Origin of the sequence: Pseudomonas chlororaphis subsp. chlororaphis, assembly GCF_003945765.1 — a bacterium.
In the GTDB taxonomy this organism is placed as follows: Bacteria; Pseudomonadota; Gammaproteobacteria; order Pseudomonadales; family Pseudomonadaceae; genus Aquipseudomonas; species Aquipseudomonas chlororaphis.
In genome coordinates, this window is the sequence record NZ_CP027712.1 from 3,175,916 (window position 1) to 3,233,586 (window position 57,671).

Consider the following 57,671-nt stretch of genomic DNA (forward strand, 5'->3'; position numbering starts at 1 on the left):
AAGAGCTGTTCGTCGACACCGTGCAGCGCATCGGCCTGGAGCCGTTCAAGGAGCGGGTCTATCCGAAAATGCTGGAGACGCAGCCATGAGCCAGCAGCGCGAGCGCGCAATAGAAAGCACAGCCGTGAGCCAGGAGTTACAGCCGTGAGCGAGAGACTAAAACCATGAATAATCTGCTGCGTCTGCAAGATGGCCAGGCCGGGCGGGTCGAGGACGATCCCTGGAGCCTGGTGCGCGAGGTGGACGGCCCGCTGCCCCAGGGTCCGTTGATTCTGCCGCTGGCCCGCTGGCTGATCCGCCGCATCGAGCACGAGCCGGCGCGGGACGGGGTCTGGCTCGGCCCGGACGACGAGGTGGAAAGCCTGCGGCCCTGGCTCAAGCTGATCCCGCTGATCGCCCTGGACTTTCCCAGCTTCCGTGACGGCCGTGCCTACAGCCAGGCCTACTTGCTGCGCACCCGGCTGGGCTGGATGGGCGAATTGCGGGCGGTGGGCGATGTGCTGCGCGACCAGCTCAGCCATATGCGCCAATGCGGTTTTGACAGCTTTGCCATCCGCGAAGACAAATGCGCCGACGACGCCCTCAAGGGGCTGGCGGGCATGAGCGTGCTCTACGGGCGCTCGGCGATCGAGCCGCGGCCGCTGTTCCGGCGCCGCTGAGATCCGCCGCCGCTGAAGAGCAGCGCCTGCCCGGGCCGGCGCTTCGATCGATGCTCAGTCGTCCGGGAACAGGGCAGGCAACGACCATTGTCTGATCGCCAGGGGCATTTGTCCTTGGGTCGATGATGGCGCTTTGGTAGAGTCGCACCTCTTATGACGGAGCCAGGGATCGGCGTCCGGCGATCAGTCGCCGGCGTGCCTGGCATGGGCCATCCATGGAAGAGAGTCGCGGCTGTGAGCGTTGCTAAAAAGATACTCGGGTTGTTTTCGTTGTTGCTGCTCCTGACCCTGTGGGTCGGCTATTTCTATGTGTACCAGGATGCCCGCAGCGGGCGCCTCGGCGACCCTCTCGACAGCTACGGCTGGTGCGGCCCCGCCGCGGATTCGGTGCACTCCTTCAAGCGCGACTACCTGCTGCTCAGGGTCACCAACAGCACCCAGGGCGAGTTCAAGGTCTCGGGGGAGGTCAACGTTTCCGAGCGCACCTACAACCGCTACGAGCTGGGCCGTTATCCGTTGAAATTGCGCCTGGAACCCTTGCAGTCCACCTACAGCATGCCGCCGTTGTTCTTTGAAGAGGTCAAGGTCAAGCCCTTGAACCGCAACTTCAGTTCGCCGCACAAGAATGCCTACGCCGACCTGGAGAGCCGCTCGATCCGGGTCAACGGCGAGTCCAGCCGGTTTCCCTTCGAGGTCTACCGTTACGGCTACAAGCCGGTGCTGTATATCCTCAAGGGCAACGAGCAGGTCGACCTGCCGTTCAAGCGCATCACCACGCAGCTGAACCTGTCCAATACCTTTACCCCGACCCGCCTGTACAACCCGGCGGACTACATCGCCGAGCAGAACAGCCTGGTCCAGCCCGGCGACTATCCCGCCTATGGCGCCAGCGAGTGCGCCTTCAGCATCGAGCGCAAAGGCTCGTTCAAGATCATCGTGCTGCTGTTATTGCTGGTGCTGTGCCTGCCGCTGTTGATGGTGCTGTATCGCGATGAGCCGACCATCGACTTTCTTGCCACCTTGCTGGGCGTGGCGGCGGTGCGGGTGTTCCTGGTCGGGCCGTTGCAGGACTACCAGTTGTACGGCATCGACTTCGTATTTGGCGCCGTGATCATCCTGGCCGGGACCTTTTCCCTGCTCAAGGCCATGCGCATCAATGCCTTGCGCGAGGCGGCGGCAAGGCGCGGAACGACTTGGTAACGGACAGGCTGGTAACGGGCTGGGGCGAGGTGCGGCTTTGACGCCGCACCCGTCTGTTCGATTCGCCAAGAATTCTCTGGCCTGCTTTGGCGATTAATCCGCTTTTGCTGTGCTGATATGCCCGCTATTGGCTATACCTACACTTCCTCAAACCAGTAGCGCTTCCGGATTTCTGACAGGAGTTACCCTATGAAGCTCGCATCAATGATGAGCACGCTGTGCCTGGCCTCCCTAGGGTTGGTGGGCTGTTCCAGCAACGTCACCCAACCCGACGAGTACTCCGGTTTTCTCGGCGACTACAGCCAGCTCAAGGAAGCCAAGTCGCCGTCCGGCGTCGAGGTGATGCGCTGGGTCGATCCCAAGCTGGACCTGAAGCAGTACCGCAGCGTCTATATCGAGCCCACCCAGTTCTACCCCAAGCCGCAGCCGACGGTGAAGATCCCGCAGAACACCTTGTACGGCATCAACCGCTATTACGACGAGGCGCTCAAGCGCGAGATCGGCAAGGACTTGCCGCTAGCCACCGCGCCGGGGCCGGGGGTGATTGTGGTGCGCGCGGCGATCACGGCCGTGAGCAGCAAGACCGAAGGCCTGAAGCCTTACGAAATCATTCCCATCGCCCTGGTGGCAGCGGCGGTGAGCACGGCCAGCGGCATCCGCGACCAGGAGACCACCCTGGGTACCGAGGCGCAGTTCATCGACGGCGGCAACAACAAGGTGATCGCCCAGGTGGTACGCAAGGGCAGCGGCAAGCCGCTGCAGAACGACACCCAGGTTATGCAGCCTGCGGACGTGAAAAACGTCATCGACGGCTGGGCCGCCGACCTGCATCAGTCCTTTCAGAAACTGAAAAAACAGTAGGGCCGGGGTTTCTCCCCGAGCTTTTTTGCCCACTGCGTCGGGGGTCAGGGCGAATACCTGACCCCCTTCACTGAGCAGTTCCGGCAGTCAATCAAGAACACAGGTTTCGCTGGCGAGGCGAGGGCGCAAGGCCTGCTGACGGCATCGTCCGTGACAGGTTTTCACGTCCGCGACAGGGTGGCCAGCTCCAGGATCGAGTGGCGGCGGAGCTTCAGGCTGTGCCTTCTTGTTCATGTGGAGTGTGATTATTTCCATTCTTTTAGAGTGGTTAAGTTAAGGTGATTTGTTAAATTAAATAAATTCAATAAAAACAGGTAGATAGAAAGTATTTATGATGTGTTGGATGAGGTTTTTTTGAGGCTTTCAAGAGGATTTTCCAGCCTGCCTGTGCTCGAACGCACGACTTTCATTACCGGTCGCAGCCCGGCCCAGGTGCTGGATTTCTGTCTTGAAGGCGCCAGCTTCCCGAAGATCTTTCCCGAACGCATCACCCCCCTTGCGGAGCGTGGATATCAATGACCTGCGGATCAGCGTCGGGCGCCAGTTCAGCTTTCGCCACTGGATGTGGAGTGTCATACCGGTGACATGGACGGTGGTTATACGTGAAGCAGGCTGCGATCGACCGCAACGCGGGCGCGGGATGCCGATATCGCCGAAGGCCTGCGGCCTTATCGCAGCCTGCGGCAGCGGCTAGAGTGTTTTCGTGTTCCGCCGGTATTTCAACGGCCTCCAGCGTTGCGCTCCGCTCTCGGGGCTTGTTCTACAATTTGTATCCCGGGCATAGGTGGCCGGGCCATTTCATGTTTAACTTCCGGCCTCTCGATTTTCTTTACAGCTGTTCAATGACAATCGTTTAAAAGGACTCCGTTCATGGCTCAAGTCACTCTTAAAGGCAACCCGGTTCAAGTCAACGGCCAACTGCCACAAGCCGGCGCCAAGGCGCCAGCGTTCTCCCTGGTGGGCGCCGGTCTGGCCGACATCACCCTGAGCAGCTTTGCCGGCAAGCGCAAAGTGCTGAACATCTTCCCGAGCGTCGACACCCCGACCTGCGCCACCTCCGTGCGCAAGTTCAACGCCCAGGCCAGCGGCCTGAACAACACCGTGGTGCTGTGCATCTCGGCTGACCTGCCGTTCGCCCAGGCCCGTTTCTGCGGCGCCGAAGGCCTGGAAAACGTGCAGAACCTGTCGACCCTGCGTGGCCGCGAGTTCATCGAGAACTACGGCGTGGCCATTGCCGACGGCCCACTGGCCGGCCTGACTGCCCGCGCGGTGGTGGTACTGGACGAGAACGACACCGTGCTGCACAGCGAGCTGGTCAAGGAAATCGCTGAAGAACCGAACTACGACGCGGCCTTGGCCGTTCTGAAGTAACAGGTTTTACAATTATTCACGGCCTGGCCCTGTCCAGGCCGTTTTTATTTGTGCTTCAGTGGCTTAGCAGACACTTGCAAACGTAAGCCCAAGGTAAATTGCCGGTAAAGGCGCTTTGCTAAACACCGGCCAGTGCTTATCTTTCAGCCTTCTGAAAAAGATCCCCTCGCGCCCAATGGTTGATCACTCCATGCAATCCTCCGTTTCCCGCAACTCCCGTCGCTGGCTGCTCGGCCTGCTTGTCCTGTTGGCCATCGTCGGCCTGTGCTGGAAGTTCTGGCCGGCCTCGACCACCCCAAAGGATGCCACCGGGCAAAAGGCCACGGCCGGACACACCGGTCGCAGCGGGTCCATGCGGCCGGGGTTTGGCGGCGCGAGCGGGCCGATCCCGGTGCGGGTGGCGCCGGCCACGCGCGGGGACTTCGCGCTGTATTACAAGGCACTGGGCACCGTCACCGCGCTGAACACCATCAATGTGCGCAGCCGGGTGGCCGGTGAGCTGGTCAAGGTGGCCTTCGAGGAAGGGCAGATGGTCAAGGCCGGCGACCTGCTGGCGGAAATCGACCCGCGGCCTTACCAGAACGCCTTGCTCCAGGCCGAAGGCACGCTGTTGCAGAACCAGGCGCAACTGAAGAACGCCCAGGTCGACTACGAGCGTTATCGCGGCCTGTATGCCCAGGACAGTATCGCCAAGCAGACCCTGGACACCGCCGCGGCGCTGGTCGGCCAGTACCAGGGTACGGTCAAGACCAACCAGGCGGCGGTCAACGACGCCAAGCTCAACCTCGAATTCACCAAGATCCGCGCGCCGATCACCGGCCGCGTCGGCCTGCGCCAGCTGGACGTCGGCAACCTGGTGGCGGCCAACGACACCACCGCGCTGGCGATCATCACCCAGACCCAGCCGATCAGCGTGGCCTTCACCCTGCCGGAGAACAACCTGAGCAGGGTGCTGGAGCGTTATCGCAGCGGCGCCAGGCTGCCGGTGGAAGCCTGGGACCGCGGCGACCAGGCGCTGCAGGCCAGCGGCGTGCTGCAAAGCCTCGACAACCAGATCGACACCACCACCGGCACCCTGAAGTTCAAGGCGCGCTACGAGAACCGCGACCAGGCGCTGTTCCCCAACCAGTTCGTCAACGTGCGCGTGCTTGCCGACACCCTGAAAAACGTAGTGCTGGCGCCGTCGGCGGCGATCCAGTTCGGCACCAACGGCACCTTCGTCTATGCCCTGGACGGCGCCAACAAGGTCAAGATCCGCCAACTGCAGGTCGGCGACAGCAATGGCGATTCCACCGTGATCAAGGCCGGCCTGGAAGCCGGCGACCGCGTGGTGCTGGAAGGCACCGACCGCCTCAAGGACGGCAGTGAGGTGGAAGTGGTCAACACCCCCGAAGAAGTGCCGGCCACCCCGACCCAGCACCTGCAGGGCCAGCCGGCCAGCTCGGCGACCACGCCGGCCACCGAGACGCCGGCGGGCAAGGTCGGCGCATGAATATCTCGCGGCTGTTCATCCTCCGCCCGGTAGCCACCACCCTGAGCATGCTGGCCATTGTCCTGGCCGGCCTGATCGCCTATCGCCTGTTGCCGGTCTCGGCGTTGCCCCAGGTCGATTACCCGACCATCCGGGTGATGACCCTGTACCCCGGCGCCAGCCCCGACGTGATGACCAGCGCGGTCACCGCGCCCCTGGAGCGCCAGTTCGGGCAGATGCCCGGCCTGACCCAGATGGCCTCCACCAGCTCCGGCGGCGCCTCGGTGCTGACCCTGCGCTTCAACCTCGACATCAATATGGATGTCGCCGAGCAGCAGGTGCAGGCGGCGATCAACGCCGCGACCAACCTGCTGCCCAGCGATCTGCCGGCGCCGCCGGTGTACAACAAGGTCAACCCGGCGGACACCCCGGTGCTGACCCTGGCCATCACCTCCAAGACCATGCTGCTGCCCAAGCTCAACGACCTGGTCGACACCCGCATGGCGCAGAAGATCGCGCAGATCAGCGGCGTCGGCATGGTCAGCATCGCCGGCGGCCAGCGCCAGGCGGTGCGGATCAAGGTCAACCCCGAGGCCCTGGCGGCCAACGGCCTCAACCTGTCGGACGTGCGCACCCTGATCGGCGCCTCCAACGTCAACCAGCCCAAGGGCAACTTCGACGGCCCGACCCGGGTGTCGATGCTCGACGCCAATGACCAGCTGACCTCGCCCAAGGACTACGCCGAGCTGATCCTGGCCTACAAGAATGGCGCGCCGCTGCGCCTGAAGGACGTCGCGCAGATCGCCGGCGGCGCCGAGAACGAACGCCTGGCGGCCTGGGCCAATGAAAACCAGGCGGTGCTGCTGAATATCCAGCGCCAGCCCGGGGCCAACGTGATCGAGGTGGTGGACCGGATCAAGGCGCTGCTGCCGAGCATCACCGACAACCTGCCGGCCGGCCTTGACGTCACCGTGCTCACCGACCGCACCCAGACCATCCGCGCCTCGGTCACCGACGTGCAACACGAACTGCTGATCGCCATCGCCCTGGTGGTGATGGTGACCTTCCTGTTCCTGCGCCGGGCCAGCGCCACGGTGATCCCGTCGATCGCCGTGCCGTTGTCGCTGATCGGCACCTTCGGCGTGATGTACCTGGCGGGCTTCTCGGTCAACAACCTGACCCTGATGGCCCTGACCATCGCCACCGGCTTTGTGGTCGACGATGCGATCGTGATGCTGGAGAACATCTCGCGCTTCATCGAGGAGGGCGACAGCCCGATGCAGGCCGCGCTCAAGGGCGCCAAGCAGATCGGCTTCACCCTGGTGTCGCTGACCCTGTCGCTGATCGCCGTATTGATCCCGCTGCTGTTCATGGCCGACGTGGTCGGGCGGCTGTTCCGCGAATTCGCCATCACCCTGGCGGTGGCGATCCTGATTTCCCTGGTGGTGTCCCTGACCCTGACGCCGATGATGTGCGCGCGCCTGCTCAATCGTGAACCCAAGGAGGAAGAGCAGGGCCGGTTCTACCGGGCCAGCGGCGCCTGGATCGATTGGCTGATCGCCAGCTACGGGCGTCGCTTGCAGTGGGTGCTCAAGCACCAGCCGCTGACCCTGCTGGTGGCCGTCGGCACCCTGGCGCTGACCGTGTTCCTGTATATGGTGGTGCCCAAGGGTTTCTTCCCGGTGCAGGACACCGGGGTGATCCAGGGCATTTCCGAAGCGCCGCAGTCGGTGTCCTTCGCCGCCATGAGCCAGCGTCAGCAGGACCTGGCGAAAATCATCCTGGCCGACCCGGCGGTGCAAAGCCTGTCGTCCTATATCGGGGTCGACGGCGACAACGCCACCCTCAACAGCGGCCGGCTGCTGATCAACCTCAAGCCGCACCGCGAACGCGACCTCAGCGCCGCCGAGGTGATCGCGCGCATCCAGCCCCAGGTCGACCAGTTGGTGGGCATCCGTCTGTTCATGCAGCCGGTGCAGGACCTGACCATCGAGGACCGGGTCAGCCGCACCCAGTACCAGTTCAGCATGTCGTCGCCGGATGCCGACCTGCTGGCCCTGTGGAGCGGGCGCCTGGTGGATGCCCTGACCCACAGGCCGGAGCTGACCGACGTCGCCAGCGACCTGCAGGACAAGGGCTTGCAGGTGTACCTGGTGATCGACCGCGACGCCGCGTCGCGCATCGGCGTCTCGGTGTCGAACATCACCGACGCGCTGTACGACGCCTTCGGCCAGCGGCAGATTTCCACCATCTACACCCAGGCCAGCCAGTACCGCGTGGTGTTGCAGGCCCAGGCCGGGGAAACCATCGGCCCGCAGGCGCTGGAACAGATCCATGTGAAGACCACCGACGGCGGCCAGGTGCGGCTGTCGAGCCTGGCCCGGGTCGAGGAGCGCCAGGCGCAACTGGCCATCGCCCATATCGGCCAGTTCCCGGCGGTGATGATGTCGTTCAACCTGGCGCCCGGCGTGGCCCTGGGCGAGGCGGTGAACGTCATCGAGCAGGTACAGCAGGACATCGGCATGCCGGTGGGCGTGCAGACCCAGTTCCAGGGCGCGGCCCAGGCGTTCCAGGCCTCGCTGTCGAGCACCTTGCTGCTGATCCTGGCGGCGGTGGTGACCATGTACATCGTGCTCGGGGTGCTCTACGAGAGCTACATCCACCCGATCACCATCCTCTCCACGCTGCCGTCGGCGGCGGTGGGCGCCTTGCTGGCGCTGATCCTCAGCGGCAACGACCTGGGCATGATCGCGATCATCGGCATCATCCTGCTGATCGGCATCGTCAAGAAGAACGCGATCATGATGATCGACTTCGCCCTCGACGCCGAACGCAACCAGGGCATGGCCCCGGAGCAGGCGATCTACCAGGCGGCGCTCCTGCGTTTCCGGCCGATCCTGATGACCACCCTGGCCGCGCTGTTCGGCGCCGTGCCGCTGATGCTGGCCACCGGTTCCGGCGCCGAACTGCGCCAGCCCCTGGGCCTGGTGATGGTCGGCGGCCTGTTGCTGAGCCAGATCCTGACCCTGTTCACCACACCGGTGATCTACCTGTACTTCGACCGCCTGGGCCGGCGCTGGCGTTCGGTGCCTGAGCCCGCGGAGCCGGTAGAGCAGCCATGAACCTGTCCGGACCCTTTATCCGCCGGCCAGTGGCCACCATGTTGCTGAGTCTGGCGATCATGCTCCTGGGCGGTGTCAGCTTTGGCCTGCTGCCGGTGTCGCCGCTGCCGCAGATGGACTTCCCGGTGATCGTGGTCCAGGCCAGCCTGCCGGGGGCCAGCCCCGAGGTGATGGCGTCCACCGTGGCCACGCCCCTGGAGCGTTCCTTCGGCGCGATCGCCGGGGTCAACACCATGAGCAGCCGTTCCAGCCAGGGTTCGACCCGGGTCATCCTGCAATTCGACCTGGACCGCGACATCAACGGCGCGGCGCGGGAAGTGCAGGCGGCGATCAATGCCTCGCGCAACCTGCTGCCCAGCGGCATGCGCAGCATGCCCACCTACAAGAAGGTCAACCCGTCCCAGGCGCCGATCATGGTGCTGTCGCTGACCTCCGATGTGCTGGAAAAGGGCCAGCTTTACGACCTGGCCTCGACCATCCTGTCCCAGAGCCTGTCCCAGGTGTCCGGGGTCGGCGAGGTGCAGATCGGCGGCAGTTCGCTGCCGGCGGTACGCATCGAGCTGGAACCGCAGTTGCTCAACCAGTACGGCGTGGCCCTCGACGATGTGCGCAAGACCATCGCCGAGGCCAATGTGCGCCGGCCCAAGGGCTCGGTGGAGAACAGCGAGCAGATGTGGCAGGTACAGGCCAACGACCAGCTGGAGAAGGCCAAGGACTACGAGCCGCTGATCATCCACTACAAGGACGGCGCGGCCCTGCGCCTGAAAGACGTGGCCAAGGTCAGCGACGGCGTCGAGGACCGCTACAACAGCGGCTTCTTCAACGATGACGCGGCGGTGCTGCTGGTGATCAACCGCCAGGCCGGGGCCAACATCATCGAGACGGTCAACGAGATCAAGGCGCAACTGCCGGCGTTGCAAGCGGTGCTGCCGGCCAGCGTCAAGCTCAACCTGGCGATGGATCGTTCGCCGGTGATCAAGGCCACCCTGCATGAGGCCGAGATGACCCTGCTGATCGCCGTGGCCCTGGTGATACTGGTGGTCTACCTGTTCCTCGGCAATCTGCGCGCCTCGCTGATCCCGACCCTGGCGGTGCCGGTGTCGCTGGTGGGCACCTTCGCGGTGATGTACCTGTACGGTTTTTCCCTGAACAACCTGTCGCTGATGGCGCTGATTCTCGCCACCGGGCTGGTGGTGGACGACGCCATCGTGGTGCTGGAGAACATTTCCCGGCACATCGACGAAGGCATCGCGCCGATCAAGGCGGCCTACCTGGGAGCCAAGGAAGTCGGCTTCACCCTGTTGTCGATGAACGTCTCGCTGGTGGCGGTGTTCCTGTCGATCCTGTTCATGGGCGGGATCATTCAAAGCCTGTTCCGCGAATTTTCCATCACCCTGGCGGCGGCCATAGTTGTGTCCCTGGTGGTGTCCCTGACCCTGACCCCGATGCTCTGCGCCCGCTGGCTCAAGCCCCATGTGCCGGGCCGGGAGAACGGCCTGCAGCGCTGGAGCCAGCACGCCAACGACTGGATGGTGGCCAGATACGCGAGCAGCCTGGACTGGGTACTGCGCCACAAGCGCCTGACCCTGCTCAGCCTGTTCGTGACCATCGGCGTCAACATCGCGCTGTACGTGGTGGTACCCAAGACCTTCATGCCGCAGCAGGACACCGGCCAGCTGATCGGTTTTGTGCGTGGCGACGATGGCCTGTCGTTCACCGTGATGCAGCCGAAGATGGAGATCTTCCGCCGCGAAGTGCTCAAGGACCCGGCGGTGGAGAGCGTGGCCGGTTTCATCGGTGGCAATAACGGTACCAACAACGCCTTCATGCTGGTGCGCCTCAAGCCGATCAAGGAACGCAACATTTCCGCGCAGAAGGTCATCGAGCGCCTGCGCAAGGAAATGCCCAAGGTGCCCGGCGCCCAGTTGATGCTGATGGCCGACCAGGACCTGCAGTTCGGCGGCGGCCGCGAGCAGACCACCTCGCAGTATTCCTACATCATCCAGAGCGGCGACCTGGGGGCGTTGCGCGAGTGGTACCCGAAAGTGGTCACCGCGCTGCGTGCCCTACCGGAGCTCACCGCGATCGACGCCCGCGAAGGGCGGGGCGCCCAGCAGGTGACCCTGGTGGTCGACCGCGACCAGGCCAAGCGCCTGGGGATCGACATGAACATGGTCACCGCGGTGCTCAACAACGCCTACAGCCAGCGGCAGATTTCCACCATCTACGACAGCCTCAACCAGTATCAGGTGGTGATGGAGGTCAACCCGAAATACGCCCAGGACCCGGTCACCCTCAACCAGGTGCAGGTGATCACCGCCGATGGCGCGCGGGTGCCGCTGTCGACCATCGCCCACTATGAAAACAGCCTGGAAGACGACCGGGTCAGCCACGAAGGCCAGTTCGCCTCGGAAAGCATTTCCTTCGACATGGCCGAAGGGGTGACGGTGGAGCAGGGCACGGCGGCCATCGAACGGGCGATCGCCAAGGTCGGCATGCCCGAAGACGTGATCGTCAAGATGGCCGGCACCGCCGATGCCTTCGCCGCGACCCAGAAGAGCCAGCCGTTCATGATCCTCGGCGCGCTGCTGGCGGTGTACCTGGTGCTGGGCGTGCTCTATGAAAGCTACATTCACCCGCTGACCATTCTCTCCACGCTGCCGTCGGCCGGGGTCGGCGCCTTGCTGTCGATCTACGTGCTGGGCGGCGAGTTCAGCCTGATCTCGCTGCTGGGCTTGTTCCTGCTGATCGGCGTGGTGAAGAAAAACGCCATCCTGATGATCGACCTGGCGTTGCAGCTGGAGCGTCACCAAGGCCTGGGCCCGCTGGAGTCGATCCGCAGCGCCTGCCTGCTGCGCCTGCGGCCGATCCTGATGACCACCCTGGCGGCGATCCTCGGCGCCTTGCCGTTGCTGCTCGGCAGCGCCGAAGGCGCGGAAATGCGCCAGCCCCTGGGCCTGACCATTATCGGCGGCCTGGTCTTCAGCCAGGTCCTGACCCTCTACACCACCCCGGTGGTCTACCTCTATCTCGATCGCCTGCGCCATAAGTTCAACCACTGGCGTGGGGTCCGTACCGATGCCGCTCTGGAAACGCCGCTATGACTGACTGTTCGCCACGCAACCTTCCTCAGCGCCTGGCCCTGGCCCGCGGTTCGCGGCTGTTGAGCCTGAGCTTGAGCCTGGCGCTGCTCAGCGCCTGCGCCATTGGCCCGGACTATCAGCGCCCGCAAGTTGCCGAGCCCGCGCAATACAAGGAAGCGGCGGGCTGGCGCCAGGCCAGCCCCAGCGACTCCCTGGCCCGCGGCGCCTGGTGGGAGCTGTACGGCGACCGCCAGCTCAACGGCCTGATCGACAAGCTCAACAGCGCCAACCAGAGCGTGGCGCAGTCCGAGGCCCAGTACCGCCAGGCCCAGGCCCTGGCGCGCAGCGCCCGTGGCTCGCTGTTCCCCACGGTGGACCTGAGTGCCGGCAAAACCCGCGCCAGCCAGGGCACCGGCAGCAGCAGTTCGGCCCTGAGCAGCTCCTCCAGCGGCATTCGCGATACTTACAACACCCAGCTTGGGGTGAGCTGGGAGGCCGATGTCTGGGGCAAGCTGCGCCGCGGCCTGGAAGCCAACGAAGCCAGCGCCGAAGCCAGCTTCGCCGACCTCGCGGCGATGCGCCTGAGCCAGCAGTCGGAGCTGGTGCAGAACTACCTGCAACTGCGGGTCATGGACCAGCAGAAGCGCCTGCTCGAAGCCACGGTGGCGGCCTACCAGCGCTCGCTGACCATGACCGAGAACCAGTACCGCGCCGGAGTGTCCGGCAAGGACGCGGTGGCCCAGGCGCAAACCCAGCTGAAAACCACCCAGGCCGACCTGATCGACCTGATCTGGCAGCGCGCCCAGCTGGAAAACGCCATCGCGGTGCTGATCGGCCTGCCACCGGCCGAGTTCAGTCTGGCCGAGACCCAAGACATCCCGGCCTTGCCCCAGGTGCCGCTGAGCCTGCCGTCGCAGCTGCTGGAACGGCGCCCGGACATCGCCTCGGCCGAGCGTTCGGTGATCGCCGCCAACGCCAATATCGGCGTGGCCAAGGCCGCCTATTACCCGGACCTGACCCTGAGCCTGGCCGGCGGCTACAGCAGCAGTACCTACGCCGACTGGATCAGCCTGCCGAACCGCTTCTGGTCGGTGGGGCCGAAACTGGCCATGACCCTGTTCGACGGCGGCCAGCGTTCGGCGGAAGTCGACCGCACCGAGGCGGCCTACGACCAGACCGTGGCCAAGTACCGCCAGACCGTGCTCGACGGCTTTCGCGAGGTGGAGAACTACCTGGTGCAGCTCAAGGTCCTGGAAGACGAGGCCGCGGTGCGCCAGCAGGCCCTGGATTCGGCGCGCGAGTCGTTGCGCCTGACCGAGAACCAGTACAAGGCCGGGGTGATCGCCTACCTGGACGTGGTGGTGGTGCAGGCCACGGCGTTGAGCAACGAACGCAGCGTGCTGAGCCTGCTGCAAAGCCGGCTGGTCACCAGCGTGCAACTGATCGCCGCCCTCGGCGGCGGCTGGGACGGCCAGCTGCAGGCCAGCAAGGAGTAACAGGCTGAATCCGCGATTCGCCTGTTTTTCGCAGGCTACGGACAGCCTGTAGCCGCTGCCGAGCCTGCGAGGCTGCGAACGGTTTGGGCGGCACTCCGACGTAGCGACCGCAAACCCTGAATCCGCGCATCATCTGGCCTCGCACGTGGTCCGCTTTGCGAGCGCTACGCGCTCGATCGCAGGCTGCGCCAGCGGCTACATCGATAGCGGCGTCCCTGGCGTTGTGTCACCGTTGCCAGCGGTCGAGTCGCTGTAACCGGTTTGTTTTATCAACCGGCTACTTTCGTCCGACTGATGGCTTTTTGCTTACTTTGTGAATGTGTTTCTATACGCAAGCAGTACAATTGCGCCTTTTTACCGCCGGGCATGGACGCTTCCGGCTAACGCCACGAGACGTTCATGCTCACCGGTACCTACTCTCCCGCCCTGGTTCTGATTTCCCTGTTTGTGGCGATTCTCGCCTCTTACACCGCGCTCGACCTGACCGGTCGCATCGCCACCACGCGTGGTCGGGCGGCGTTGCTGTGGATGGCCGGCGGCGCCCTGGCCATGGGCATTGGGGTGTGGTCGATGCACTTTATCGGCATGCTCGCCTTCAGCCTGCCCATCGACCTGGGCTACGACACTGGCATCACCGCGTTGTCGCTGCTGATTTCCGTGCTGTCCTGCGGTTTCGCCCTGTGGCTGGTGAGCCAGCAGAGCCTGCCGCTCTGGCAGCTGGCCTTCGGCGCGCTGATCATGGGCGCCGGGATCAGCGCCATGCATTACACCGGCATGGCGGCGATGCGCATGCAGCCGGGCATCGACTACGACCCCAGCCTGTTCGGCGCCTCGCTGCTGATTGCCGTCGGCGCCTCGGCCGCGGCGCTGTGGATCGCCTTTCACCTGCGCCGTAATACCCCTTATGTACGCCTGGCCCGTTGTGGGGCCGCGGTGGTGATGGGCATCGCCATTGTCGGCATGCACTACACCGGCATGGCCGCGGCGCGCTTCGCCGACGGCAGTTTCTGTGGCGCGGCGGTGGACGGCCTGAGCGGCAAGGGCCTGGACAACCTGGTGCTGATCACCACCCTGGCGGTACTGGTCATTGCCTTGCTGACCTCGGTACTCGACGCGCGCCTGGAGGCGCGCACCGCGGTGCTCGCCGAGTCGCTGACCGTGGCCAACCGCGAGCTGACCCAACTGGCGCTGCACGACACCCTGACCGGCCTGCCGAACCGCACGCTGCTGGCCGACCGTATCGACCAGGCGATGCAGCGGGTGACGGAGCAGGGCGGCTGTTTCGCGCTAATGTTCATCGACCTGGACGGCTTCAAGCCGGTCAACGATGCCTTCGGCCATCACATGGGCGACCAGTTGCTGCGCGAGGTAGCGGTGCGCCTGCGCGAAGACCTGCGCAGCCAGGACACCCTGGCGCGGATCGGCGGCGACGAGTTCGTGCTGCTGGTGCAACTGAACGAGGCGGACGATGCCTTGCGCCTGGCCGCGCGCCAGGTGGGCCTGATCGGCCAGGCGTTCCGGGTCGCCGAACACGAGTTGCAGATCTCCGCCAGCGTCGGCATCGCGGTGTACCCGGGCAACGGCCTGACGCCCCAGGAACTGCTGATGAACGCCGATGCGGCGATGTATCACGCCAAGGGCACCGGCAAGAACGGCTACAGCTTCTTCGACGCCTCGATGAACAGCGACGCGCGCCGGCAACTGCAACTGCTGCAGGACCTGCGCCATGCCGTCGAGCACGGCGAGTTCAGGCTCTATTACCAGCCCAAGTTCGATGCCGCCAACGGCTTGCCGGTGGGCGCCGAAGCCTTGTTGCGCTGGGAGCACCCGCAACTGGGGCTGCTGCTGCCGGACAAGTTCATCGATCTTGCGGAAAAGACCGGGCTGATCATCTCCATCGGCGAGTGGGTGCTCAACGAGGCCTGCCGGCAGATGCGCGAGTGGTACAGCGAAGGTTATGAAGGCTGGCGGATCGCGGTGAATATCTCGGCGTTGCAGTTCTGCCATGCCGGGCTGGTCGACAGCGTGGCCAAGGCGCTGAGCCTGCATCGCTTGCCGGCCAACAGCCTGACCCTGGAGATCACCGAGACCACCGCCATGAGCGATGCCGATGCCAGCATGACTGTGCTCAAGCAACTGGCGGAGATGGGCGTGGACCTGTCCATCGACGACTTCGGTACCGGTTATTCGAGCCTGATGTACCTCAAGCGCCTGCCGGCCAACGAGTTGAAGATCGACCGCGGCTTCGTCCGCGACCTGGAGCACGACAGCGACGACGCGGCGATCGTCTCGGCCATCGTCGCCCTGGGCCGGGCCCTGGGCTTGCGGATTGTCGCCGAGGGCGTGGAAACCGATGTGCAGCAGACCTTCCTGACCCAGTTGGGCTGCGATTCGCTGCAAGGTTATTTCCTCGGCCATCCGCTGCCGGCCGCACGCTTCATGCAGAACATCCATCAGGCCGAACAGCTGGCGCTCTGAGCGCGTCGAACGCCTGCCTGCTTCGCAGGTTCGCAGCCTTCGGCAGCGGCTACATCGATCGCGTTTTAGCCGACTCCCGTAGCCGCTGCCGAGCCTGCGAGGCTGCGTCCGGTCTGGGCGGCATTGCGACGCAGCGAGCGCAAACCCCAAGCCCGCGATCTGCCTGGATAGACACGCCGACCGGCGATCAGCCAGGGGGCGGATGACAGCCCCGAGAAGGTTTGCAACGCTCGCCGCAGGGTGTTTAATTGCTGGCGTTCAAAGATCAGCGAGGGAGTTGGCAGCATGGACAAAGTCATCCTCATCACCGGTGGCGGTCGCGGTATTGGCGCGGCCACCGCGCTGCTGGCCGCGCAACAGGGCTATCGCATCTGCATCAACTACCAGGCCGACGAACAGGCGGCCTTCCAGGTGCTGGAGCAGGTGCGCGGCCTGGGCGCCCAGGCGATTGCCGTGCGGGCCGATGTCAGCATCGAGGACGAAGTGATCGCCCTCTACCAGCGGGTCGACGCCGAACTGGGGCGGGTCACCGCGCTGGTGAACAACGCCGGGACCGTCGGGCAGAAGTCGCGGCTCGACGAAATGTCCGAATTCCGCATTCTCAAGATCATCAAGACCAACGTGCTCGGGCCGATCCTCTGCGCCAAGCACGCGGTGCTGCGCATGTCGCCAAGGCATGGCGGGCAGGGCGGCAGCATCGTCAATGTGTCCTCGGTCGCCGCCCGCCTGGGCGCGCCCGGCGAGTACATCGACTACGCCGCCTCCAAGGGGGCGCTGGACACCTTCACCATCGGCCTGTCCAAGGAAGTCGCCGGCGAAGGCATCCGCGTCAACGGCGTGCGCCCGGGCTACATCTACACCGACTTCCATGCCCTGAGCGGCGACGCCGACCGCGTCAGCAAGCTGGAATCCGCCATCCCCATGGGCCGCGGCGGCCGCCCGGACGAAGTGGCGGAGGCGATCATCTGGCTGCTGTCGGACAAGGCCTCGTATTCCACTGGGACCTTTATCGACCTGGGCGGCGGCCGCTGACCGGGCGCTAGAGGCGGTCTTGCAGGCGCCTACCGGCCTGGAATCGGCGGCGGGCTGAAGCGGCGGGCGTACTCGAGCATGTCTCGAGGGAAGACCATGTGCCGCACGGCGCTGTCGTCGAGACCGTACAGGTAGGCGATGGCCGCCGCTTCGAACGCCCAATAACCAAAGTAACCGCCGTCCTCGTCGTCCAGGTGGCTGTCGTGCCAGGAGGCGTGCTCGAACGCCAGGTACCACTGGTTGCAATACTCCACCAGCAACTCGCGGGCCTCGTCCGGGTCATTGACATAGATGGCCTTGACCAGGGGCGTGTAGACCTCGTGGTTCCACTGGTCCACGTCCTCGCGGTCGGGCAGGTAGGCCTTGAGCAGGTCTTCGACCAGGGTGTCGTCACCTTTATAGCCGGCGCGGTCTTGCAGCAACGCCAGGCGTGGCAGCAGGTCGCCGCGTTGCAGCAGGATGCACAGGCCGATGACTTGCACGTACTCCTCGAAGTCGTGCGGGTAGTCATCGATGGCCAGGGGCGCGATGTCCGGCATCTCCTCATGCAGCGCCAGTTTGCGCTGATAGTCTTCGTAGGCCTCGATCACCCCGTCCAGGGCCTGGGCCAGTTGCTCCAGGGGCTCGCCGCCGGTGTAGCCCAGGATCAGGCGGTGCAGCCGTGCCTGCTGGACTTCCCAGGCCTTGAGGGAGGCTTCCTGAAGCGGGCTGTCGGCCATCATTGAGTGGCTCCGCCAGTGGGCTTCGACGCCCTCCAGGCTTTCGCGCTGCTGCTGGTACTGCTGGTGGCTGAGAAACACTTGTCTGCGGTTCATGTCGGGGCCTGGGCTCAGTAAACGGGAATCAGGGTGAAGGGCGCCTTGCGCTGGGAGGCTTCCAGTAGCAGGGTCGGCAGGTCCACCTCGCTCGGTTCCAGCTCAAGGGCTTCCAACTCTTCTTCCAGCTGCCGCAGATCGGCTGGCAGGGCGCGGATCGGCAGGCGCTGGTAGGGCCGCGGGTCTTCGCCGTAGTACACCTGGGCCGGGCCGGGAGGAATGCCTTCCAGACGGGCGAAACCTTCTTCGTCCAGGCTGCCTTCGGCTTGCGAGCCGTCACTGAAGACGACCCGGTAGGCGGCGCCGGACACCGGTTCCAGGTTGGGGTAATGCAGGTTCAGCTCCAGCCAGTGGCCTTCGCCGGTGAGCGGTTCGAGGCCTTGGTTGATCGCCTGGGTGGTGCGGGCGGCGTCGCGGGATTCGGCCGGCAATGCGTCGCGGACGGCTGTCTTGCCCGGCTCGAGGGAAGACTGCGGCTTGGCCAGCAGGGCCGGGCCGCGACTGTGGGCGGCGGCCGAGTTGTTGCGCTGCACGGCGACCCAGGGCGCGATGCGGTTGCGCACCGACTCCATGAGAAATTCGCTGTGTTCCCGGGCTTCATCGAGGTTGTGGATCACCAGCCGCTGTTGCTGGGGTGTCAGGCCATTGAAGGTGGAGGAGGCGCGCACGGCACTGACGATCTCGGGCATTTCCTCGCTCAGGTGCCGCGGGTCCAGGCATTTTTCCAGCAACTGCTCGGGGCTGGTCTTCAGGCGACAGGCCAGCAGGGTATGGCGGATCAGGTCGAACAGGCTTTCGGCATGACGCTGGGGCGCGCGGTTGATCAGGCGCAGGATGACCTTCAACTCCTGGCCGGGGCCGGGGACCCAGCCGATCAGGGCCAGGGCCAGGTCGAAGAAGGCATCCTCCTCGTCCTTGGGATTGTTCACCGCGTCCAGCTCGAAGATCGCCTGTACACAGTCATAGGCGTTGAGCTCCTGGGCCAGCAGTGGCAGGCGCCCGCGCTGGATGGCCTTGGTCAGCTCGGCCTTGGCCTCTGGATAATCGTCGTAATACAGGTCTTCGACCATGCCGCGTTCCTTCCCTGGAAAATTGGAGCGCGGATGCTGCAGCAATTGTGGTGCGGCAGCAAGGCCTCGGATTAGAACGACCGCACGATCCTGCCCAGGGTTTCCATGGCCTGTTCCGCCGCTTCGTTCCACGGGCTGCCGTAGTTGAGGCGGATGCAGTTTCGAAAGCGCTGGGTCGGCGAGAAGATCGGTCCCGGGGCGATGCTGATGCCCTGGGCCAGGGCCATCTGGAACAGCTTCAACGAATCCATCTGCGCCGGCAGCTCCAGCCACAGGAAGTAGCCGCCGGCCGGCTGGCTGACCCGGGTCTGCGCCGGGAAGTAGCGGGCGATGGCGGCGAGCATGGCGCTTTGCTGTTCTTCCAGGGCATAGCGCAGTTTGCGCAGGTGGCGGTCGTAGCCGCCGTGTTGCAGGTAGTCGGCGATGGCCGCCTGGGCCGGCATCGAGGCGCACAGCGAGGTCATCAGTTTCAGCCGTTCGATCTTCTGCGCGTAACGCCCGGCGGCGACCCAGCCGATGCGGTAACCCGGGGCCAGGCTCTTGGCGAACGAGCCGCAATGCATCACCAGGCCCTCGGTGTCGAAGGCCTTGGCCGGTTTCGGTGCCTGCTGGCCGTAATACAGCTCGGCGTAGACGTCGTCCTCGATCAGCGGCACCTGATGGCTGCGCAGCAACGCCACCAGTTCTTGCTTCTTCGCCTCGGGCATGGTCGCGCCCATGGGGTTCTGGAAGCTGGTCATGCACCAGCAGGCCTTGATCGGGTGCCGCTCCAGGGTCTGCGCCAGCACTCCCAGGTCGATGCCGTCCCGCGGGTGTACGGGGATTTCCACGGCCTTGAGTTTCAGGCGCTCCAGCACTTGCAGGCTGGCGTAGAAGGCCGGGGCCTCGATGGCCACCAGGTCGCCGGGTTCGGTCACTGCCTGCAGGCACAGGTTCAGGGCTTCCAGGGCGCCGTTGGTGATCAGCAGTTCTTCCATGGGCAGCATCAGCCCGCCGACCATGTAGCGCAGGGCAATCTGCCGGCGCAGCTGCGGGTTGCCCGGCGACATGTCGGTGACCACCACGCGCGGGTCCATCTCGCGGCTGGCGCTGGCCAGGGAGCGCGACAGGCGCTGCAGCGGGAACAGGGTCGGGCTGGGAAAGGCCGAGCCGAACGGCACGGTGGTCGGGTCCTTGATCGAGTCCAGCACCGAGAACACCAGTTCGCTGACATCGACTTCGGTGGACTCGTTGACCTGGCTGCTGATCACCGGCTCCGAGAACGGGCTCGGCGCATGGGTGTTGACGAAGTAGCCGGAGCGCGGCCGGGCGCGGATCAGGCCGCGCCGTTCCAGCAGGTAATAGGCCTGGAACACCGTGGACGGACTGACCCCATAGGTCTGGCTGGCATAACGTACCGAAGGTACGCGCTGGCCGGGGCCGAGCACCCCGGAGCGGATCAGTTCTGCGATGTCGTCGGCGAATTTTTCGTAGCGTTTCATGGGGCGGCTCGGGATAGGCGGTAATGGGGCCTGTGCTGGCGCCCCCTGTGCAGGCGCGAGGCTTGCCTGCGATGGGCCGCAAACCAGCAGCGTGTTCCAGCTGCTGGAGCGCGTCGCCCAAATCGCGGGCAAGCCTCGCTCCTACAGGGGAGGCGAGGCGGCGCCCAGTCTAAGGGATCAACGGTTCAAGGGCGCAACAAACCGGCTCTTGGCCACGCTGTAGATCTCTGGCTGGTCGGCGTCGACCACCTTGAAGCTGAGTTCCTGGGAACTGCTCTGCGGCTGGTCGGCGATCATCGCCACCGACACCGGCAGGTCGACGATCTCGCCCGCGGCCAGGCTGACTTCGGTCTTGCCTTGCAGCTGGAAGCCGTCGCCGTCCTCCAGTTGCAGGCGGTAATCCTGGCGTTGCTGGGTCTTGTTGATGATCTTCAGGCTGTAGATGTTCTCGATCTGGCCCAGGCTGTTTTCGCGGAACAGGCCGCGGTCCTTGCTGACGTCCAGCGACACCATCGGTCGCTCCACCAGCGCCAGGGCCAGGGCGCCGATCATCACCAGCAGCACCGCGCTGTAGCCGATCAGGCGTGGGCGCAGCAGGTGGGTCTTGCCTCCTTGCAACTGGTGCTCCGAGGTGTAGCTGATCAGGCCCCGGGCATAGCCCATCTTGTCCATGATCGAATCGCAGGCGTCGATGCAGGCGGCGCAGCCGATGCATTCCATCTGCAGGCCGTCGCGGATGTCGATGCCGGTCGGGCAGACCTGCACGCACAGCTGGCAATCGATGCAGTCGCCGAGGCCGATATTGGCGGGTTTCACGCCACGCTTGCGCGGGCCGCGAATTTCGCCACGGGCCGGGTCGTAGGAGATGGTCAGGGTGTCCTTGTCGAACATCACACTCTGGAACCGCGCATACGGGCACATGTGCATGCACACCGCCTCGCGCAGCCAGCCGGCGTTGAGGTAGGTGGCGCCGGTGAAGAACAGCACCCAGAACAGGCTGACCCCGCCGATCTGCAGGGTCAGCAGCTCCTCGGCCAGCGGCCGGATCGGCGTGAAGTAACCGACGAAGGTCAGGCCGGTGAGCAGGCTGATGGCCAGCCACAGGCTGTGCTTGGCCGAACGGCGGATCAGCTTGTTCAGGTTCCAGGGCGCGGCCGCGAGCTTGATGCGCTGGTTGCGTTCACCCTCGGTGATCTTCTCGCACCACATGAACAGCCAGGTCCAGGAGCTCTGCGGGCAGGTGTAGCCGCACCAGACGCGGCCGGCGAACACGGTGATGGCGAACAGGCCGAAGGCGCAGATGATCAGCAACGCCGAGAGCAGGATGAAATCCTGCGGCCAGAAGGTGGCGCCGAAGATGTGGAACTTGCTTTCCGCCAGGTCCCAGAGCACCGCCTGGCGGCCGCCCCAGTTCAGCCACACGGTGCCGAAGAACAGCAGGAACAGGAAGCCCGCGCCGCTCATGCGCAGGGTACGGAACAGGCCGGTGAAACTGCGGGTGTGGATCAGGTTGTCGCTGGATTTGGCCTTCGTCTTTGGGCGCGCAGGCTCGAATGTTTCTACTAATCGGACGGGGATTCTTTCGCTCATGGTCGTTCGCTCATCAGCCTCCATCAGGCAGACGAACTATGCCCAGCGATCTGTTTGCATAACAGACTCAGGTATCGCAATAAAAAGCAGATCAGATGCCCGTCAGGCGCCGCCCTGCGACAACTTGCCATACCCGGCCAGGCGCCCGCTATCGGGCGCCGTCGGCGTCTGGCACAGGCCTGCGCCGGGCGCCGTGATGCAGATCAGTCAAATCACCGAATCACTGTTGCTGGCGCGCAGATGACGCCGGCCGTCGGTGGCGCCTGCTACGGTCAATGCGTCGGCTTCTGCTTCGGTGATGTAGATACGCCGGCCTTCGAGGTCGACCGCCGACATCGACCTGGCCGCGTCGGTGATCACAGTCACGGCGCTGGCTGGCAGGCGGGCGTGAAGGTCTTCGGTGTCGAAATGGCAGATCCGGTTTTCGATGCGCAGGCTCATGGTCGAATCCTGTTGCGCGGTGGGTACGGTTTTTAGGGCCCGGCTGCCGTCCGGGGTTCTGCCCGACCGATCAATGGTCACCCGCTGGCGGATCGCACCTTTTGCCCGGCGTCGCTGTCCTTTGATTAAGGAGGGCTGCCTCGTTGTCCGCCCGCCAGCCAAACCTGAGAACCCGAACGGAAAGGACCTGCACATGAACGCCTGGTGGCATGAAGTCTGGGTCACCCTGCAAGCGGAGTTCGCTGATATCGGCGATGCCCGGCAACTCACCCAGATCACCGTACGCCTGCTGATCGCCGCGCTGCTGGGCGGCATTCTCGGTTTTGAACGCGAGCACAAGGGCAAGGCCGCCGGGGTGCGCACCCACATGCTGGTGGCGCTGGGGGCGGCGCTGTTCGTGCTGGTGCCGCAGATGTCCGGCGCCCAGGCCGATGCCATGAGCCGGGTGGTGCAGGGGGTGATCGCCGGTATCGGTTTTCTCGGCGCGGGCACCATTCTCAAGGGTAAGCAGGACGAGGAAGGGCACGTCAAGGGCCTGACCACCGCGGCCGGGCTGTGGATGACCGCGGCGATCGGCGTCTCGGCGGGCGTCGGCCGCGAAGCCACGGCGGTGTTCAGCACCCTGCTGGCGCTGGCGGTCTTCAGCGTGATGCCCTGGATAGTGCGCAAGCTGGAAGGCGACGATGAACCGCCCGGATAAACGCCCTGAAGCGTCGCGGGCACACTCGCCGCCAGCAACGAAGGGATGCCCGCTGCCGGTTGGCGACGGCAGCGACGGGCAACCGATTGTCTACGCTTGTCATGGTTTGGGCGTAATGCTGTGACCGCAAGCGATGACCGGTGCCGGATCGATCGGCGGCTCCTCCTTGGGTGGTGGGGTAGTTTCGGGTGGATCTTCCTCGGGCACCGGTTGCGGCTCGGTTGGCGGCAACGTCGGGTGGTCGATGTTCGGGTCGGGCGTTTCCGCCGGGATCGGGATACTCATCGGCATGGCCTCCTTTGTGCTTGGTTTTGCACAGTCTCCCAAGGTGGACCCTCGCCCCGGTGATTTGATTCCCGGCGCGAAGGGAGGCAAATCCGGGTGAACTTTCCCGGCCCTGGTGTCTCGGAACCTAAGTGCTTCGCTGATCCGCGCGGGTCGCCGCCGACCCTGGGGGCCGCTCCCAAGAGAGGGCCCGCGCCGGAATAGACCAGCAACAGAGCGTCCATGGGGCGTAAGGAGTGATGCTCGATGACTGCCGAAAAAAGACCGACTGAACTGCAATACAACCCGAACCTGCCCCTGTCGCAGGCCTTGCTGCTGCCGCGTATCGTCATCGAGAACACTCGTCCGCTGATCGACGGTGGCCAGTTCGCGGTCAAGGCGGTGGCGGGGCAGGTGGTGCGGGTCAGCAGCAAGGTGTTCGCCGACGGCCACGACAAACTGGCCGTGCGCATCCGCTGGTGCGCCGAAGCCGACAGCCACTGGCACAGCGAAACCATGGAAGACCTCGGCAACAATAGCTGGGAAGGCCAGTTCACAGTGCCCAGCCAGGGCCGCTACCTGTATTGCATCGAGGCCTGGATCGATCAGTTCGCCAGCTTCTGCTACGACCTGCAGAAGAAACACCAGGCCGGCATCGCGGTCAGCCTCGAATTGCAGGAGGGCCGCAGCCATGTGCTGCACGCCGCCGAGCGCAGCGAAGGGCCGCTGCGCGAGCAGTTGCTGGCGCTGCACCATGAGCTGGCGACGCTGCTCGAAGCCGAGCAGGTGGCGCTGTTCCTGCACGAACGCAGTGCACGGCTGATGGCCGAGTCCGACCACCGTCCCTACCTGAGCCTGAGCCCGGAATACCCGCTGGACGTGGAGCGCGAACGCGCGCAGTTCGCCAGCTGGTACGAGCTGTTTCCCCGCTCGATCACCGACGATCCGGCCCGTCACGGCACTTTCAATGATGTGCACTCGCGCCTGGCGATGATCCATGACATGGGTTTCGACGTGCTGTACTTCCCGCCGATCCATCCCATCGGCCGCAGCTTTCGCAAGGGCCGCAACAACTCGCTGACCGCCGGCCCCGACGAGCCGGGCAGCCCCTATGCGATCGGCAGCGAAGAGGGCGGCCACGAGGCGATCCATCCGCAACTCGGCAGCCGCGAGGACTTCCGCCGCCTGGTGGCGGCCGCCGCCGAGCACGGCCTGGAGGTCGCCCTGGATTTCGCCATCCAGTGTTCCCAGGACCATCCCTGGCTCAAGCAGCATCCGGGCTGGTTCAACTGGCGTCCGGACGGCAGCATCAAATACGCCGAGAACCCACCGAAGAAATACCAGGACATCGTCAATGTCGACTTCTATGCCATCGAGGCCATCCCCAGCCTGTGGCTGGAGTTGCGCGACATCGTGGTCGGCTGGGTCGAGGAGGGGGTGAAGATCTTTCGCGTGGACAACCCCCATACCAAGCCGCTGCCGTTCTGGCAGTGGCTGATTGCCGATGTGCGGGCGCGGTTCCCGGAGGTGATCTTTCTCGCCGAGGCCTTCACCACGCCGGCGATGATGGCGCGCCTGGGCAAGGTCGGTTATTCCCAGAGCTACACCTATTTCACCTGGCGCAACACCAAGAGCGAACTGGCGACTTACTTCACCGAACTCAATCAGTCGCCGTGGCGCGAATGCTACCGGCCGAACTTCTTCGTCAACACGCCGGACATCAACCCGTTCTTTCTCCATGACTCGGGGCGCCCGGGGTTTCTCATCCGCGCCGCGCTGGCCACCATGGGCTCGGGCCTGTGGGGCATGTATTCGGGGTTCGAGCTGTGCGAGGCGGCGCCGGTTCCGGGGCGCGAGGAATACCTAGACTCGGAGAAATACGAGATCCGCCCCCGGGACTTCAGCGCCCCCGGCAACATCATTGCCGAGATCGCCCAGCTCAACCGTATCCGCCGACAGAACCCGGCGCTGCAGACGCACCTGGGCTTGCAGGTCTACAACGCCTGGAACGACAACATCCTGTATTTCGGCAAGCGCACCGCCGACCTCAGCAACTTCATCCTGGTGGCGGTCAGCCTCGACCCGTTCAACGCCCAGGAGGCGCATTTCGAATTGCCGCTGTGGGAACTGGGCCTGCCCGATGATGCGCAGACCCAGGGCGAGGACCTGATGAACGGCCATCGCTGGACCTGGTACGGCAAGACCCAGTTCATGCGGATCGAACCCTGGCAGCAACCGTTCGGCATCTGGCGCATCAGCGTTGCCTGATTTTGCGGACGGCCCGGAACGGGACGTGTTCCTGGCGGCCTCGAAGGTCCTTCGGACCTTATCGCAGCCTCGCAGGCTCGGCAGCGGCTACAGGCGCGATCGGTGTAGCCGCTGCCGCAGGCTGCGATCGGCCCGGAACGGGACGCGCTCTTGAGGCCGTCGAAGGTCTGCGGACCTTGTCGCAGCCTCGCGGGGCTCGGCAGCGGCTACAGGCGCGATCGGTGTAGCCGCTGCCGCAGGCTGCGATCGGCCCGGAACGGGACGCGCTCTTGAGGCCGTCGAAGGTCCTGCGGACCTTGTCGCAGCCTCGCGGGCTCGGCTGCGGCTACAGGTGCAGCGCTATCTGCGCGGCACGGACCCATGAATGTTCAGGAGTTACCCATGGCGAAGAAACCCAGGTCAGCCACCTTCATCAAGGACCCGCTCTGGTACAAGGACGCGGTGATCTATCAGGTTCACGTCAAATCCTATTTCGACTCCAACAACGACGGGATCGGCGATTTTCCCGGGTTGATCGCCAAGCTCGACTACATCGCCGACCTGGGGGTGAACACCATCTGGCTGCTGCCGTTCTATCCCTCGCCGCGCCGCGACGATGGCTACGACATCGCCGAATACCGCGGCGTCAGCCCCGACTACGGGACCCTGGCCGACGCCCGGCGCTTTATCGCCGAGGCCCACAAGCGCGGGCTGCGGGTGATCACCGAGCTGGTCATCAACCACACCTCGGACCAGCACCCCTGGTTCCAGCGGGCGCGCAAGGCCAAGGCGGGCTCCAAGGCGCGGGATTTCTATGTGTGGTCCGATGACGATCAGAAGTACGACGGCACGCGGATCATCTTTCTCGATACCGAGAAATCCAACTGGACCTGGGACCCGGTGGCCGGCCAGTACTTCTGGCATCGCTTCTATTCCCACCAGCCGGACCTCAACTTCGACAACCCGCAGGTGATGAAGGCGGTGCTGTCGGTGATGCGCTACTGGCTGGACATGGGCATCGACGGCCTGCGCCTGGACGCCATTCCCTACCTGATCGAGCGCGACGGCACTAACAACGAGAACCTGCCCGAGACCCACGACGTGCTCAAGCAGATCCGCGCCGAGATCGACGCCAACTACCCGGACCGCATGCTGCTGGCCGAAGCCAACCAGTGGCCGGAAGACACCCAGCTGTACTTCGGTCAAACAAAGAAGGGCGACGTGAAGGGCGACGACGGCGACGAATGCCACATGGCCTTCCACTTCCCATTGATGCCGCGCATGTACATGGCGCTGGCCCAGGAAGACCGCTTCCCGATCACCGACATCCTGCGCCAGACCCCGGAGATTCCCGCCAACTGCCAATGGGCGATCTTCCTGCGCAACCACGATGAGCTGACCCTGGAGATGGTCACCGACCGCGAGCGCGACTACCTGTGGAACTACTACGCCGCCGACCGCCGCGCGCGGATCAACCTGGGCATTCGCCGGCGCCTGGCACCGCTGATGGAGCGCGACCGCCGCCGGGTCGAACTGCTCAACAGCCTGCTGCTGTCGATGCCCGGCACGCCGACCCTGTATTACGGCGATGAGATCGGCATGGGCGACAACATCTACCTGGGCGACCGCGATGGCGTGCGCACACCGATGCAATGGTCGATCGACCGCAACGGCGGCTTCTCCCGGGCCGACCCGGCGAGCCTGGTCTTGCCGCCGATCATGGACCCGCTGTACGGCTACCAGTCGGTGAATGTCGAGACCCAGGCCGGCGACCCGCATTCGCTGCTCAACTGGACCCGGCGCATGCTGGCGATCCGCAAACAGTCCAAGGCCTTCGGCCGCGGCAGCCTGAAGATGCTGTCGCCGAGCAACCGCCGGATCCTGGCCTATACCCGCGAATACACCGGGCCCGACGGCAAGCACGAAATCATCCTCTGCGTGGCCAACGTGTCGCGCAGCGCCCAGGCGGCGGAGCTGGACCTGTCGGCGTTCGCCGGCATGGTGCCGGTGGAGATGCTCGGCGGGAATGCCTTCCCGCCGATCGGCCAGCTGAATTTCCTCCTGACCCTGGCGCCCTACGGTTTCTACTGGTTTGTCCTGGCGGCGGAAAACCAGATGCCGAGCTGGCATGTGGAGCCGGCCCAGAGCATGCCGGACTTCACCACCCTGGTGCTGAAAAAACGCCTCGAGGAATTGCTCGAAGCGCCGTCGCGCACCACCCTGGAGCAGAGTTCGCTGCCGACCTGGCTACCCAAGCGCCGCTGGTTCGCCGGCAAGGACAGCGCCATCGAACAGGTGCACATCGCCTATGGCGTGCGCTTTGGCGATCCGCAGCATCCGGTGTTGCTCAGCGAGCTGGAGGTCAGCGGCGGCGGCCAGAGCGGGCGCTACCAGCTGCCGTTCGGCCTGCTCGGCGAAGAGCAGATCGGCGCCGCGCTGCCGCAGCAACTGGCCCTGGCGCGGGTGCGCCGTGGCCGCCAGGTGGGGCTGATCACCGACGCCTTTGCCCTGGAAAGTTTTGTGCACAATGTCCTGCAGGCGATCCAGACGCACACCGTGCTGCCCTGTGGCGATGGCGAGATCCGCTTCGAGGCCACGGAGCAACTGGCCGGGCTCGGCCTGGGCGCGGAATCCGAAGTGCGCTACCTGTCCGCCGAGCAATCCAACAGCTCGGTGGTGATCGGTACTAGCCTGGTGCTCAAGCTGATCCGCAAGGTGGCCAGCGGCGTGCACCCGGAACTGGAGATGAGCGCCTACCTGACCGCCGCCGGCTTCCAGCACATTTCACCCTTGCTCGGTTCGGTGATCCGCCGGGACGGGCAGGGCGAGGACAGCCTGCTGATGATCGCCCAGGGTTACCTGAGCAATCAGGGCGATGCCTGGGAGTGGACCCAGAACAACCTGGAGCGGGCGATCCGCGACGAACTGGCCGATGCCATGTCCGAGCAGGACCAGCACTACAACGCCCTGGGCGAGCTGCGCGACTTTGCCGGCATGCTCGGCCAGCGCCTGGGGGAAATGCACCAGGTCCTCGCGGCGCCGACCACCAACCCGGCCTTTCGCGCGCGGCCGAGTACCGACAAGGACGCCCAGGCCTGGGCCAGGCAGATCGGCGCGCAACTGGAACGGGCCTTGCACTTGCTCAAGCAGCATCAGGCCGAGCTGACGGCTGAGGATCGACAGCGCGTGGCGTCGTGGAGCCAACACAAGACGGCGATCCTGGCGCATATCCAGGGCCTGGCGAAACAGGCGGTCGGCGGCCTGCGCATGCGCGTCCACGGCGATCTGCACCTGGGCCAGGTGCTGGTGATCAAGGGCGACGCGTACCTGATCGATTTCGAGGGCGAACCGGCCCGGCCGCTGGACGAGCGCCGGGGCAAGCACAGTCCGTACAAGGACGTCAGTGGGGTGCTGCGCTCCTTCGACTATGCCGCGGCGCTGGCCCTCGGCGGCCAGGGCCTCGACGCCTCGGCCCACGCCCTGGCGGCCCGGCAGCGGGTCACCGAGCGTTATCTGCGCGAAGCCCGCGAGTCGTTTGTCCAGGCGTACCGGCTGGCGGCAGCTAGTCTTGCTCATGCCTGGCAGGAAAAGAATGGCGAGGACGCCGCGCTGGCCTTGTTCAGCCTGGAGAAAGCAGCCTACGAAGTGGCGTATGAAGCGGAAAACCGTCCGGCCTGGCTCGCGGTGCCGCTGCGGGGGCTGCATGTGCTGCTAAGTGATATGAAGGTTGAGTGATGTGAAACCCTTTTCCGATACAAAAAGTGCTGGAGAGCAGTCATGAGTTTCTCGAACAAGGAACAGGGTGAGGTCAAACAGGCAATGCCCGCCGCGCGGGATATCGAGGCATTGGTGCGTGCCGAGCACCAGGACCCCTTTGCCGTGCTCGGCCCCCATGGCGACGGCGCCGGCGGCCAATTCATCCGTGCCTTCCTGCCGGGCGCCCTGAGTGTGCAGGTGCTGGCTCGCGATGGCGGGACAGTGCTGGGCAGCCTGGAGGGCACCGAGGTACCGGGGTTGTTTGTCGGGCACTTTGCCCAGGCCCAGCCCTATCTGCTGCGCACGCAATGGGCCGGTGGCGAGCATATTGGCGAAGACCCTTACAGCTTCGGCCCGTTGCTGGGGGAGATGGACCTGTACCTGTTCGCCGAGGGCAACCACCGCGACCTCAGTGCCTGCCTCGGCGCGCAGCTGAAAACCGTGGAGGGCGTCGACGGCGTGCGTTTCGCGGTCTGGGCGCCGAATGCCCGGCGGGTCTCGGTGGTCGGCGACTTCAACGTCTGGGACGGACGGCGGCACCCGATGCGCCTGCGTCATCCGTCCGGGGTCTGGGAGCTGTTCGTGCCGCGCCTGGGCCCGGGCGAAGCCTACAAATATGAAATCCTCGGCGCCCACGGCATCCTGCCGCTGAAGTCCGACCCGGTGGCGCTGGCCACCCAGCTGCCGCCGGATACCGCCTCGAAAGTCGCCAGCCCGCTGAGCATCGACTGGCAGGACCTCGACTGGATGCAGGCCCGCGGCGAACGCCAGCGCACCGACGCGCCCTTGTCGATCTACGAACTGCATGCCGGCTCCTGGCAATGCGAGGTGGACGATCTGGGCGAGGTGGCGCGCCAGTACGACTGGCACGAACTGGCCGAACGCCTGATCCCCTATGTGCAGAGCCTGGGGTTCACCCATATCGAGCTGATGCCGATCATGGAACATCCCTTCGGCGGTTCCTGGGGCTATCAGCCGCTGTCGCAGTTCGCCCCCAGCGCGCGCTATGGCAACGCCGACGACTTCGCGGCGTTCGTCAACGCCTGCCACCTGGCGGGCATCGGGGTGATTCTCGACTGGGTGCCGGCGCACTTTCCCACCGACGCCCACGGCCTGGCGCAATTCGACGGCACCGCGCTGTACGAGTACGGCAACCCGCTGGAAGGTTTCCACCAGGACTGGGACACCCTGATCTACAACCTGGGGCGCACCGAGGTCCACGGTTTCATGCTGGCGTCGGCGCTGCACTGGCTCAAGCATTTCCATGTCGACGGCCTGCGGGTGGATGCCGTGGCCTCGATGCTCTACCGCGACTATTCGCGCAACGCCGGGGAGTGGGTGCCCAATCGCCATGGCGGACGCGAGAACCTCGAAGCCATCGACTTTTTGCGTCATCTGAATGACGTGGTGTCCCTCGAGGCGCCGGGCGCCCTGGTGATCGCCGAGGAGTCCACGGCCTGGCCGGGCGTCAGCCAGGGCACCCAGCAAGGCGGCCTGGGCTTCGCCTATAAATGGAACATGGGCTGGATGCACGACTCGCTGCATTACATCCAACAGGACCCGGTGTACCGCGCCCATCACCACAACGAACTGAGCTTCGGCCTGGTGTATGCCTGGTCCGAGCGCTTCATCCTGCCGATCTCCCACGACGAAGTGGTGCACGGCAAACGTTCGCTGATCGACAAGATGCCCGGCGACCGCTGGCAGAAGTTCGCCAACCTGCGGGCCTACCTGAGCTTCATGTGGACCCACCCGGGCAAGAAGCTGCTGTTCATGGGCTGCGAGTTCGGCCAGTGGCGCGAATGGAATCACGATCAGCAACTGGACTGGTACCTGCTGCAATACCCCGAGCACCGCGGCGTGCAGAAGCTGGTGGGCGATCTCAACCGGCTGTACCGCGAGCATCCGGCGCTGCACGACCAGGACGACGCGCCCCAGGGCTTCCAGTGGCTGATCGGCGACGACGCGATCAACAGCGTCTACGCCTGGCTGCGCTGGAGCAAGGACGGCAAGCCGCTGCTGGTGGTGGCCAACTTCACCCCGGTGCCGCGCCAGGCCTACCGGATCGGCGTGCCCTTCGCCGGGCGTTGGGGCGAGTTGTTCAACAGCGACTCCGATACCTACGCCGGGTCCAACTATGGCAATGGCGGCGGGGTGTTCACCGAGGACGTGGCGAGCCACGGCCAGGCGTTGTCGCTGGCATTGAACCTGCCGCCGCTGGCGGTGCTGATCCTGCAACCAGAGGCTTGATCCGGTTAGCCGTCGCGCCTGCAGGGCAATTCCTGCAGGCGCGAGCGCACCTGGTGTCCCTGAATCCCTGTAGCCGCTGCCGCAGGCTGCGATCGGGCTCGCAGAGCCCGCAACCCGGACGACGCGTATGGCCGATGCTCCCTTTGCGTCGGCTGCGCCGCCGATCGCAGCCTGCGGCGGCTACAGGTTTTTACCAGCGCATCCGCACCCCCAGGCTGCCGATCAGCCCGTTGAGGTCGTTGTCGTCCACATCGCTGCTGTAGTCGGCGCTCACATACAGGCTGACGACAGGGGTAAGCCTGGCCACCAGGCCCAGGCCGACTTCGACCGTGGAGGACTTGCGGCTGCTGCTGATCTTGTCGACCTTGTCCAGGGTCAGGGTGTCGCCGCTGTACACCGTGTGCCACAAGCTGGTGCGCACATAGGGTTCCACCGAGTGTCCGGCGACGTCGTAACGGCCTTGCAAGTGGGCCCCGACGCGGCCGCTCCAGGCGTTCAGGTTGCCGGCGGAGCGGCTGTTGCTATCGGCATTCGGGTTGTCCAGGCTGACGCGCTGGTTGATCAATTGCGCCTGGGGTTCGACCACCCAGTTGTCGCTGATGCCGATGGGAATCCCGCCTTGCACCGACAGGGTCACCGCGCTGCCTTCGGCGGCTTGCCGCTGGCCTTGCTCGGTGCGGCTGAAGCCGCTGACCCGGGCGCCGCTGGCCGACAGATCGACGTGCCAGCCCTGCGGACCGGTCAGGCTCCAGAACGCGCCAAGACTTTGACCCTGGACACTGAAACGGTCGTTACGCGGGTCGCTGAAACCGCCGGGCACGCCCTGGCCGTTGGCCTGGAACTGGCTCTGGCCGCCCAGCAGGCCGATGCGCTGGGTATGCCCGCTGCTGCTTTCCAGGGTGTAGAGCACCGGGCCGCCGGGCGTGTCGTTGATGCTGCTGGCAAAACGCGAACCGAGGTAGCCGACTTCGGTCTGCCGCGCCGCGGGCCCGTACAGCGGGTCCCAGACCTGCGGGCTGCCTTGCACGATACCCAGGCTGTTGCCCCGGGGCTGGCTGGCCGGCATGGGCGTCGCGGATGTCGCGGGTGTCAACAGGCGGTTCAGGAGCAGGTCCTGGCGATACCAGAGCTGCGCCTCGTCCTCGGCAGGGGACGCTTGTACCTCCATGGAAGAACACAGCAATACCGAAGCGGAAACTGTGCACAGAATGATCTTGATCTCTTGTGGGGTGAGTGAAGTTTTCATGGAGGGCTACCTTGCAATCGCATGCCGTGTCTCGCCGTGGCGTCTCTCCTACCCCGAATGAGGGGCGACCGAGTTCGTTGAGGCAAGGCTCGGCGACCCGCTCTAGAGCAGGTATCCGAGGCTTGCCCCTGGTTGTATTTCCGGGGGTAGTAAGCTGTAGCTAAGGAGACGACTCCGCGATCGTCAAGAAAATGACCGACCAATGGCGTAGGTAATTCAGGCTGTGTAACCGACTGAAAAAACGCGATTCTCTAAGTTCTTGTTTGTGCGAAAAAACGTCGGAAGAGACGGGGGAAAACGATTTTCGGTAGCCCACTACCGACTCGTCCTTTGCAGGCGAGTCGGTGATTTTCCTGGGCCAAGGGCCGCGTCAGGCCTTGGCCAGCGCGCTGGCCGCTTCGTCGATCAGGCCGGCGACCGCGGTTGCCGGGGAGGCGAGAGTGGCCTGGTGGGCCGCCAGACCGATGATCCTCGATGCCTGGGCGAAGGCATCAGAGGTGCACTTCCACCGCCAGCGGCAGGTGATCCGACAGGTGAGTCCAGGGCTTGTGCCCGAGGATCTTCGGTGCGTGGCTGCTGGCGTTGCGCAGGTAGATGCGGTCCAGGCGCAGCAGTGGCCAGCGCGCCGGGTAGGTCTTGGCCGGCCTGCCATGGTGGCGTTCGAAGGCTTCGTGCAGGTCGTCGCGGCGGGCGAGGGTGGCATTGCCATGCAACTGCCAGTCGTTGAAGTCGCCGGCGATGATCACCGGCGCATCGTCCGGCAGCGACTCGAGCAACTGGCACAACAGCGCCAGTTGCAGCTGGCGATGGCTTTCCAACAGGCTCAGGTGCACGCAGATCGCGTGCACTTCGGCATGCCCCGGTACATCCAGCACGCAATGCAACAGCCCGCGGCGCTCCGGGCCGGTGATCGAGACATCGAGGTTGCGGTACTGGCGGATCGGGTATTTCGACAGCAGGGCGTTGCCGTGATGGCCATCGGGATAGACCGCGTTGCGCCCGTAGGCGAAGTCGCTCCACATGCTGTCGGCGAGAAACTCGTATTGCGACTGCTGGGGCCAGTTGCCGTAGCGGCTGGCGTGGCGGTCGTGCTCGCCCAGCACTTCCTGGAGAAACACCAGGTCGGCCTGGGTGCTGCGGACCGCGTCACGCAGCTCCGGGAGAATGAAACGGCGGTTCAGGGCGGTGAAGCCCTTGTGGGTGTTGACGGTCAGGATGCGCAGGCGATGGACCGCCGGGGGGTCGTCTGGCGCTGCCGACGTGACCGGACGCCTGGTTGAATCGGTGCTCACGCTCACTCCTCGTAATCAGGGCGGTTACTCATGCGACTGACACTTTGCCGGTCAGTTCAGGTTTTCCCCGGTCTGCCCGCATCGGGGCAGCCCTACATGAAAAAGATTTCGTAGGACTGGCGCAGCCGCTCCAGCACCACCGGCGTCAGGGTCGGGGCCAGGCCGATGCCCGGATCGCCCTGCAACTGGCTGGCATAGGCATGCGCCGCGTGGCGCTTGCGGGCCACGGTCCAGGTGTCGAGGCGCAACTTGCGGGCGCGGTGCCAGGGCAGCAGCTGTTCATCGCGCGCCGGCCAGTGCCAGGCCCACACCGGCACTTCGTGGAACGCCACGCCAGCCTGGGCCGCGGCCTTGGCGCTGGCCCGACCGACGGCGTCGTGATCGTCGTTGCCGTCTTCGCGCCAGGTGCTGAACACCACGTCATCGGGGCGCAGGTAACGGCCAATGAACTGGCTCAACTGATGCTCGCGTTCCTGCAGCCCACTGTCGGCAAAGCCGCCGCGAATCCACTGCAGGCTGTGCAGGGGCAAACCCAGGCGGCGCAGGGCCTCGACACTTTCCTGGGGGCGGAACACGCTCAGGCGCCGCTCCGACCACAGGTCGGAGCCGGGGTGGCTGGCGCTGCCGTCGGTGATGGAAATCAGTTGCAGCGGATGGCCATGGTGGGCCAGTACCTGCAGCAGGCCGCCGCAGGTCAGCACTTCGTCGCCGGGGTGCGGGGCAATGACCACCGCGCGAAATCCGGGCGGCACCAGGCTGGCAAGGTTGATGGAGGGGACGTCGAGCAGTTGGCGGGCGCCGTTCCAGACCTGCTCCGGCCAGTTGTCGCTCAGGGGTATGGATCTCATGGGTGTCACATCCTTGTTCCGGGGCAGTCGGCGCACGGTGACGGACCGGGCCGCTTGGGTTCGCACCCGGTATCGGTCCGGGTGCCGGCGCTCCATACCTTGGATTGCCGTCCTGCAAGAGCGTTCAATCATACACAGCCGTTGGCCTCCGTCGCAGGGGCCAGCGATTTTTTCCGATGGCGACGCTCAGCTGTTCAAGATAGCGGGGAATGGATATCCGGCACTATCGTACATGTGTCTGATGGGCTGGCCACTGCCCGCCATTCAATCCGGCAAATGGCCAATGACCTGCTCAATCGTCATCCTCGTGCTGCAGTTCGAACAGCAGCAGCGAGCGCCCGGTCACCGAGTACCGGTGGCCGAACTCGAAGCGTTCCTGGCCTTTCACCGAGGGCTGGTTGGTGTCGATCATGCAGGTCCAGAAGCCGCCGTCGGGCACTTCCGGCAGGCTGAAGTTGACGATGTCGTGATGGGCGTTGACCACCAGCAGCAGGGTCGCGTCGGCGCCGGGGCGGCGTATCCCGGTTTCCTGGGCGCGGCCGTCGAGCAGCATGCCCAGGCAGCGGCCGTGGCTGTCCTGCCATTGTTCGATGGTCATCTCGCTGGCGTCCGGGGCGAGCCAGGTGACGTCCTTGACCCCGATATCCTCGTTGTAGTTGCCCACCAGGAAGCGTCCGCGGCGCAGGATCGGGTAGGTCATGCGCAGCTTGACCAGGCGCTTGACGAACTTGAGCAGCGACTTGCCGTCCTCGTCCAGGTCCCAGTTGACCCAGCCGATTTCGCTGTCCTGGCAATAAGCGTTGTTGTTGCCGTGCTGGGTGCGGGCGAACTCGTCGCCGGCAACCAGCATCGGCGTGCCCTGGGCCAGCAGCAGGGTGGCGAAGAAATTGCGCATCTGGCGCAGGCGCAGCGCATTGATCTGCGGGTCGTCGGTGGGGCCTTCGACGCCGTGGTTCCACGACAGGTTGTGGTTGCTGCCGTCCTGGTTGTCCTCGTCGTTGGCTTCGTTGTGCTTGTCGTTGTACGACACCAGGTCATGCAGGGTGAAGCCGTCGTGGGCGGTCACGAAATTGACAGAGGTATAAGGCCGCCGGCCGCGCTGGTTGAACATCTCGCCGGAGGCGGTCATGCGCGCGGCGAAGTCGGCGAGCTGGCCGTCGTCGCCTTTCCAGAAGGCGCGCACGGTGTCGCGGAACTTGTCGTTCCACTCCACCCAGCCCGGCGGGAAGCCGCCCACCTGATAACCGCCGGGGCCGATGTCCCACGGCTCGGCGATCAGCTTCACCTGGCGCAGCACCGGGTCCTGGCGGCAGGCCACGAGGAAGCTGTGGCGCTCGTCGAAGCCATCGTGGTAACGCCCGAGAATCGTCGCCAGGTCGAAGCGAAAACCGTCCACGTGCATTTCCGTGGCCCAGTAGCGCAGCGAGTCGGTGACCATCTGCAGCACGCAGGGATGGCTCAGGTCGAGGGTGTTGCCGGTCCCTGAGTCATTGATATAGAAGCGTTTGTCGTCGGGCATCAGGCGGTAGTAGGAGGCGTTGTCGATGCCGCGCATGGACAGGGTCGGGCCTTGCTCGTTGCCCTCGGCGGTGTGGTTGTAGACCACGTCGAGTATCACTTCGAGCCCGGCTTCGTGCAGGTGCGCGACCATTTCCTTGAATTCGGCGATCTTGCCGCTGGCCAGGTAGCGCGGGTCGGGGGCGAAGAAGGCGATGCTGTTATAGCCCCAGTAATTGGTCATGCCCTTGTGCAGCAGGTGCTGGTCATTGACGAAGGCATGGATCGGCAACAGCTCCACCGACGACACCCCGAGCTTGCGGATGTGTTCCAGCACATCGTCGACCATCAGCCCGGCGAAGGTACCGCGCACCGCCTCCGGCACCGAGGGATGACGCATGGTGAAGCCGCGCACGTGAGTCTCATAAATGATCGTTTTGTCCCAGGGCACGCTGACCCGATGATCGTGGCCCCAGGTGTGGGCCGGGTCGATCACTTTGCATTTGGGTACGAAGGGCGCGCTGTCGCGCTCGTCGAAACTGAGGTCGGCGTCGGGGTGCCCGATGGTGTAGCCGAACAGCGCCTCGGACCATTTCAGCTGGCCCACCAGCTGCTTGGCATACGGGTCGATCAGCAGCTTGTTGGGGTTGAAGCGATGACCGTTGGCCGGGTCGTAGGGGCCATGCACCCGATAGCCGTAGATCAGCCCGGGGTGGGCGTCGGGCAGGTAGCCGTGGAAGATCTCGTCGGTGTATTCCGGCAGTTCGATGCGTTCCAGCTCGACTTCGCCCGTGGCATCGAACAGGCAGAGCTCGACCTTGGTGGCATTGGCCGAGAACAGGGCAAAGTTGACCCCCAGGCCGTCCCAGGTCGCGCCGAGCGGGAAGGGCAGGCCTTCGCGGATGCGCGAGGGCTCGGTGGCTTGCGGGGTTTTCGGCGTGGCGGCTGCTTTGGCGGTGGTCATGGGTGCTCCTGCGAATCAGATGGGCGAATGGGCTCCCTGTGGCGCTCGGGCGCGCCACGCACATGGGCAAGGTCGGCAGTGGAGGATGGCGCGAGCGCCTCGCAGCAGAGGCGTCAGCTGGTCGCTGGCTTGCGCGGTGCCCGCGGCTTTTTCGCCGCGCTGCTTTTGCCTCCGGGCGGCACCTTTTCTCCAGGAGGTAGCTTTTCTCCAGGAGGTACCAGGGGGGCCGCCGCCGCGGGTTTGGCGACGGCCTTGGGCTTTGCCGCGGGCTTGCCGGGCTTGGCGCTGGCGGCGCGGGTCGCCCTGGGCGGCTTGCTCGGGGCCAGGGCCTCGGCTTCGGCCAGCTTGCGGGCCATTTCCCAATGTCGGTGTTCCTGGCCGTCGGGCCGGCCTTCCGATTCCCAGATTTGATAGGCGAACTCACGAATGCGTTTGTCGTCGGTACTCATCGCAATGCTCCTGAACTGAACTCAAGTTTGGATGAAGAGGTTGACCGGGAAATCCCGCAATGCGCTGCTGATCATCAGATCCTTGTGGGGTGTGACTGCCCCCGTGGAAAAAAGTCCCTTCAGGTGTTGTCCTGGCGCGGCGAATGGCAGATGCACACGCGTATCGCCCCAATCCGGCGCGTCGACCCGCGGTTGCGCGCCGCTTTCCAGCAGCCCGGCGACCAGCCTGGGCACAATCACCACGGCGCGCTGGCCCTGGTGTTCGCGCATGAAGGCCAGCACCTTGCCAGCGTGTCGGCCCTGTACCGGCAGCGGCTGGTAAGTGCCCCGGCGAAACAGCTGCGGGTATTCGCCCCGGCGCGCCAGCGTGGCGGCGATCAGGGCCTGCTTGATGCGCCCGTCACGCCAGTGGGCCAACAGTTCCATGGTTTCGCCGCAAGGGTCCAGGGCCTGCTGTCGGGCGGCGAAATCCACCGGGCGACGGTTGTCCGGGTCCACCAGGCTGAAGTCCCAGAACTCGTTGCCCTGATACAGGTCCGGCACGCCGGGCACGGTCATGCGCAGCAAGGATTGAGCCAGGCCGTTGAGGGCGCCAGCGGGCGCGATGACCTGGACGGCTGTGCCGATGGCGCTGCGCAACGGCAGGCCCTCGGGGCTGAGCAACAGGAGCTCGATGAAGTGGTGCACGGCACTTTCATAGGCCTCGTTGGCCGCCGCCCAGCTGCTGTGCAGCTTGGCTTCGCGCAGGGCTTTTTCCTGCCATTGCCAGAGGCGCTGGGCATAGCCGCGCAGGCCCTGGCGGTCGTCGCTGTGCAGTTCCAGCGGCCAGCTGCCGAGCAGGGCCTGATAGAGGATCAGCTCGTCGCCGGCACCGGGCGCCTGGGGATCGCTGCGCAGGGCCTGGGCCAGGCTGCGCCAGTGTTCCACCTGTTCGACGTACCAGGGGCCGAGTTCGCTGAGTACCGCCAGGCGCGCGCGGGCATCTTCGCCGCGCTTGTGGTCGTGGGTGGCGCTGGCCAGCAGGTTGTCGGGGAAAGCCTTCAGGCGCTCGCGGCAGGCGGCGTGGAAGTCTTCCACCGGGGCGCAGAACTGCTCGGTGGAAAAACCGACGTCGTTGCGTGACAGCAGCACCGCCGAGCGATAGAGCGCGGTGTCTTCCACCGCCTTGGCCGCCGTCGGCGAGGTCAGTTGCTGGAAGCGCACGCAGGCATGCTTGAGCACCTTGCGCGGGCGCCCCGGTGGCAGCTGGCGCCAGCCGCGGCCGCCAAGCCACTGTTGCAGGTAGGCCAGCACCGGCCAGTCGGCTTCGCCCAGAGTGTCGCGGGCGCCTTGCAGGGCCTGCTGGAAAACCGCCTCGTCCGCCGCCGAGCGCCCGCAGGCACCGATGTAGGTGCGGTACACCGGGAAGTGCACGATCAGTTCCTGCAAGGCACGGCGAATGGCGCCGAGGGTCAGGTCGCGGCTCATCACATCGTTGCGCGCCACTTGCAGCAGGGCCTGGGCCACGCTTTCGAAATCGCTGGCCAGCGAGCCGTTGAGCAATTGCTGGCGCGCCAGCCGGGCCTCTTCGAGAAAGGCCGCCGGCCGTTCGCTGTGCCGGCTCCAGAGTTCGGCCAGGGGGGCGGCGCCTTGCGGGTCGTGTTGCAGCAGCGACAGCTGGTTCATGAACTCATAGCCGGTGCTGCCGTCCACGCCCCAGTCGCGGCGCAGGGTTTCGCCAGCGCCGAGGATCTTCTCGACGTAGATCGGCAAGTGCTGGCCGGGACACAGGGCGTCGACCCGGCGCCGCAGTTTGCGGCAGTAGCCGCGGGGATCGGCCAGGCCGTCGATATGGTCGATGCGCAGCCCGTCCACCAGGCCGGCGGCGATCAACTGGAAGATTTTGCCGTGGGTGGCCTCGAACACCGCCGGGCGCTCGACCCGCAGCCCACCCAGCTCGTTGACGTCGAAGAAGCGCCGCCAGTTGATGTCGTCCGCCGCGGTGCGCCAGCTGGCCAGGCGGTAGCTCTGCTGCTCCAGCAGGGCGTGCAGGCGGGCGAAACCCTGCGGCTGGCGCGAATCGTAGCGCGCCAGGTGCTGCTCGATGGCCGCGCGGACCTGCGGTTCACGGGCGGCTTCCTGCAGTTGCTGTTGCAAGGGCTCGGCCTGGGTGTGGGCATCGGACTGGTAGCGCAGGGTGCTGAAGGCATCGGCCAATGGCTTGAGACGTTCGGCCGGTTCGGCGTCGGTCTCGCCCTGGAGCCGCAGCAGTTCACCATAGTCGCTGGGGCAGATCGGGAAATGATGCTGGTAATGCTCGACATGAAACTCGCCCCGTTCGGCATCGAAGCACAGCCTCAGCGCGCCTTCCTGCAGGGCCACGCCGTAGTCGCTGCCGAGGAACGGCAGCAGCAACTGGCCTTCCAGCAAGGGGTCGGGGGAGTGCCACTGGATATCGAAGAATTCGCCGTAGGGGCTCAGGCGGCCCCAGCGCAGCAGGTCCTGCCACCAGGGATTGTCCGCGCCGCCGACCGCCATGTGGTTGGAGACGATATCCAGCAGCAGGCCCATGTCGTGCTGGCGCAGGCTGCGGACCAGGCGCTCCAGGGCGGCCTCGCCACCCAGCTCGGGATTGACCCGGGTCGGGTCGACCACGTCGTAGCCATGCATCGAGCCGGCGCGGGCGCACAGCAGCGGCGACGCGTACAGGTGGCTGATGCCCAGGTGGGCGAAGTAGGGCACCAGCGGCACCGCGTCGTCGAGAGTGAAGCCGCGATGAAACTGCAGGCGCAGGGTGGCCCGCATGGGCGGGCTGTGGTGCGTGGAATCCTTCATCGGTCGCGCTCGTGGGCCTGTTGCCGGGCGCAGGCCAGCAGCTCCAGGCGGCGCGCGGCGTCCGGGTCGTCGAGCAAGGCCGCGCTGCTGCCGGCCAGGCGCCGACGCCAGTTGGGATGGCTGTCGAGGGTGCCGGGCAGGTTGGCCTGTTCGTCGATGCCCAGGGCGTCCTCCAGGGGCAGCAGCACCAGCGGTGCGCGGGTATGGCCGAGGAAGCGCACGCTGGCGTCCACCACCTGATCGGCTTCATGAGTGTCTTCACGAAAATTCTGCGGGTCGCGACTCAGGGCGTGGCGCAGGCCCTCGCGTTCGCGCTGGCGATGTTCGCGCCAATGGGTTTCGCCGCTTGCGTCCACCAGGCCCAGGCGCGCGCTCCAGTCGATGTCGCGGCCCTGCCACCAGCCGTTGAGGGTCGGCAGGTCGTGGGTGCTGGTGGTGGCCAGGGCATTGTCCGGCCAGTCGAGGATCGGCCGGAAGTGCGTGCCGTGCTCCTGCTCGAACAGCAGCACGCGCATGCCGAGCATGGCCCGCGCGCTGAGTTTTTCCCGCAGGCCGTCGGGCACCGTGCCGAGGTCCTCGCCGAGGACGATCGCCTGGTGCCGGTGCGATTCCAGGGTCAGCAGGCGCAGCAGGTCGTCCACCGGGTAATACAGGTAGGCGCCGTCGCAGGGCGGGGCGCCGAGGGGGATCACCCACAGCCGCTGCAAACCCATCACATGGTCGATGCGCAGGCCGCCGGCATGGGCGAAGTTGGCCCGGAGCATTTCGATGAAAGCGTGGAAGCCGTTGCGCACCAGGCCCTCCGGGGAAAAGGCGGAAATGCCCCAGCCCTGGCCCTGGCGATTGAGAATGTCCGGCGGCGCGCCGACGGTCAGCGCCGCCAACAGTTCGTCCTGGCGGCTCCAGGCCTGGCTGCCGCCGCCGTCGGCGCCCACCGCCAGGTCGGCGATCAGGCCGATGCCCATGCCGCTGCTGCGGGCGGTGGCCTGCACCCGCTCCAGGCAACGGGCGATCAGCCATTGGCAGAAGGCATAAAAGCCGATATCGGCGGCGTGCTCCTCGGCGAACTGCGCCAGCGCCGGGCTGCGTGGGGTGCGCCAGGCGTCGGGCCATTCGCGCCAGTCGAGGCTTTCGCCGCGGGCCGCGCGCTGGGCCTGGATGGCTTCGAAGCGGCAGTGGTTTTCCAGGGCCTCACCGCTGGCGTGGCGGAAGCTGGCGAAGTCCTGGTGCAGCGGATGCTCGCCCTGGCAGAAGCCGTCATAAAGCGCGCGCAGGACTTTCTTCCGGGCCTGGGCCGCCACCGGCCAGTCGACCATCGGCTGTTGTTCCAGCTGTTGCAGTTGCGGCCCGAGGCCGCTGGCATCGATCGCGCTGCGCCAGGCCCGCTCGCCGAGAATGGTCCCGGGCGCGGCGTACAGGCTGTTGAGAAACAACCGGCTGGACGGCGAATAGGGGCTGTAGCGGCCGGTGTCGCTGCTGAACATGGCATGCAGCGGGCTGATGGCCACGGCCTCGGCGCCCCGTTCGCCGGCGACCCGGACCAGGTCTTCGAGCGCTTGGGTATCACCATAACCGCCGTCGCCTGCGCGGCGCAGGGAATACAGCTGCACGCTCAGGCCCCAGGCGCGGGGCGTGGCCTGGTCCACGGCGTCGGCGACGCTGTAGCAGCGCTCGGGCGCCACGGCCAGGGTGAAGTGCTGGCCGGCGATGCTCACCTCCTGGTAACCCACCGGGACCAGGCCCGGCAGCATGGAGTTGGCGTCCAGCCTGAGGTTGAGCACGCCGCCGTCTTCCAGGTGGATTTCGCAGGGCGTGTCCGGGGCGAAGTAATGCCCCAGGTCCAGGCCCTGGCCGGCGTCGGCGGTCAGCAGCGGCGGCAGTTGCCGGCTCTGCTGCACCTGTAGCAGCTGGCGCAGGCTGGCTTCGATCTGCCGGTCGTTGTCGGCCGGATGGCCGAGGCTGGCCAGCACGGCGCGCAGCACCCGTGGCTCGACCCGTTGCGGGCGGCCGTTGGCGTCGATCCAGTCGACGGCCAGGCCGGCCCGGCTGGCGAGGATTTCCAGTTGCGCGTCGCTCATGGGTGTTCTCCGTCAAGGTCTGGCGTGGGGGCGACTGCGCCGAGGCTGACCAGCGCGCTATAGGGGGCGAGAGTGCCTTGGTGCAACCGCTCGAACGCCTGGGCCGGGTATTCGAACAGGCGCTGCGTCGCGCTTGGCGGCTGTTGCGCGACGTTGTGCGGGCTCAGGTTGAGGTCGATGCGCAGTTCCTGGCCATTGCCCAGGCGCCAGCGGGCACAGAGCGCGCCTTCGGCCAGCACCTCGGCGCCCAGGGCTTCGGCGCCGGGCAGGTAGGGCACGATGTGCTCGCGGCGCAGTTGCAACAGCTGGCGATACAGCGCCAGGGTCTGCTCGCCCTGGGCCGGGTCCGCCTGCGGCCTCGACGCGAGGAAGGTGTCCGGCGCGTTCGGGTCGGGAATCTGCTCGCGTTTATGCGGATCGGCGAAGGCGCTGAAGGCGGCGAATTCGCCGCGTCGGCCCTCGCGCACCGCGTCCGCCAGTTCGCCGTGGTGGCTGGTGAAAAACAGGAAGGGCTGCGGCGCCGCCAGTTCGTCGCCCATGAACAGCAGCGGGATCATCGGCGACAGCAGCAACAGCACCGTGGCCGCCCGCAACGCCTGTGGCTCGGCCAGGCGAACCAGGCGTTCGCCGAAGGCGCGGTTGCCGATCTGGTCGTGGTTCTGCAAAAACAGCACGAAGGCGCTGGGCGGCAAATGGCTGCTGGGTTCGCCGCGAGGGGTGCCGTGGCGGGTGACGTGGCCCTGATAGGCGAAGCCCTGGCTCAGGCAGCGCGCCAGTTTCTCGGTGGGGCGTTCGGCGAAGTCGGCGTAGTAGGCGTCGGTCTCCCCGGTGAGCAGCACATGCAGGGCGTTGTGGCCGTCGTCGTTCCACTGCGCGTCGAAGTGCTGCTCCAGCAGGCTGGCCTGGTTGTACTCGTTTTCCACGGTCAGCCAGACCTGCCGCGCCGGGTCGATCCGGCGGCACACCCGCTGCGCCAGTTCATGCAGGAAGTCCGGGTCGTCGATCGCATGCACGGCGTCCAGGCGCAGGCCGTCGAAGCGGTACTCCAGCAGCCACATCAGGGCATTGTCGATAAAGAAGTCGCGCACGGGCTGGCGGCGGAAGTCGATGGCCGCGCCCCAGGGCGTGTGCCGGTCTTCCCTGAAGAAGGCCTTGGCGTAGTGGTGCAGGTAATTGCCGTCGGGGCCGAAGTGGTTGTAGACCACGTCGAGTATCACCGCGAGATCCAGGCCGTGGGCGCTGTCAATGAGGTGCCTGAGGTCGTCGGGCGGACCGTAGGAGGCTTCCGGCGCATAAGGCAGGACGCCGTCGTAGCCCCAGTTGCGATCGCCGGGAAACTCCGCCAGGGGCATTAGCTCGATGGCGGTGATGCCCAGCTCGGCCAGGCGCGGCAGGTGTTTTTCCACTGCGCGGTAACCGCCGAGCACGCCCACATGCAGCTCGTAGATCACTGCTTCGTGCCACGGCCGGCCTTGCCAGTGCGGGTGCCGCCAGCGATAGGCCCGGGGATCGACCACCAGGCTGGGGCCGTCGATGTCGCCGTCCTGGGCCCGGGACGCCGGGTCGGGCACGCGGATCTGGTCATCGATATCGAAGCGGTAGCGGGTGCCGGGCGGGCACTGGCCGATGACCATGAACCAGCCGTTGGCCTGGGGCAGCATGGGCAGCGACACGCCGTCTTCGAGTTCGACGCTGACGTGCTGTGCGTCCGGCGCCCAGAGGGCAAAGCGGGTGCGCTCGGTATCGAGCGCAGTAGCGCCGTGGGGCCAGGTTTCCAGAGTCCTTGACGGCATCCAGGGTGCCCTCTCAGGGTTTGGCCGATTTTCCCAAGGCCTTGGCCACCAGCTGTTCATAGAGTTCGGCGTAGGGTTCCACCGCCTTGCACCAGTTGAAGGGTGCGGCCATGGCCCGGCAGCGCATGGCGTTGAGCAACTGCGGATAGGCGAACACCTTGAAGGCGCGGCCCAGGGCCTCTTCGTAGCTGGCCACGGTGGATTCGTCGAACAGAAAACCGGTGACGCCGTTCTCGATGGTGTCGGCCAGGCCGCCGGTATTGCGCGCCACCGGCAGCGAACCGAAGCGCTGGGCGTACATCTGGCTCAGGCCGCAGGGCTCGTAGCGCGAAGGCATCAGCAGGAAGTCGCTGCCGGCGAACATGCGGCGGGCGTCGGTTTCGTTGAAACCGATGTTCACCCCGATGCGCCCGGGGAAACGCGCGGCCAGGGCGCGCATGGCCTGTTCTTCCTCCGGCTCGCCGCGACCGATGATGGCGATCTGGCCGCCGGACTTGACGATGTACTCGGCCACGCCTTCGGTAAGGTCCAGGCCTTTCTGGTAGACCAGCCGCGAGACCACCGCGAACAGCGGGCCGCTGCTGGGGTCGAGGCCGAACATCCGCCGCACATGGGCGGCATTGGCGGCCTTGCCTTGCCAGTCGCCAATGGCGAAGGGGGTGGACAGGTGCGGGTCGGTGGCGGCGTCCCAGCTTTCGTCGATGCCGTTGGGGATGCCGCTGAGCAGGCCTTGCTGGGTCTTGCTGGCGAGGAAACCGTCAAGCCCGCAGCCGAAGGCCGGGGTGGTGATTTCCTGGGCATAGGTGGCGCTGACGGTGGTGATGTGGCTGGCGTAGGCCATGCCCGCCTTGAGGAACGACAGCTTGCCGTAGAACTCCATGCCTTCCTGTTGCAGGGCATGTTCGGGGATGCCCAGCTCCGGGCAGGAAGCCAGGCTGACCACGCCCTGGTACGCCAGGTTATGGATGGTGAACAGGGTCGGCGTGCGTTGCCCGCGCCAGTGCATATAGGCCGGCGCCAGCCCGGCGGGCCAGTCATGGGCGTGCACCAGGTCCGGGCACCAGTGGATCTGTGCCAGGTTGGCGGCGATGTCGGCGGCGGCCAGGCCCAGGCGGGCGAAGCGGATATGGTTGTCCGGCCAATCGCGGCCGTTGTTGGCGCCGTAGGGCGAGCCTTCGCGCTCATAGAGTTCGGGGCAGATCAGCACATAGATCACCAGGCCGTCGGGCATGTCCATGCGCCCGATCTTGCAGGCCGGCAGGGCCGCGTGGCCGCCCAGCTCGCCAATGATATGAATCGGGTTTTCGCTGTGCATCACCTGCCGGTAGCCGGGGATCAGCAGGCGTACATCGTGCAGGTGGGCCATGGCTCGGGGCAGGGCGGCCGACACGTCGCCCAGGCCGCCGGTCTTGACCAGGTCGGCGATTTCCGAAGTGACGAACAGGACCTTCTTGCGATTGGGGTTGTGGCGGATCAAGGGCAGTGACGTCTTGCCACCTGGGGCGAGAATCGATGTGGAGACCGTTTCACCGGCCAGCGGCAGAGGATGCTTTCCCTGGGTTTGCAATACGGCACTGGTCATCTGTTTCTCCCGTTTTATTGATCTGTTCCTGGCATCTGCCGGCGGTGTCAAAAGGCCAATCCGGTGGCCGGGCACAAAAAACGTTGCGCATGCGAAAGCCGAACGCAGCCTCATGCGTCGACGCAAAGAGGGTGAAGGGGCCATTGCAAGGATTGCACCAGTCGCGAAGGCCCTACCTTTAACCTGACCCAAGGCGTGAGCCAAAAGTTTCGACTTTATTTCCCTGGGAGTGACTGTCCGGTCACTTTTCGAATTCCAGTCTAGGACAGAAGTTAGAGCGCGGGCGTGACGATTAGGTTTTCTCGGGGCGAAGGTTGCGCTGCCCCGGAATAAAGCCGACGAAAGGCAGTCTCGCGCACCGGCCGGGGGCGAGGTTTTTTCGTCTTGGCGCGAAAACGGTGAGGGGCTGCAAGGGAGCGGTGCGGGGCGAAGGTGCCGACGCTCGATGATGGTGCAGGGCAGTGCTGGCGCAATGCCCTGGCGTGGTTCAGCGCAACTGACGGATCGGCTGGCCGGCGGCCCAGGCCTGGATGTCTTCGATCATCTGGGCGAAGAACTGCCGGTAGTTCTGTTGGCTGACATAACCGACATGGGGCGTGGCCAGCACGTTGGGCAGGCGGCGCAATGGATGATCGAGGGGCAGCGGTTCCTGCTCGAACACATCCAGCGCCGCGCCGGCCAGGCGCCCGCGTTCGAGGGCGCAGATCAGCGCCGCTTCATCGACGATCGGCCCGCGGGCGGTGTTGACCAGCAGCGCCGAGGGTTTCATCCAGGCCAGCGCCTGGGCGTCCACCAGGCCGCGGCTGCGTTCGCTGAGCACCAGATGCACCGAGAGCACGTCGGCCTGTTCGAACAGCTGTTGCTTGTTCACGTAGGTCACGCCGGCCGCCGCGGCCCGTTCGGCGGTGAGGTTCTCGCTCCAGGCGATCACCCGCATGCCGAACACCTGGCCGAACTGTGCCACCCGCTGGCCGATGCTGCCCAGGCCGAGAATGCCCAGGGTCTTGCCGTGCAGGTCGCCGCCCAGCCCCTGTTGCCAGAGGCCGGCGCGCAGCGCGCTGGCTTCGCTGAGCAGGTTGCGGGTCTGGGCCATGATCAGCGCCCAGGTCAGCTCCGGCGCCGCGTGCTTGTAACTGTCGGTGCCGCACACCTGGATGCCCAGGCTGGTCGCGGCGGCCAGGTCGATGGCGGCGTTGCGCATGCCGCCGGTGAGCAACAGCTTGAGTCGCGGCAGGCTGCGCAGCAGGGCCGCGTCGAAACGGCTGCGCTCGCGCATCACGCAGATCACCTCGAACGGCGCCAGGCGCTCGCTCATGGCGGCGGTGTCGCTAGGGTAGTCATGGATAAAACTGACCTGGCCGATACCCGCCAGCACCGACCAGTCGACGACGTCACGGGCAACGTCCTGCCAATCATCGATTACCGCGATCTGCACACTCATGAAGGCTCCGGGGAAAACGCATCAATGTGACGCCAGCCAGCCCAGCAGGGCCTGGTGGAATTGCGCCGGTTGTTCCATCTGCGGGGCGTGGCCCAGGCCCGGGAACTCGATCAGGGTCGAGTGCGGGATGAGCCCGGCCACCTGCTTGCCCAGCACCTGGTAGTTGCCGATCCGCGCCTTGACCGCCGGCGGCGCGATGTCGCTGCCGATCGCCGTGGTGTCGGAGGTGCCGATCAACAGCAGGGTCGGCATCTTCAGGTCCTTGAACTCGTAGTACACCGGCTGGGTGAAGATCATGTCGTAAATCAGCGCCGAGTTCCACGCCACCCGTGTGTGCCCAGGGCCCTTGTTGAGGCCGGCGAGCATGTCCACCCAGCGCTCGAATTCCGGCTGCCAGCGGCCGCCGTAATAAGTGCTGCGCTCATAGTTGCGGATGCCTTCGGCCGACAGCTTGAGCTCGCGGGCGTACCACTGGTCGACGCTGCGGTAGGGCACGCCGAGGGCTTTCCAGTCTTCCAGGCCGATCGGGTTGACCAGCGCCAGTTGCTGCACCTGCTCGGGGTATTGCAGGGCATAACGGGTGGCCAGCATGCCGCCGGTGGAATGGCCCAGCAGGCTGACCTGCCGGACGCCCAGCCGGTCCAGCAGTTGCCGGGTGTTCTGCGCCAGCTGCTGGAAGCTGTATTGATAGTGCTCGGGCTTGCTGGAGGTGCAGAAGCCGATCTGGTCTGGGGCTATGACCCGGTAGCCGGCGTCGCTCAAGGCCTTGATCGAGGTGTCCCAGGTCGCGCCGCAGAAATTCTTGCCGTGCATCAGCAGCACGCTGCGACCGTTGGGCGTGCCCTTGGCCGGCACATCCATATACCCCATCTGCAAGGCCTGGCCCTGGGACTCGAAGGCAAAGTGCTGCAGCGGGTAGGGATAGTCGAAGCCTTGCAACTCGGGACCGTAGGCCGGGCCTTCGGCGGCAAGGGCGGGCAGGGCAGCGGTCAGCAACAGGCCGGGTAACCAGCGGGCGAGGCTCCAGCGGGTGGGGCTTAGGGACATACATGACCTCCGAGAGCAATGGGGCGATCCTGGCGCGGCGTGATTAGCGCGACATTAATAAGCAGAGGCCATCGCCAGGGCGAAACGTTCCCTTCGTGGTCATGCTTATGAGCCTGGAGGCGTGCCCCGTCAGCTCAACCGACCCAGCCGAGGGTCATCCAGGCCAGCACGCCATACCGCGCGCCCTTGGCCAGGGTGACAATCAGCAGGAAGCGCTTTAGCGGTTCGCCCATGATTCCGGCCACCAGGGTCAGCGGGTCGCCGATGATCGGCAGCCAGCTCAGCAGCAGGGACCAGTGGCCGTAGCGCTGGTAATGGCTGCGGGCCCGTTGCAGATGGCGTGGGCCGACGGGGAACCAGCGGCGGTCCTTGTAGTGTTCCAGGCGCTGGCCCAGCCACCAGTTCACCAGGGAACCCAGGACATTGCCGAGGGTGGCGACGGCCAGCAGCAACCAGACCGGGTACTGGCCGTTGAGCAGCAGGCCCACCAGCACGGCCTCGGATTGCAGCGGCAGCAGGGTGGCGGCGCCGAAGGCCGCCAGGAACAGGCCGAGGCAGGCGGTGAGGATCAATGGGCCGGGTAGTCCGCGACCACCACGTCCTTGCCGTCCCTGGTCAAGCCGATGACCTGGTAGGCGTCGGCGGGCATGCCGTCCATTTCCATGCCGGGCGAGCCCATGGGCATGCCGGGGGCGGCGACGCCGAGCAGGTCATCGCGCTTGCTCAGGGCCAGCACCTGGTCCGCCGGCACATGGCCTTCGACGAATTTGCCGTTGATCACCGCGGTGTGGCACGACGCCAGGCGCGGGGCCACGCCCAGGCGCTGCTTGACTTCGCTCATGTTGCTTTCGACGTGGTCGTTGACCTTGAAGCCGTTGGCTTGCAGGTGCTCGATCCATTTCTTGCAGCAGCCGCAATTGGCGTCGCGGTGCACATCGATCGGGATCAGGTCGGCGGCCTGGGCCAGGGAGCCGACGAGCAGGGCAGACAGGGCTGCCAGGCGCAGAGTGTTGTTCATAGGAAGTCTCTTGATCATCAGGGCGCCTTGGGGCGCGGTGTTGGGCCGACAGGGTGGCGTATTTTGCTACTTTTCTCGAGCGCGGCGCGGCGCTTGTGTTTCAACGTTATACCGAGCGCTGGCTATTCAGGTTGTCTGGTACTGCGCGTTGTCGTTCATCGCGGGCAAGCCTCGCTCCTACAGAAGCGTGCCCGCGATAGGCGTTCATTCGGGAGCCGGGCTCAGGATACCGAGCATGGCCACCAGGCCTAGGATCAACAGGGCCGCCGCCAGTTCCAGGACCATGCTGCGACGCAAGGCGGGCAGGGCTGCCTGGGGCGAGGCCTGGTGCAGCGCCTGTTCCAGCTGCGGAACCAGATGGAAGCGGTTCAATGCGGCGAACACCAGCATGCTGGCGAACACCGCCACCTTCAGGCTGAGGAGCAGGCCATAGGTGCTGGCGCTCAACGTTGCCAGGTCCGGGCCGACGATCAGCAGGTAATTGAGTACCCCGCTGATGGTCAGGACGACCACGATCAGCGTGCCCAGGCTGGCAAACCCCTTCAGGGCATCGAGCAGGTGGCCTGCCTGCGGTTCGTCTTTGCAGGCGCCACGGCGCAGCAGCAGGGCGAAAGCCGCCAGTGCCCCCAACCAGGCGCCGGCGCCCAGTAAATGCAGGATGTCGCTGCCCAGGTGCAGGTAATGCCGGCCACCTTCGCTCATCGCCCCGTGGCCGCCCCAGGCCAGGGTGGCCAGGGCTGCCGCCGTGCACAGAATCAGGCCGTAGAGGGTGAACCTCGGCCAGCCACTGCTGAACAGAAGCAGCCCCCCCGCCAGCAGCAACGCCGCCAGGCGCAGCAGCCAGCTTTGGCCGACAGCGGTTTCCAGCATGAGCGCAGACAGCAGCGCCGGGTCCAGTTCGGCCAGGCGGGTTGCGCCACTCATCGACAGCGCCAGTTGCAGCAGCGCGGCGCCCGACAGCAGCGCGCCCAGCACCAGGGCGGTCGCCAGGGGCCGGCGAAAACGCCATTGGCTCTGCGCGCCACGCAGCCCGTAAAGGCTGAACAGCGCCAGGCCGAACAGCAGCGTCAGATCGAGGTACAGGGCAAAACGCAGGGCGAGGTTGATGAGTTCGCCCATGGTTCAGTTGACTTCGAAGGTCAGGTTGCCGGTGATCGGATGGGTGTCGGCGGACACCGCCCGCCACTCGACTTTGTAGCTGCCCTTCGCGAGCGGGGTGGCGGGACTGATGATCATGCTTTTCGGATCGCTGCCGCCGGCCACGCTGGCCTTGACCGGCATCGGTGCGTGGCTCATCCCGGGCATGCCGGTCATCAGCAGCCGAGCCCCGGAGAATTTGGTGGTAAGGGGTTCCGAGAATTGCAGTTCGATCTTCGCCGGCGCCGCGCCCTTGGCGCCTTCGGCCGGGGTCGAGGCCAGCAGCTTGGGGTGCGCCTGGGCGACGCCGGTGAGTAACAGGCCGGCACCGAAAGTGGCGGCGATGACGAGATGCTTGAGGTGGGACATGCAAGGCTCCAGGCGGCATTGGCCGCGTGATGTTTTTAGTTATCTATTGAAGGGAAGTCAGAACCACAGGCGCACACCGAGCACCAGGCGGGCTTCGCTGTTGTCTTCGCCTTCTTCACGGGCGTAGTCCGCGGTCTTGCCGTAGCTGCGGCTCCAGGTCACGCCGACGTAGGGCGCGAACTGGCGGTGCAGCTCGTAGCGCAGGCGCAGGCCGGCCTCCAGCGCGGAGAGCCCCGAGCCGACGCCCCGTTGCGGGTCGTTCTTGCCGTACAGGCTGACCTCTGCGTTGGGTTGCAGGATCAGGCGGTTGGTCAGCAGGATGTCGTATTCGGCCTGGAGCCCCAGGGCACTCTGGCCGCCTTCGCCGAGGTAGGCGGTGGCCTGGCTTTCGAAGTTGTACAGGGCCATGCCTTGCAGCCCGAGGGCGGCCCAGGTCTGCGGCGCGCCGGGCTTGAAGTCCTGGCGCACGCCGCTGACCACATCCCACCAGGGGCCGATGGCATGGCCCCAGAGCGCCTCGACCTGGGCGTTTTCGGTCCGGCCGTTAGTGCGCTCGCCCTCGCTGCGCAGCCACAGCCGGTCGATGTCGCCGCCGATCCAGCCGTTCATTTCCCAGGCCAGGGCACTGCCGTCATCGGCGTCCTGGTATTCCAGGCGGTCGACCAGCCACAGCGAGTTGATCGCCTTGTCGTGCACGCCATGGCCGGCCACCGGCGGGAAGGCGGCGCGGCGGTCGGCATCGGTGAGTACCGGGATCGGCGTGCGACTTTGGGTGGGCGCCGCGGGTTCCATGGTCTGCAGCGGTTCGCCGTCCATCCCGGTCATCTGGCTGTGGTCCATGCCCGGCATCGGGTTGCCTTGCATGGAGGAAGCCGGCATGGACGAATGATCCATGCTGGAGTGATCCATGCTTTCGGCGGCCTGCAAGGTGGCGGCGCCGAGGCCGAGCAGGGTGGCGAACAGGGTCAAGGCGTTTTTCGGCATCATGCGGCGCTCCCGGCTTCGTCCACTCGTACTTCGCGAAACATGCCCATCTCCATGTGGAACAGCAGGTGGCAGTGATAGGCCCAGCGCCCCAGGGCATCGGCGGTCACCCGGTAACTGCGCTTGCTGCCCGGCGGCATGTCGATCGTGTGCTTGCGCACCAGGAAGCGCCCCTGTTCGTCTTCCAGGTCGCTCCACATGCCGTGCAGGTGGATGGGGTGGGTCATCATGGTGTCGTTGACCAGGGTGATGCGTACCCGCTCGCCATAGGTCAGGCGCAGGGGCTCGGCGTCGCTGAACTTGATGCCGTCGAACGACCAGGCGAATTTTTCCATGTGCCCGGTCAGGTGCAGCTCAATGGTGCGGCTCGGTTCGCGCCCGTCGGGGTCTTCGAAGGTGCTGCGCAGGTCGGCGTAGGTCAGTACCCGACGGCCGTTGTCGCGCAGGCCGATACCCGGGTCGGCGAGCTTCGGCGTCGGGCTCATGGTCTGCATGTCCACCAGCGGGTTGTCGTCCTCCGAGGCCGGGTGGCTTTGCATGGCGCCGCCCATGGTGCCGTGGTCCATGCCCGACATGCCGGCCATGCCGCTGTGGTCCATGCCGGCCATGTTGCTGGAATCCATGCCCTGCATCTGGCTGTGGTCCATGCCCTGCATCTGGCCATGATCCATGCCGGGCATGGCGCCCATGCCAGCCATGCTGCCGTGGTCCATGCCCATGTCGGCCATGCTGATCAGCGGCCGCGGGTCCAGGGGCGGCACGGGCGCGCTCAGCCCCGGACGCTGGCTCAGGGTGCCGCGGGCATAGCCGCTGCGGTCCATGGCCTGGGCGAACAGGGTGTAGGCTTCCTGCGAGCCGGGCTCGACCAGCACGTCGTAGGTTTCCGCCACGGCGATGCGCAGTTCATCGACGCTGACCGGCTGCACATACTGGCCGTCGGCGGCGACCACGGTCATCTTCAGGCCGGGAATGCGCAGGTCGAAGTAGCTCATGGCCGAGCCGTTGATCAGGCGCAGGCGCAGCTTCTCGCCGGGCTTGAACAGCCCGGTCCAGTTGCCGCCCGGGCTCTGGCCGTTGATCAGGTAGGTGTAGGTATGACCGCTGACGTCCGCCAGGTCGGTGGGGGTCATTTTCATCTGCGCCCACATCTTGCGATCGGCGAGGGTGGCGGCCCAGCCGTCGCGGCTGACGTCCTCGATAAAGTCGCCGACCGTGCGCTTGTGGAAGTTGTAGTAGCCGGGCTGCTTTTTCAGGATGTGCATCAGGCGCTCGGGCGCCTCGTCGCTCCAGTCGCTGAGCATCACCACGTAGTCGCGGTCGTACTGGAAGGGTTCCGGCTCGCGGGCCTCGATCACCAGTGGCCCGTAGACCCCGGCCTGCTCCTGCAGGCCCGAATGGCTGTGGTACCAGTAGGTGCCGTTCTGCCGGACCTTGAAGCGGTATTCGTAGAGGCCGCCGGGGGCGATGCCGTGGAAGCTCAGGCCCGGCACGCCGTCCATGTTGGCCGGCAGGATCAGGCCGTGCCAGTGGATCGAGGTGTCCTCCTTGAGGCGGTTGCGCACCCGGATGGTCACGGTGTCGCCCTCGCGCCAGCGCAGCAGCGGGCCGGGCAGGCCGCCGTTGATGGTCATCGCGGGGCGCGACGTGCCGCTGTAGTTGACCTGGGATTCACCGATGAACAGGTCGAACTGCTGGCCGCTGAGGGCGGGCAGCTGGCCGTCTTCGCTGCGCGCCCAGAGCGGCTGTTGCCACAGCCCGGTGCCGGCCAGTACGCCGCCGGCGGCCAGGCCCTTGATAAAACTGCGTCGTGTGGGTTTCACATGCATGCCCCAAGGCTCCCTCGATCCTGCTGTGTCAGGTATGAGGCGACCTTAAGTGGCGCGGCCTGTCAGAAAACTGAGGTGAAGATTACAGATTTGTCAGCCAGTGGGGCGCCACCCGTTGCCGGATCAGTGGGCGATCTGTTCCAGGTTGCGCTTGAGGTTGGCCAGCGCCAGTTGGGACAAGTGCTCGATACGCGGGCGCAGGCTGAGCAGGTTGAGGTCGGAGCAGTAGTGCAGGGTGCGCTTGAACAGGGTTCCGTCCCCGTATTTGCACAACTGGTAGTGGATCGAGCCGTCTGCTGGCGCAGAACTGAAGACGATCTTGAACTCCTTGGGAAATACCGCGACCAGCACCCGGCAGCTCAGGTGGATCTGCAGGCCGAGCAGGTCGATGGTTTTGCTGAAGCGATGCCCTGCTGGCAATGAGCCGGCCAGGCCGGTGTCGGCGCGCAGGGAAGCGGGATGCCACTCATGCCAGCGATCCGGCTGAGTCACGTAGTAGTAGACGGTATCGATCGGCGCGTCGATGTAGAGCTCATGGCTGATGAGCTCGTCCAAAAGGTGCTGCTGACGTTGTTCCATGATGCACCTCCTTGCAGTAGGAGCATCAAATATAGTTGCCCGCGCGCCTGCCATGGAGGCGCGTAAATCGACTATTCAGCGGACTTCGAGGTGGCTCATCAAGAGGGTGATGCACGGCTTTTCCCGTTGTAAAGGGGAGGGCGCCATGCACAGTTGGGTCGTCGCGCAGCAATGTCGTGGAAGATCCCCGCACGATAGCGTCATGAATGCTTGGAAGATCATCTGATCGCAACTAACCATTCGGTACATTAATGGCTGTAAGTTGTCGCTTAGTTGTCACGGGTTGGATTGTTAAACAATTGTTTCAGCTAGAAAAACCGTGGCTTACAGGGCATTTGTATCGGAAATGTACAAAAATTGTAAAAAGCCGAAATATTTGTTGGAGAGGTGCTTTGGCGCGCCGATACTCACGGGCATCGTTTTCCCTCAATCAGGCTTTTCAGACGCTTATTAGTTGAACTTTCGCAACCCTCTAGTTGGCTGTGCAAGTGGATATAAGGCTATGGAAAAGCCCGTACACAGGAGTCTTTTATGACAATCGGATATGTCGGCGGCTGGACCAGCAAGGCCGGTCTGTTGGTGCAGGACACTGGCAGCCGGGGCAAGCCGGTCAGCCAGAGCACCAAGGTCAAGCAGATGCTCGCCCTGGTCGGCCAGAACCCGCTGGCGCTGAACGTGTTCAAGATGGACGAAATGAAGCTGCACAAGCAGATCAAGGGTTTCGATCCGGAGAATGTCAGCGCCAAGCAACTGGGCAACATGAGCACCTTCCTCAAGCAGAAGGGCCTGATCAGCGACGTGACGGCGATGACCCTGCTCAACGCCGGCGACAAGTTCGACCGCTTCGGCGTGCAGGCCGACCCGGATGCCAAGTTCAATGCCCTGGAGTACTTCGCGATCCAGCTGGACAACATCCAGACCAACAACCTCAAGGGCAACAAGTACGCCAGCTACCTGATCCCCGAGTACAAGAAAGCCATCTACGTGCTGCAGAACCTGCAAAGCTACGGCAAGGGCAACGGCACCACGGTGACCGACAAGAATCACTCCGCCAAGGCGTGAGGTGAAAAACCAAGGCCCTCGACCGATCAACCGGTCGAGGGCCTTTTTTGTGGCTGGCTGTTTACCGGTCGAGCAAGGCCATCACCGCTTGCGGGTAACGCTCGCCGGCGGTGGCGTCGGGGGTGAAAATCCGCTCCAGGGCCTGCAGTTCGTCAGCGCCGAGGAGGACCTGCAGCGCGGCGACATTCTCCTCCAGGTATTTGCGTTGCTTGGTGCCCGGAATCGGGATCAGGTAATCGCCCTGCGCCAGCACCCAGGCCAGGGCCAGTTGCCCGGCGGTGATGCCCTTGGCCGCCGCGAGTTGCTTGACCTGTTCCACCAGCAGCAGGTTCCTGGTGAAGTTCTCACCCTGGAAGCGCGGGCTGAAACGCCGGTAGTCGTCGGCGGCGAAATCCTCCGGGCTCTTCAGGGCGCCAGTGAGAAAACCTCGCCCCAGCGGGCTGTAGGGCACAAAGGCGATGCCCAGGCGCTGGCAGGCCGCCAGGCAGCCGTTGTCTTCCTGGTCGCGGCTCCACAACGAATATTCGCTTTGCAGGGCGCTGATCGGATGCACCTTGTGGGCCCGCTCCAGCGTTGCCGCCGAGGCTTCGCTGAGCCCCAGGTAGCGGACCTTGCCGGCCTGCACCAGCTCGGCCATGGCGCCGACGGTTTCCTCGATGGCCACGTCCGGGTCGATGCGGTGTTGGTAATACAGGTCCAGGGTGTCCACGCCCAGGCGCTGTAAGGTGCCGTCGATCGCCTGGCGAATGTACTCGGGGCGGCCGTTCACTCCGCGCGCCGCCGGGTCGCCGGGGTTGCGGACGATGCCGAATTTGCTGGCCAGGAACACTTGGTCGCGTTTGCCGCGGATCGCCTGGCCGATCAGGATTTCGTTGCTGTGGGGGCCGTACATGTCGGCGGTGTCCAGCAGGTTGATCCCCAGTTCCAGGGCGTGATGCAAGGTGGCGGTGGCTTCCCGGGTATCGGTGCCGGTGGTGTAGAAATCGGTCATGCCCATGCAGCCAAGGCCGATGGCTGACACCTGCGGGCCGTTCTTGCCCAGTTGACGGGTTTGCATAGGAGAAGCTCCAGTGGATGGGGTGGCGGCCATTGTTCTCCTCGACAAAAACAAGATAAACCGGCTAAAAGCGCTATCACTATTCATAATTTCTAAATAATCCGCGACAGGCCAAGCCAATGGACCGTTTTAATGCCATGCGTGTGTTCACCCGCATCGTCGACCTCGGCGGTTTCGCCAAGGCCGCCGACAGCCTGCAGATGCCCCGGGCCTCGGTGACGGTGCTGATCAAACAGTTGGAGGCGCATCTGGGCGTGCAGCTGCTGTTGCGCACCACCCGCCAGGTCACGCCGACCCTGGACGGCACCGCCTATTACCAGCGTTGCGTGCGGCTGCTGGCGGACCTTGAGGAAACCGAAGCGGTGTTTTCCGCCGCGCGCCACAACCCGCGCGGCACCTTGCGCATCGACATGCCAGCGGGGATCGGGCGGCTGGTGGTGATCCCGGCGTTGCCGGCGTTCTCCGAGCGCTACCCGCTGGTCGACCTGGAAATCGGCCTCAACGACCGGCCGGTGGACCTGATCCGCGAAGGGGTGGACTGCGTGTTGCGCGGCGGCCTGTGCCTCGACGACTCGCTGGTGGCCCGGCCGTTGCTGGCGCTGGAGCAGGTGACGTGCGCCAGCCCCGCCTACCTGCGCCAGCGCGGTGTGCCGCAGAGCCTGGACGACCTGGCCGGGCATCAGATGATCGAGTATTTCTCCAGCGTCAGCGGCAAGCGTTATGGCCTGGAGTTCGAGGTGCAGGGCCAGGTGCTGTTGCCGGAGTTGCCCAAGCAGGTGTCGGTCAACAGCGCCGATGGCTACCTGGCCGCCTGCGAGGCCGGCTATGGGTTGGTGCAGACGCCTTACTATCACGTCGCCCAGCAGTTGGCCGAAGGTCGCCTGAGCGAAGTGCTCCGGCACATTCCGCCACCCAGGATGCCGTTGAGCGCGCTGTACCCGCCGCATCGGCACCTGTCGACGCGGGTCCGGGTGTTCGTCGACTGGCTGGTGGAGCTGTTCGCCCAGCCGGGGATTCACAACACCCGGCTGGCGTAGCTCGGCAGTAAAGACAGACGCCCGCGGCGAAGCGGGCGTCGGGCAATTTCGTGGTGGGTTACCAGGGGGAAATACTGGTGCTCTGGATGACTTAGCGGTGGTAGTAGTAGCCGGGGCCGCCGTCGTAATGGCGGTGATGCCAGCCGTCGTGAGGGAAGATGATG

The 57,671-nt window shown here is 65.4% G+C and carries 43 protein-coding genes and 1 pseudogene (2 of these 44 running past the window's edge); 18 read left to right on the plus strand and 26 right to left on the minus strand.

All coding sequences use genetic code 11. From position 1 onward, the window contains the following. The 12 genes and pseudogenes from C4K27_RS14650 to C4K27_RS14705 all read left to right on the plus strand — a co-directional run. Positions 1 to 89: the 3' end of a nitrite reductase NirA gene (locus C4K27_RS14650; protein ID WP_053261003.1), read on the plus strand. Its footprint begins 1,585 nt before the window's first position; 89 of the gene's 1,674 nt are visible here — the last part of the coding sequence; its start codon lies beyond the left edge, outside the window; it ends in the stop codon at positions 87 to 89. 75 nt (positions 90 to 164) lie between these two features. Then, entirely contained in the window at positions 165 to 659 is a 495-nt protein-coding gene (locus C4K27_RS14655; RefSeq protein WP_007927667.1) for a DUF934 domain-containing protein, read from the plus strand. 234 nt (positions 660 to 893) lie between these two features. Continuing rightward, positions 894 to 1,859, plus strand: a complete 966-nt coding sequence (locus C4K27_RS14660) for a hypothetical protein (protein ID WP_053261004.1) — start codon at positions 894 to 896, stop codon at positions 1,857 to 1,859. 189 nt (positions 1,860 to 2,048) lie between these two features. Further along, on the plus strand, positions 2,049 to 2,720 hold the full coding sequence (locus C4K27_RS14665; protein WP_053261005.1) for a DUF3313 domain-containing protein: 672 nt from the start codon (positions 2,049 to 2,051) through the stop codon (positions 2,718 to 2,720). 381 nt (positions 2,721 to 3,101) lie between these two features. Further along, positions 3,102 to 3,333 (plus strand): annotated as a pseudogene (locus tag C4K27_RS14670) (polyketide cyclase); the annotation flags it as partial. A gap of 257 nt (positions 3,334 to 3,590) precedes the next feature. After that, positions 3,591 to 4,091 (plus strand): thiol peroxidase, encoded by a 501-nt coding sequence (gene tpx, locus C4K27_RS14675; protein ID WP_007927663.1) that lies wholly within the window; start codon positions 3,591 to 3,593, stop codon positions 4,089 to 4,091. A gap of 175 nt (positions 4,092 to 4,266) precedes the next feature. Then, positions 4,267 to 5,583, plus strand: a complete 1,317-nt coding sequence (locus tag C4K27_RS14680; RefSeq protein ID WP_053261006.1) for an MdtA/MuxA family multidrug efflux RND transporter periplasmic adaptor subunit — start codon at positions 4,267 to 4,269, stop codon at positions 5,581 to 5,583. Next, entirely contained in the window at positions 5,580 to 8,684 is a 3,105-nt protein-coding gene (locus tag C4K27_RS14685) for an MdtB/MuxB family multidrug efflux RND transporter permease subunit (protein WP_053261007.1), read from the plus strand. The genes C4K27_RS14680 and C4K27_RS14685 overlap by 4 nt, the downstream gene beginning before the upstream one ends. Further along, the gene (locus C4K27_RS14690) at positions 8,681 to 11,788 is read left to right on the plus strand and encodes an efflux RND transporter permease subunit (protein ID WP_053261008.1); all 3,108 of its coding nucleotides are present in this window, start codon (positions 8,681 to 8,683) and stop codon (positions 11,786 to 11,788) included. Before C4K27_RS14685 ends, C4K27_RS14690 begins: the two co-directional genes overlap by 4 nt. Further along, entirely contained in the window at positions 11,785 to 13,263 is a 1,479-nt protein-coding gene (locus C4K27_RS14695) for an efflux transporter outer membrane subunit (RefSeq protein WP_053261009.1), read from the plus strand. The genes C4K27_RS14690 and C4K27_RS14695 overlap by 4 nt, the downstream gene beginning before the upstream one ends. Before the next feature lie 399 nt (positions 13,264 to 13,662). After that, entirely contained in the window at positions 13,663 to 15,741 is a 2,079-nt protein-coding gene (locus tag C4K27_RS14700; protein WP_053261010.1) for a putative bifunctional diguanylate cyclase/phosphodiesterase, read from the plus strand. Positions 15,742 to 16,026: 285 nt separating this feature from the next. Then, positions 16,027 to 16,773, plus strand: a complete 747-nt coding sequence (locus C4K27_RS14705) for an SDR family oxidoreductase (protein WP_053261011.1) — start codon at positions 16,027 to 16,029, stop codon at positions 16,771 to 16,773. Positions 16,774 to 16,802: 29 nt separating this feature from the next. Here C4K27_RS14705 and C4K27_RS14710 read toward each other — a convergent pair whose 3' ends face one another. The 5 genes from C4K27_RS14710 to C4K27_RS14730 form a co-directional block, all read right to left on the minus strand. Then, positions 16,803 to 17,588, minus strand: coding sequence for a PoNe immunity protein domain-containing protein (locus C4K27_RS14710; protein ID WP_053261012.1), 786 nt, complete (start codon positions 17,586 to 17,588; stop codon positions 16,803 to 16,805). Between the two features lie 14 nt (positions 17,589 to 17,602). After that, on the minus strand, positions 17,603 to 18,658 hold the full coding sequence (locus C4K27_RS14715; RefSeq protein ID WP_053261013.1) for a hypothetical protein: 1,056 nt from the start codon (positions 18,656 to 18,658) through the stop codon (positions 17,603 to 17,605). A 71-nt stretch (positions 18,659 to 18,729) separates the two neighbouring features. Further along, on the minus strand, positions 18,730 to 20,139 hold the full coding sequence (gene mapR, locus C4K27_RS14720; protein WP_007930974.1) for a GntR family transcriptional regulator MpaR: 1,410 nt from the start codon (positions 20,137 to 20,139) through the stop codon (positions 18,730 to 18,732). 177 nt (positions 20,140 to 20,316) lie between these two features. Continuing rightward, entirely contained in the window at positions 20,317 to 21,729 is a 1,413-nt protein-coding gene (ccoG, locus tag C4K27_RS14725) for a cytochrome c oxidase accessory protein CcoG (RefSeq protein WP_053261014.1), read from the minus strand. Between the two features lie 207 nt (positions 21,730 to 21,936). Beyond that, entirely contained in the window at positions 21,937 to 22,170 is a 234-nt protein-coding gene (locus C4K27_RS14730; protein ID WP_053261015.1) for a DUF3203 family protein, read from the minus strand. A gap of 193 nt (positions 22,171 to 22,363) precedes the next feature. Between C4K27_RS14730 and C4K27_RS14735 the strand changes: the two genes are divergently transcribed. After that, a complete protein-coding gene (locus tag C4K27_RS14735) occupies positions 22,364 to 22,870 on the plus strand; it encodes an MgtC/SapB family protein (RefSeq protein ID WP_007930978.1) in 507 nt (168 codons plus the stop codon). 99 nt (positions 22,871 to 22,969) lie between these two features. Here the strand turns inward: C4K27_RS14735 and C4K27_RS14740 are convergent, their stop codons facing one another. Next, positions 22,970 to 23,155 (minus strand): hypothetical protein, encoded by a 186-nt coding sequence (locus C4K27_RS14740; protein ID WP_007930980.1) that lies wholly within the window; start codon positions 23,153 to 23,155, stop codon positions 22,970 to 22,972. Between the two features lie 246 nt (positions 23,156 to 23,401). On the opposite strand from C4K27_RS14740, the gene C4K27_RS14745 reads away from it, so the two are divergent. The 3 genes from C4K27_RS14745 to glgB all read left to right on the plus strand — a co-directional run bounded on the left by C4K27_RS14745 (position 23,402) and on the right by glgB (position 31,387). After that, the gene (locus C4K27_RS14745) at positions 23,402 to 25,402 is read left to right on the plus strand and encodes an alpha-1,4-glucan--maltose-1-phosphate maltosyltransferase (protein ID WP_053261016.1); all 2,001 of its coding nucleotides are present in this window, start codon (positions 23,402 to 23,404) and stop codon (positions 25,400 to 25,402) included. Positions 25,403 to 25,783: 381 nt separating this feature from the next. Then, on the plus strand, positions 25,784 to 29,116 hold the full coding sequence (gene treS, locus C4K27_RS14750; protein ID WP_053261017.1) for a maltose alpha-D-glucosyltransferase: 3,333 nt from the start codon (positions 25,784 to 25,786) through the stop codon (positions 29,114 to 29,116). A 42-nt stretch (positions 29,117 to 29,158) separates the two neighbouring features. Continuing rightward, positions 29,159 to 31,387, plus strand: coding sequence for a 1,4-alpha-glucan branching protein GlgB (glgB, locus tag C4K27_RS14755; protein ID WP_053261018.1), 2,229 nt, complete (start codon positions 29,159 to 29,161; stop codon positions 31,385 to 31,387). 190 nt (positions 31,388 to 31,577) lie between these two features. On the opposite strand, the gene C4K27_RS14760 is transcribed toward glgB, so the two are convergent. The 18 genes from C4K27_RS14760 to C4K27_RS14845 form a co-directional block, all read right to left on the minus strand. Beyond that, on the minus strand, positions 31,578 to 32,633 hold the full coding sequence (locus C4K27_RS14760; RefSeq protein ID WP_053261019.1) for an autotransporter domain-containing protein: 1,056 nt from the start codon (positions 32,631 to 32,633) through the stop codon (positions 31,578 to 31,580). 491 nt (positions 32,634 to 33,124) lie between these two features. Further along, positions 33,125 to 33,925, minus strand: coding sequence for an endonuclease/exonuclease/phosphatase family protein (locus C4K27_RS14765; RefSeq protein WP_053261020.1), 801 nt, complete (start codon positions 33,923 to 33,925; stop codon positions 33,125 to 33,127). A gap of 92 nt (positions 33,926 to 34,017) precedes the next feature. Continuing rightward, complete coding sequence (locus tag C4K27_RS14770; RefSeq protein ID WP_007926788.1) at positions 34,018 to 34,773, minus strand: PIG-L deacetylase family protein; 756 nt, start codon at positions 34,771 to 34,773, stop codon at positions 34,018 to 34,020. 292 nt (positions 34,774 to 35,065) lie between these two features. After that, positions 35,066 to 37,234, minus strand: a complete 2,169-nt coding sequence (gene glgX / locus C4K27_RS14775) for a glycogen debranching protein GlgX (protein ID WP_053261021.1) — start codon at positions 37,232 to 37,234, stop codon at positions 35,066 to 35,068. A 113-nt stretch (positions 37,235 to 37,347) separates the two neighbouring features. After that, positions 37,348 to 37,683, minus strand: a complete 336-nt coding sequence (locus C4K27_RS14780) for a DUF2934 domain-containing protein (protein ID WP_053261022.1) — start codon at positions 37,681 to 37,683, stop codon at positions 37,348 to 37,350. A 21-nt stretch (positions 37,684 to 37,704) separates the two neighbouring features. Then, positions 37,705 to 40,497 carry a malto-oligosyltrehalose synthase gene (locus C4K27_RS14785; protein ID WP_053261023.1) on the minus strand — a complete coding sequence of 931 codons (2,793 nt, stop codon included), beginning with the start codon at positions 40,495 to 40,497 and terminating at the stop codon, positions 37,705 to 37,707. Continuing rightward, on the minus strand, positions 40,494 to 42,575 hold the full coding sequence (malQ, locus tag C4K27_RS14790) for a 4-alpha-glucanotransferase (RefSeq protein WP_053261024.1): 2,082 nt from the start codon (positions 42,573 to 42,575) through the stop codon (positions 40,494 to 40,496). The genes C4K27_RS14785 and malQ overlap by 4 nt, the downstream gene beginning before the upstream one ends. Continuing rightward, positions 42,572 to 44,368 (minus strand): malto-oligosyltrehalose trehalohydrolase, encoded by a 1,797-nt coding sequence (gene treZ, locus C4K27_RS14795; RefSeq protein WP_053261025.1) that lies wholly within the window; start codon positions 44,366 to 44,368, stop codon positions 42,572 to 42,574. The genes malQ and treZ overlap by 4 nt, the downstream gene beginning before the upstream one ends. A 13-nt stretch (positions 44,369 to 44,381) precedes the next feature. Beyond that, positions 44,382 to 45,950 carry a glycogen synthase GlgA gene (glgA, locus tag C4K27_RS14800; RefSeq protein WP_053261026.1) on the minus strand — a complete coding sequence of 523 codons (1,569 nt, stop codon included), beginning with the start codon at positions 45,948 to 45,950 and terminating at the stop codon, positions 44,382 to 44,384. 487 nt (positions 45,951 to 46,437) lie between these two features. Beyond that, complete coding sequence (locus C4K27_RS14805; protein ID WP_053261027.1) at positions 46,438 to 47,391, minus strand: D-2-hydroxyacid dehydrogenase family protein; 954 nt, start codon at positions 47,389 to 47,391, stop codon at positions 46,438 to 46,440. 21 nt (positions 47,392 to 47,412) lie between these two features. Next, on the minus strand, positions 47,413 to 48,438 hold the full coding sequence (locus C4K27_RS14810; protein ID WP_053261028.1) for an alpha/beta fold hydrolase: 1,026 nt from the start codon (positions 48,436 to 48,438) through the stop codon (positions 47,413 to 47,415). A 134-nt stretch (positions 48,439 to 48,572) separates the two neighbouring features. After that, on the minus strand, positions 48,573 to 49,010 hold the full coding sequence (locus C4K27_RS14815) for a YqaA family protein (RefSeq protein ID WP_053261029.1): 438 nt from the start codon (positions 49,008 to 49,010) through the stop codon (positions 48,573 to 48,575). Beyond that, positions 49,007 to 49,456: a DUF411 domain-containing protein gene (locus C4K27_RS14820; protein ID WP_053261030.1), complete on the minus strand. Its 450-nt coding sequence runs from the start codon at positions 49,454 to 49,456 to the stop codon at positions 49,007 to 49,009. The genes C4K27_RS14815 and C4K27_RS14820 overlap by 4 nt, the downstream gene beginning before the upstream one ends. A 204-nt stretch (positions 49,457 to 49,660) precedes the next feature. Beyond that, a complete protein-coding gene (gene copD, locus C4K27_RS14825) occupies positions 49,661 to 50,575 on the minus strand; it encodes a copper homeostasis membrane protein CopD (protein WP_053261031.1) in 915 nt (304 codons plus the stop codon). Positions 50,576 to 50,578: 3 nt separating this feature from the next. Further along, positions 50,579 to 50,962 (minus strand): copper homeostasis periplasmic binding protein CopC, encoded by a 384-nt coding sequence (gene copC, locus C4K27_RS14830; protein WP_053261032.1) that lies wholly within the window; start codon positions 50,960 to 50,962, stop codon positions 50,579 to 50,581. 57 nt (positions 50,963 to 51,019) lie between these two features. After that, positions 51,020 to 51,949, minus strand: a complete 930-nt coding sequence (locus C4K27_RS14835) for a copper resistance protein B (protein WP_053261033.1) — start codon at positions 51,947 to 51,949, stop codon at positions 51,020 to 51,022. Further along, a complete protein-coding gene (locus C4K27_RS14840; RefSeq protein ID WP_053261034.1) occupies positions 51,946 to 53,772 on the minus strand; it encodes a copper resistance system multicopper oxidase in 1,827 nt (608 codons plus the stop codon). The genes C4K27_RS14835 and C4K27_RS14840 overlap by 4 nt, the downstream gene beginning before the upstream one ends. A gap of 123 nt (positions 53,773 to 53,895) precedes the next feature. Next, a complete protein-coding gene (locus C4K27_RS14845) occupies positions 53,896 to 54,351 on the minus strand; it encodes an SRPBCC family protein (protein WP_053261035.1) in 456 nt (151 codons plus the stop codon). 531 nt (positions 54,352 to 54,882) lie between these two features. Here C4K27_RS14845 and C4K27_RS14850 point away from each other — a divergent pair. Beyond that, on the plus strand, positions 54,883 to 55,413 hold the full coding sequence (locus tag C4K27_RS14850; RefSeq protein WP_053261036.1) for a hypothetical protein: 531 nt from the start codon (positions 54,883 to 54,885) through the stop codon (positions 55,411 to 55,413). A 61-nt stretch (positions 55,414 to 55,474) separates the two neighbouring features. On the opposite strand, the gene C4K27_RS14855 is transcribed toward C4K27_RS14850, so the two are convergent. Beyond that, positions 55,475 to 56,470 carry an aldo/keto reductase gene (locus C4K27_RS14855; RefSeq protein ID WP_053261037.1) on the minus strand — a complete coding sequence of 332 codons (996 nt, stop codon included), beginning with the start codon at positions 56,468 to 56,470 and terminating at the stop codon, positions 55,475 to 55,477. Between the two features lie 119 nt (positions 56,471 to 56,589). Between C4K27_RS14855 and C4K27_RS14860 the strand changes: the two genes are divergently transcribed. Continuing rightward, positions 56,590 to 57,507: a LysR family transcriptional regulator gene (locus tag C4K27_RS14860; protein ID WP_053261038.1), complete on the plus strand. Its 918-nt coding sequence runs from the start codon at positions 56,590 to 56,592 to the stop codon at positions 57,505 to 57,507. Positions 57,508 to 57,598: 91 nt separating this feature from the next. Here C4K27_RS14860 and C4K27_RS31600 read toward each other — a convergent pair whose 3' ends face one another. Then, a protein-coding gene (locus C4K27_RS31600; protein WP_007928589.1) for a hypothetical protein crosses the window boundary here: on the minus strand, positions 57,599 to 57,671 show its 3' portion. Its footprint extends 59 nt past the window's final position; only the last 73 of its 132 coding nucleotides appear in the window; its start codon lies beyond the right edge, outside the window — the gene reads right to left on this strand; its stop codon occupies positions 57,599 to 57,601.

Excerpts from the sequence above, each read along its gene's own strand:
- C4K27_RS14845 (WP_053261035.1), bottom strand. The coding sequence starts at position 54,351 with ATGGAACAACGTCAGCAGCACCTTTTGGACGAGCTCATCAGCCATGAG.
- treS (WP_053261017.1), top strand. The coding sequence starts at position 25,784 with ATGGCGAAGAAACCCAGGTCAGCCACCTTCATCAAGGACCCGCTCTGG.
- C4K27_RS14840 (WP_053261034.1), bottom strand. The coding sequence starts at position 53,772 with ATGCATGTGAAACCCACACGACGCAGTTTTATCAAGGGCCTGGCCGCC.
- C4K27_RS14690 (WP_053261008.1), top strand. The coding sequence starts at position 8,681 with ATGAACCTGTCCGGACCCTTTATCCGCCGGCCAGTGGCCACCATGTTG.
- C4K27_RS14680 (WP_053261006.1), top strand. The coding sequence starts at position 4,267 with ATGGTTGATCACTCCATGCAATCCTCCGTTTCCCGCAACTCCCGTCGC.
- ccoG (WP_053261014.1), bottom strand. The coding sequence starts at position 21,729 with ATGAGCGAAAGAATCCCCGTCCGATTAGTAGAAACATTCGAGCCTGCG.
- malQ (WP_053261024.1), bottom strand. The coding sequence starts at position 42,575 with ATGAGCGACGCGCAACTGGAAATCCTCGCCAGCCGGGCCGGCCTGGCC.
- C4K27_RS14860 (WP_053261038.1), top strand. The coding sequence starts at position 56,590 with ATGGACCGTTTTAATGCCATGCGTGTGTTCACCCGCATCGTCGACCTC.
- copC (WP_053261032.1), bottom strand. The coding sequence starts at position 50,962 with ATGTCCCACCTCAAGCATCTCGTCATCGCCGCCACTTTCGGTGCCGGC.
- glgB (WP_053261018.1), top strand. The coding sequence starts at position 29,159 with ATGAGTTTCTCGAACAAGGAACAGGGTGAGGTCAAACAGGCAATGCCC.
- C4K27_RS14665 (WP_053261005.1), top strand. The coding sequence starts at position 2,049 with ATGAAGCTCGCATCAATGATGAGCACGCTGTGCCTGGCCTCCCTAGGG.
- copD (WP_053261031.1), bottom strand. The coding sequence starts at position 50,575 with ATGGGCGAACTCATCAACCTCGCCCTGCGTTTTGCCCTGTACCTCGAT.
- C4K27_RS14770 (WP_007926788.1), bottom strand. The coding sequence starts at position 34,773 with ATGAGATCCATACCCCTGAGCGACAACTGGCCGGAGCAGGTCTGGAAC.
- C4K27_RS14685 (WP_053261007.1), top strand. The coding sequence starts at position 5,580 with ATGAATATCTCGCGGCTGTTCATCCTCCGCCCGGTAGCCACCACCCTG.
- C4K27_RS14760 (WP_053261019.1), bottom strand. The coding sequence starts at position 32,633 with ATGAAAACTTCACTCACCCCACAAGAGATCAAGATCATTCTGTGCACA.
- treZ (WP_053261025.1), bottom strand. The coding sequence starts at position 44,368 with ATGCCGTCAAGGACTCTGGAAACCTGGCCCCACGGCGCTACTGCGCTC.
- C4K27_RS14850 (WP_053261036.1), top strand. The coding sequence starts at position 54,883 with ATGACAATCGGATATGTCGGCGGCTGGACCAGCAAGGCCGGTCTGTTG.
- C4K27_RS14805 (WP_053261027.1), bottom strand. The coding sequence starts at position 47,391 with ATGAGTGTGCAGATCGCGGTAATCGATGATTGGCAGGACGTTGCCCGT.
- C4K27_RS14785 (WP_053261023.1), bottom strand. The coding sequence starts at position 40,497 with ATGAAGGATTCCACGCACCACAGCCCGCCCATGCGGGCCACCCTGCGC.
- C4K27_RS14820 (WP_053261030.1), bottom strand. The coding sequence starts at position 49,456 with ATGAACAACACTCTGCGCCTGGCAGCCCTGTCTGCCCTGCTCGTCGGC.
- C4K27_RS14705 (WP_053261011.1), top strand. The coding sequence starts at position 16,027 with ATGGACAAAGTCATCCTCATCACCGGTGGCGGTCGCGGTATTGGCGCG.
- C4K27_RS14735 (WP_007930978.1), top strand. The coding sequence starts at position 22,364 with ATGAACGCCTGGTGGCATGAAGTCTGGGTCACCCTGCAAGCGGAGTTC.
- C4K27_RS14740 (WP_007930980.1), bottom strand. The coding sequence starts at position 23,155 with ATGAGTATCCCGATCCCGGCGGAAACGCCCGACCCGAACATCGACCAC.
- glgA (WP_053261026.1), bottom strand. The coding sequence starts at position 45,950 with ATGACCAGTGCCGTATTGCAAACCCAGGGAAAGCATCCTCTGCCGCTG.
- C4K27_RS14810 (WP_053261028.1), bottom strand. The coding sequence starts at position 48,438 with ATGTCCCTAAGCCCCACCCGCTGGAGCCTCGCCCGCTGGTTACCCGGC.
- C4K27_RS14855 (WP_053261037.1), bottom strand. The coding sequence starts at position 56,470 with ATGCAAACCCGTCAACTGGGCAAGAACGGCCCGCAGGTGTCAGCCATC.
- C4K27_RS14780 (WP_053261022.1), bottom strand. The coding sequence starts at position 37,683 with ATGAGTACCGACGACAAACGCATTCGTGAGTTCGCCTATCAAATCTGG.
- glgX (WP_053261021.1), bottom strand. The coding sequence starts at position 37,234 with ATGACCACCGCCAAAGCAGCCGCCACGCCGAAAACCCCGCAAGCCACC.
- C4K27_RS14715 (WP_053261013.1), bottom strand. The coding sequence starts at position 18,658 with ATGGTCGAAGACCTGTATTACGACGATTATCCAGAGGCCAAGGCCGAG.
- tpx (WP_007927663.1), top strand. The coding sequence starts at position 3,591 with ATGGCTCAAGTCACTCTTAAAGGCAACCCGGTTCAAGTCAACGGCCAA.
- C4K27_RS14730 (WP_053261015.1), bottom strand. The coding sequence starts at position 22,170 with ATGAGCCTGCGCATCGAAAACCGGATCTGCCATTTCGACACCGAAGAC.
- mapR (WP_007930974.1), bottom strand. The coding sequence starts at position 20,139 with ATGAAACGCTACGAAAAATTCGCCGACGACATCGCAGAACTGATCCGC.
- C4K27_RS14835 (WP_053261033.1), bottom strand. The coding sequence starts at position 51,949 with ATGATGCCGAAAAACGCCTTGACCCTGTTCGCCACCCTGCTCGGCCTC.
- C4K27_RS14710 (WP_053261012.1), bottom strand. The coding sequence starts at position 17,588 with ATGAACCGCAGACAAGTGTTTCTCAGCCACCAGCAGTACCAGCAGCAG.
- C4K27_RS14745 (WP_053261016.1), top strand. The coding sequence starts at position 23,402 with ATGACTGCCGAAAAAAGACCGACTGAACTGCAATACAACCCGAACCTG.
- C4K27_RS14695 (WP_053261009.1), top strand. The coding sequence starts at position 11,785 with ATGACTGACTGTTCGCCACGCAACCTTCCTCAGCGCCTGGCCCTGGCC.
- C4K27_RS14700 (WP_053261010.1), top strand. The coding sequence starts at position 13,663 with ATGCTCACCGGTACCTACTCTCCCGCCCTGGTTCTGATTTCCCTGTTT.
- C4K27_RS14655 (WP_007927667.1), top strand. The coding sequence starts at position 165 with ATGAATAATCTGCTGCGTCTGCAAGATGGCCAGGCCGGGCGGGTCGAG.